The organism is Anaeromassilibacillus sp. SJQ-5, from assembly GCF_054108045.1.
In genome coordinates this window covers 2478922-2535792 of sequence record NZ_JBPJWQ010000001.1, presented here as the reverse complement: position 1 = coordinate 2535792, position 56871 = coordinate 2478922, and the positions used below count along the sequence as shown (strand labels likewise).

Sequence of the window (56871 nt, the reverse complement as noted above, 5' to 3'; positions counted from 1 at the left end):
TGTCCTCAATGTCAAAGGGAAAATCCTGTGTCTGGCCCATAAACCGACCCCCTTTCCAAATGAATTTTCAGAAAGGAAGTCAGCTCGCTTTTGCTTGCGTGTCAGACAGCAGCAATTTGGCGCCGGCACGCAGGATATTATCTCTCCCGGAATAACCGTTCACGTAGAATTTCAGGCTTGCCGGGCGGCGTTCCTCCACCTGCGCCAGCGTCCAGCCGCTGCAGGCCCCTTCCTTAACTATGTAGCTTCTGGCTTCTTCCAAAGTCATGAGCGACAGGATGGTATCAACCGGCGTATCTGATGTGTAGGCAGGAGCAGCAGGGACAGCAGGAGCCACAGGGGTATCCTGTGCCGTCTCCTCCCAGAGGATTTCTTCAAAGTCATCTACTTGGGGAGGCGCTTCCTGTACCGGAGGTTCGGCTGCGGTTTCCTTTACCATAGACAAGGGCGAAACGGGAGCAGCTTCCTGTTTCGGTAGTTCTTCAGGAACAGCCGTGGCCGGTGTTTCTGCCGGCGCGGCAGGTTTCTCTACCGCTATTGCAGAATCCGCCCGTTTCTCTTCCTGAGAAGGAGCGGCGGCCTTTGGAGATATGCCGGCCTTAACAGAAGAGGGTTTTGATACAGGTTCGGGCGGTTGTGCCGCTTTTATATTTTCGCCCGGCTGATTGGGCTGCCGCACAGGTACAAACTGTATATCGAATCCCGCATTGGACAACGCCTGCTCAATGGCTGCGTCCTGTGCGGCTTCGATATACCGGCCTCGCGGGACGTCGTCCTTTTTCTTTTCAACAATATAGCTTGTCGCTGGTTCGGGATCTCCCCGGTCAAAAAACACGCTGGCCTCAATGATGGCAAGCTGGTCGGTAATTCTCAGAGGCGAGAGCTTGATCCGGCCATTCAGGTGCTTTTTATGAAACCACAGTTTTTTATACGGCAGAGCAAGCTTTGGTCCGTCCGGCGTTGAAACAAGCAGTTTCAGCGGGTCAAAGTTCGGGACAAGATTGCCTTCTGCCACGACGGGCTGAAAATTACGCATGATTCCATTATCATTTGCACTCATAGATAGAAGCTCCTTTCAAAAATAAATACGGGACATCGGCTCTTTTTTCTGTACGGGCATCCTCAAATCAACTGGCATTTTTTAGTTCCTGCTGTTTGGCGAAGGACTTTGCATATTTACAGATTCGCTCTCCAAGCATCGTGTTGCGCTTGTCGGCGGTTTTGTGAATGGCTTGGAACAGCACCCATTTTTGGCCGACCAGCACGACTTTTTCCCGCGCACGGGTAACAGCCGTATAGACAAGGTTACGTTGCAGCATCCGCATATGATTCCGGATAACCGGCAGGATTACGATGTCGTACTCGCTGCCCATCGCCTTATGGATGGTGGTGGCATAGGCCAGTTCCATATGTTCCATTTCTTCCATGCCGTATTCGACAATGCGGGATTCTGAAAAGGCAATCGTTACCTTCAGTTCGTTGTTTTCGTTACGGTCGATTTTACGGATAAATCCGATGTCGCCGTTTGACGCCTTTCCGTTGTTCTTGTTCTGCATCACCTTGTCGTTCAGCCGGAAGTAGTTCCCGCCGACCTTCAAATCGGGAAGGTCACCCTGTATGGGATTGACGATTTCCCGGATCGTCCGGTTCAGCTGATCGGAAGAGGCCAGCCCCTCCGAACGGAAAGGGGACAGGATTTGCACATGCTCAATGCCGTAGCGGTTTACCAGTTCGCAGAAGATACGGCTGATGTCGTCGGCCGCTTCCTCATGAGTTTTGGCTTTTACAAACACAAATTCGCCGTTTTCAATGTCGTACTGAAAATCCAGGCCGGTGTTGTCCTCGTTGATGCGTTTGGCGTTTCTCGCAATCATACTCCCTTCCTTTTGCCGGAAGATTTCATCGAGTATGGTGACCGGGATAATCCCGCAGTCAATCATCTCCCGAAACACATCGCCGGCGCCGACGCTTTGCAGCTGATCGACGTCGCCTACCAGGACAACTTTTGTCCCTGGCTCAACGCGTCCAAAAAATTGGCGGGCAAGCCACATATCTACCATCGAAGTCTCGTCAATGATGATAAGGCCTGCGTCCAGTGGTTCTTTACGGCTTTTTTTGCCGAATTCCATATCTTCTCCGACAAGCCCCAAAAGGCTGTGAAGCGTTTTGGCTTCGACGCCTGTGCTCTCCACCATACGGCGGCTGGCGCGTCCGGTGGGCGCTGCCAGCATGATTTTGCTTTCCGGGAACAGATGCTTGAACACTTCGATAATTGCCCGCAGGATGGTGGTTTTACCGGTTCCGGGAGGGCCGGTCACGATGGACAGGTTATGCCGGAACGCCATATACACAGCTTCGCTCTGTCTCTGCGACAGAGGTATTCCCATGCTGCTGCGGATATGTTCCAGTGCCGAAACTACATCGAAATGCTGCGGCGGTTCGGAAATGAGCCGTGCAATCTGTCTTGCCGTTTCATCCTCCCGAGTGAAGCAGGGAAGCTGATAGATATTTCCGCTGCTGCTGACGACTTCTCCCTGAAGAATCATGTTTTCCAGGACATTTTCAATTTCTCCGGGGGTTACGCGCATCTGAGGGAGAGGCAGTTTATCGTTGAGTAGTTGCAGGGATGTTTTCCTCAGCGCATCCGTTTCAAGATACAGATGGCCGTTCTCACTCCGCTGGGCGTCCAGTGCGGCATAAATTGCTCCGTGGATCCGCATGGGGGAATTCATCGGCGTATCGCCTTTCCGGACGATGGCATCGACGCGCTTAAATCCAAAGCCGGATACCTGGCACAGCTTGTAGGGGCTGCTGCGCAAAATATCTACGCTCTTGGCGCCGAAATGTTCATAAATCTTCATAGCGGTAACCGGAGTTATTTGGAATGGCGATAAGAGGATCATCAAATCACGGATGCACCGGCTTCCCACATAGGAGGCTTTAATGTCCTCCAGTTTATCAGGCGTGATGCCGCGGATTTCCAGCAATCGCTCCGGCTCGGTTTCCAGCACCTTCAATGCGTCCGCTCCAAAACGGCCGACAATCAGCTCGGCTGTTTTTTCTCCTACGCCTACTAAACAGGAAGAAAGATATCCTTGGACACCAGCTTTGGTCTGCGGCACAATTTCTTCGCACTGCTGAACCTGAAGCTGATAACCGTGTTTTCCGTTCTGCCACTCGCCATCGAGACGCATACTGACCTTATCGGTACGGGGCAGTTCGTATCCCACCGCCACAAAACGGATCAGGTGGTCGCGGTGCTTATATGCACTTCTGGCCTGCTGGGGGATACTTTGGTCGGAGGTTTTCACACTGATGATACAGTATTTGCTGGCAGGATTATAGAAGATCGTCCTGTCGTACACACCGAGATAGCTCATGCACTCCACCCCCTGATTTTTTGAAAATGGTATCTGTCATCCTTCATTGACAATGGCTCCTTTCTCAAAAATAGGCAAAAAATTAAGCCGCATTTTCTTCCTGCGACTTTTTCACATAGAACCGGCGGCTTTCCGAAACGGTTACATAATCCTTATAGATATCTGGGTGCTGCGCCTGCAGCCGGATTAAATTATCCTTGCTGACGCCCGTTCGCTTGACCGGATTGTAGGTTACGGTATAGGCTTCGCCTCCGGCAGAACAAACCGCCGTGCAGCTTTTTCCCATCTCCGAAACAATCCGTCCCTGCAACCGCTTCATTTCGCTTTCGATTTTTTTGGATTGTGCGTCCGCCAGCTTTTTCTGTGCCTGTAGTTCCAAAAACCTGGTTACACAGCTTGCCAGCGGCAAGCTTAATTCTACGGCCGGGGCGTTCGGGTCTGCCATACCGGTGTGACGGCTTACGCTTTGAATTACCAGGTCGCCGTCTTCCGTATAGGGAGGCGGCACTTGTTTGAGGACGTGCTCGTTCCAGAAGATGCCCTCCAGAGCGATCAGTTCCTCCTCATATGCTGCGTCGCGTTCAATATGGCGGATAATGACATCGTCTTCGTTGTTGCCGTACAGGCAGCAGTAAAACACATGGTTTAGGTTCATCACCGCCATGTAGTGCCGCCCCTGGGCTTGATAATTCACGGGGATAGTCTCCTCTCCGTCAATCCACCAGTTGTCTTTTGCGTTGTAGTTGGTTGTCTTGATTTCAAGGATGGCTGTTTCCCCGTTGGGAAGCGTGACAAAATAATCGACGTTGGCAAGCATGTAGGGGTAAAGCGGATGGTAGTACATCCTCTTATCCTGATAAATCGGATATCCCGTTTTCTTATGGAATATTTCCGCCACCAGGTCTTCCAGCAGGTGCCCGATTTGAAGTGCTACCCAGTTGTCGGCATCGTCCTTATACGACACGACATTCAATTTGTCATAGTACAAGTCCCTTGCGGTGGCAAAAGGGGATATGCCTAAAATGATGGAAGCATCGCTGCCGCCTACGCCTTTTCGCCGCCACTCCAACCACTCTGTTTCCGTCAGGTCCTTTGTATCTACAAGGACCTGCGGGCGATAGGTTGCAACAGCCATATTCATGCACCCCTGCTTCTGCTCCTGCGAATAAAGGCAGGATAGTGATATACCGTGTGCATGGGATACTTAGCCCGCTTTCGCGCCTCCCTTCTCAAAATCTGCTGCTTCAAAACAGCGGGGCGATTTGCCCTCCGTCGGCAATGTGCATGGGTTCGTCTTTTCATTCTGTTTCCGCCTTTCTAAATATTATTTCCAAACGCCTGCGGCGTTTTGGGCAATAAAAAAAGCGGGAACAACGTCGTCCGTAAATACGGGACTATTGCCTGCAAAAATACAGGCCGGCGTCATTCTCGCTGCGTGTGGGGATAAAGGGCCCCATAAAAACAAAATAGCCAGTAATATTCCTGCCGCAAGGCAGAGCAATACTACTGACCGAATACAAACTTAACAAAGTGTGCAATGCAGATAAAACCTGCTGTTCCCAGAACGGGAGAGGCACAAAAATCAATTACAAAGAAAATATAACACAATATATGCGATTTGTCAACTGACAAACGCTATATATTGTGTTTTTTGCTTGCCGCAGAATTTTGGGGACAACCTTCGTGTTTATGGGTGAGAAGGAAAAAGCAACTGTTCTCCTCTCGCTGTACCTTGACAACTGAATAGCCGCCGCCGGAAGTTATACAGGTTTTATGGATAGTGTGCGATGATATCTTTGTGGAGCGCGCCCGTAAATGAAATACCGCACAGCGGGGCCTGAAAATACGCGGTCGAAAAGGAGCGCAGGAAATGGTCCGGCGGTTAGGTGTTATTTTTTGAGAAATCTAACATTTTAGATAAAGGAGGAATTTTATGAAACAGATCCCGATTTGGGAAAAAAGCAATCTGACATTAGAGGAAGCGGCGGCATACTCGGGGATCGGAATCAATAAGCTGAGACAACTTACGGATGACGATAACTGTGAATTTGTACTTTGGATTGGAACGAAACGACTCATTAAGAGACGTAAATTCGATGAATATATTGAAAAGCTTTATTCTCTATAGTTTTTTCAAGTCTTGTATTTTCAGGAAAGGGTGACTTGCTATGATGGCGTATTTATGGTATAATGAACTGCTAAGAGCAACCCTTGTCTTTTAGAAAGGGTTGAGAACAATGGCAAATACTACAAAGAAAGGAAAAGCAAGCAGGCGTTTAGACAAAAACAGGCTGACACTTCGCAAAGGTGAAACGCAGCGTAAAGACGGTACTTATGATTTCCGTTGGACTTCAGCGGATGGCAAACGTCATTCTGTTTATGCAGCGACCCTTCAGGAATTGAGGGAAAAAGAAGAAGAAATCATCAGAGATAAGCAGGATGGCATCAAAACGGAAATACGCAGAACGACGGTGAACGATGTTTTTGAGCTATGGTGTGATTTGAAGCGGGGACTAAAACACAATACATTTACAAATTATAAGTATATGTATAATATGTTTGTTCGTCCAAGCTTTGGTAAGCTCCGGATTGCGTCAGTAAAAAAATCTGATGTTAAGCGGTTTTATAACACGCTTGCAGATGAAAAAATATTGACAATCGCTACGATTGATAACATCCATACGGTGTTGCATCAGGTTTTTGATTTGGCGGTTGACGACAACTATATTCGTATCAATCCGACAGACCATATGTTGAAGGAACTAAAGCAGTCCCATAATTTTGAGACTGAAAAGCGAAAAGCACTGACCGTAGCTGAACAGAAATTGTTTATTGATTTTCTGCAAAATCATCCGCAGTATCATCATTGGTATCCTGTCTTTACGGTAATGCTGGGGACGGGAATGCGCGTTGGCGAGATTGTAGGCCTCCGCTGGTGTGACATTGATTTGGAGCAAGATATTATCAGTGTAAATCACACTTTGGTCTACTATAATCACGGAGATGGGAAAGGATGCTCTTTCAGCATCAATACGCCAAAGACCAAAGCTGGCGAGCGAACCATACCCATGCTGGATTTTGTCAAGGAAGCATTCCTGATGGAAAAGAAGTACCAGGAAGAAACGGGACTGCATTGTAAGGCCACGGTGGACTGCTATACCGACTTTATTTTTATCAATCGTTTCGGTGATGTCCAGCATCAAGGTACTTTGAACAAGGCGATCCGCCGTATTATTCGGGATTGCAATGATGAGGTGCTTTTGCGCGGTGAGGCTGATCCTGTTCTGTTGCCGAAGTTTAGCTGTCACTCTCTTAGGCATACCTTTACGACCCGACTTTGTGAGTCGGGAGTAAACGTGAAGGTGATTCAAGATGTCCTGGGGCATGCTGATATTTCAACTACAATGGATATTTATGTGGATGTCACAAAAGACATGAAGCAAAAAGAATTCAATGTGTTGGGCGAATACTTCGGGAAGATAGCTGTCTAATCAGTCTACGCCAATTTACGCCAAATCTTACGCCGATTCTCCTATTTTCTGCGTAGAGATATGTAGAGCAGCGAAAATGAAAAGGCAGAGAAATGGCGTAAACAAAGGATTTACGAATGCTTATGAACGGTCATATAACAAGGGATTATCTAATCCCCACCATGAAGGACAGAAACTGAGGATAGTGTTAACAGAGAAAGGCCGGCTGCGATATGGCGCGTGACATGTATCTGGTGGGAGTCAGCGAGGACGAGCTGAAGCCCGATCCCAAGCCGGAAGGGCCGAAAACGCCCAAAGGCAAATGGGACAATTACTGGTATCATTATAAATGGCACACCCTGGGGGCCATCGCCGTGGTGGTGGTGCTGGCCGTGTTGATCGTCCAGATGGTCACCAAGAACGAGCCGGACTATACCCTGAACATTGTCACCGAGAAGCCGCTGGCCCAGCCGGTACTTAACTGGCTGAAGGCGGAGCTGGAGGTTTACGGGCAGGATTTGGACGGCGACGGCTATGTGGAGGTTCGCATCGACAACCTGTATATGTCGGATTCCACCCAGTCGGGAATGGCCATGGCCAATGCCCAGAAGCTGACCGTGCATATGGGCGCGGGAGACGCGCTGTTTTTCGCCTTCGAGCCGAAGTATTACGAACAATATGTCAAGAACAATGAGAAGGACGGCTTCCGGTTCTTCACCAAGCTGGACGTTGCGGACGACAATCTGCTGGAGGACGGCCGGGTTTGGAACTGGAAAAACGGGAAACGGACGGAGGTCGTCAAGCAGTTTGAGGGTTTGGGCTGGGACGACCTGGACAGCGTGATCCCCCCCGATTTGTATTTCGGCGTGCGGGACGCCATCGGGACGGCCTCCAAAAACGGCGATGTCCGCGACGATTCCCTCGCCCTGCTTAAAGCTTTTATCACCGATCGGCCTTTGGGAGACGGGAACGCCGCCACCCAGGCCGAGTGAGCCTTCGATCAGAAAGGAAGAATGCCCCATGCGCAGCGATCTTATGAAGGAGGGCGTGTCCCGCGCCCCGCACCGTTCCCTGCTCAAGGCCCTGGGAATCACCGACAGCGAGATGAAGCGGCCCTTCGTGGCCGTGGTCAGTTCGAAGAGCGACTACATACCCGGCCACACCCATCTGGACACCATCACCAAGGCGGTGGAGGCGGGGATCCGCAACGCCGGGGGCGTACCCTTTACCTTTAGCACCATCGGGGTGTGCGACGGCCTGGCCATGAACCACAAGGGGATGAAATATTCCCTGTGCTCCCGGGAGCTGATTGCCGATTCCATCGAGGTGATGCTCACCGCCCATCCCATGGACGCGGTGGTGTTCATCCCCAACTGCGACAAGATAGTGCCCGGCATGCTGATGGCGGCCTGCCGGATGAATCTGCCCTCTATTTTCGTCAGCGGCGGGCCCATGCTGCCCGGCCGGGACGGCAAGCAGAAGGTGGGGCTTAACGAGGTGTTCGAGGCGGTGGGCGCCGTGGCCGTGGGCCAGCGGGACGAAAGCACCCTGGCCGAGATGGAAAACACCGCCTGCCCGGGCTGCGGCTCCTGCTCCGGCATGTACACGGCCAATTCCATGAACTGCCTGACCGAGACCATCGGCCTGGCCCTGCCCGGCAACGGCACCATTCCGGCGGTGCACGCCGCCCGGATCCGCCTGGCCAAGGAGGCGGGCGAGCGGGTGATGGAGCTGCTCCGTCAGAACATCCGGGTGAAGGATATCCTCACCCCGGCCGCCTTTGAGAACGCGCTGCGGGCGGACATGGCTATCGGCTGCTCCTCCAATACGGTGCTGCATCTGCTGGCGGTTTCCTACGCGGCGGGCTGCCCGGTGGATTTGAAGAAAATCGACGCCATCGGCAAGACGACGCCGCAGATCTGCAAGCTCAATCCCGCCTCCCAGGTGTTTATCACCGATCTCAACGAGGTGGGCGGTATTCAGGCCATGCTCAAGGAGCTGGACAAGGGGGGCCTTATCCATCGGGATTTGGTCACGGTCAGCGGCACGGTGGCCGATCGGTTTGCCGACGCGCCCGATGCGGACGGCGAGGTTATCCGCCGGCTGGACGCACCGTTCCGCAAAGATGGGGGCTTGGCGATTCTCTTCGGCAACCTGGCCGAGGAGGGCGCGGTGGTCAAGCAGGGGGCCGTGGCCCCCGAGATGATGGTGCACGAAGGCCCGGCGCGGGTCTTCGACTGCGAGGAGGACGCCACCGAGGCGATCCTCGGCGGCAAAATCCAGGCGGGCGACGTGGTGGTCATCCGCTACGAAGGGCCCAAGGGCGGCCCGGGCATGCGGGAAATGCTGACCCCCACCTCCACCATCTGCGGCATGGGGCTGGGCGGGAGCGTGGCCCTCATCACCGACGGCCGGTTCTCCGGCGCCACCCGCGGGGCGTCCATCGGGCACATTTCGCCCGAGGCGGCGGTGGGCGGCACCATCGCGCTGGTGGAGGAGGGCGATCGCATCGCCATCGACATCCCTTCCCGCAGCATCGTTCTCCTGGTGGACGAGGAAACGCTAGCCAAGCGCCGCGCGGCCTGGAAGCCGCCGGTGAAAGCGCTGTCCGGCTACGCCCGGCGGTACGCCCAGCATGTGACCAGCGGCTCCAAAGGAGCCATCTTTGACGACATGCTGGAGGAAGCGCTGTCTTAATCACATCAATAAAGAGAAACACAACGGGGACAAAGCCGACTGGCTTTGTCCCCGTTGTGTTCTATTTCAGGAACAGTTCGACGACCGGGATGAGCACCGGCGGTTTGAGCGGGGGGAGGGTGATCACCAGCAAATCGTCCCTGGTGGTTTTCCCTTCGCTGAAATGGTCGGCCTGCTTCTCCCGGAAAAGCAGCTCGCTGCCGTCGTGGAGGAACTGGGCGTAGGCCACCTGGCCCGCCAGGCCGGGCAGCTCCAGGAACCCGAAGGGATATTCCACCAGATGGACGTACAGGCGGGAACCGTCCTCGCTTTGGGTGAACAGGCAGCCGTTCGGGGCGATGAATGCCGGTTCGGCCATGGTGCAGCCGTAGATGGAGCGGCTGTTCAGCCGCATCCAGTCGGCATAGATCTCCAGGGCCGCCTCGGCGCGCTGGTCGAAGTAGCCCCGGGCGGTGGGGCCGACGTTCATCAGCAAATTGCCGCCGAGGGACACGGTGCGGATGAGCAGCAGCAGCAGGGTCTCGGGGGATTTCCAGGAGGTTTCGTCCCGATGATAGCCCCAGGAGCCGGAGAAGGTCTGGCAGGCCTCCCATACGACCCGCTCGCCGGTTTCGGGGTGCCGGATCCATTCCTGCGGCTGGTATTGCTCGGGCGTCCAGAGATCCTGCTCGAGGCCGGTGCGGTTGTCGATGATGATGCCGGGCTGCAGCCGGCGGGCCAGGGCGATGAGCTGTTCCGCCTCCCAGTCGTCCTTCCCCTTGCCCTTCATCCAGTCTTTGCCCTCCAGACGGGTGTCCGGATAGGAGAAGTCGAACCACAGAATATCGATCTTTCCGTAGTTCGTCAGGAGCTCCTCCACCTGATTTCTCATGTACTGCGCGTAGCGGCGCATGTCGCGGCCCTGGTTTTGCTGTTCGGCGTCGGGATCGTCCCGGCGGGGATGGAGGGGATCGATGGGGAAATCGGGATGGTGCCAGTCGATGAGGGAGTAGTAAAAGCCGATATGCAGCCCCTCCGCCCGGAAGGCGTCGACAAATTCCCGTACAAGATCCCGCCCGGCCTTGGTGTTGGTGCTTTTGTAATCGGTGTAGGCCGAGTCGAACAGGCAAAAGCCTTCATGGTGCTTGGTGGTCAGGACGGCGTATTTCATCCCCGCCGCCTTGGCCTGCCGCGCCCACTCCCTGGGATCGAATAAATCCGGGTCGAAGCGGTCGAAATACCGCTGGTAGGTTTCCTCCGGAATCCGCTCGTTGGTTTTGACCCATTCGTGGCGGGCCGGCAGGGCGTACAGGCCCCAATGGATGAACATGCCGAACCGGTCGTGGGTGAACCAGGCGGTGTCCCCCGGGGTCTTGCGTGTGATATAGCTGGACATGGCGTCGTCTCCTCTCGATCCCTCTTGCGCCCGCCGGCGGGGCGTGCTACAATCGGGATGGATATTTACCCTCATGGTAGCACAGTTGTGCGGGTTTCACCATGGATATTGCCACCGAGAAAATGGAGATTTCATCATGTACCTGGAAGAGAACAAGGAGCTGGCCGACGGGATGAACCATCTGGAGATCCGCCTTGGGGATCACGGGTATGTACAGGTGGACCGCACCTGGCACAGCGAGCAGGTCTGCTCCCCCTTTTCCCGTCTGTACCTCGTCCGGCGGGGGGAGGGGCTGCTGCGCGTAGGCGGGAACAGCCTGACGATGCAGCCGGGCTTCGCGTATTGGATCCCCGCCGGCCTGTGCTTCGATTACCTGTGTGAGAACACGATGGAGAAGCTGTTTTTCCATGTCCAGGCGCTGAAGCCCGACGGCTACGATTTGCTGATGGGGATGGGCCGGGTGGAAACGCGGCCGCTGCCCGCCGGAGAGCTGGATCGCCTGCTGGCCCTTTACCGCCGGCGGGATTATGGGGCGGCCCTCCTGCTCAAGGCCGCGATTACGGCGCTCACGGCGGACATGGCGCAGAGCGGCACGCTGGAGGAGCAGGTCATCCGGGACTATTCCCCCGCCGTGGCGGACACCATCCGGTATATCCGCCGTCACCTGTCGCTGCAGCTGTCTGTCCGGGAGCTGGCCGGGCGGCTGTATCTGACGCCCAACGCCCTGGGGCGGCAGTTCCGCCAGGAGACGGGGCTGACCATCGGGCGGTACATCGACGATCTGCTGTTTTTCTCCGCCCAGGCCCAGCTAATCCGTTCCGATAAGACCATCCGGGAAATCAGCGATGCCCTTGGCTTCTGCGATCCGTTCTACTTTTCCCGCCGCTTCAAGCAGCGGTACGGCCAAACGCCGGGGGCGTACCGCCGCCTGCAGGAGGCGAACGGCCGGCTTTACCGGCAGAGCAGCGACAGCAGCGCCCCCGCCAGCGCCCCCACGCAGCCGGCCGCCAAGCCGTAGAGGGCGGCCTTCAGATACCGCCGCCGTCGCTGCCGCTTCAGGCCGGCATAGCCGCCAGCCTTGCGCAGCATTCGCTGGGCCTCCTCCCGCAGACGGGTCGGTTCCGTGTCGGTATAGCCGGGGCGCACCACCAGCAGCGCCCGCTCAAAATACTGATTGCCTGTGTCCATGACCTCGATGATCTGCCGGTTGACGCCTTTTATCATAATCCCTGTCTCCCTTTATTCGGATTCTGCCTTGTTAGTTTTGGTCGGGCGCCGCGTTTCTATGCGAAGGCGGCGGGAAAAGGGCCGGTTTTTACTGGACGGAGGGTAAAACCCCGCCTATGAAGGGAAAAGGTCATTATACCTTTTGTAAAGAGATTGTTAACGGGCGGCTGTGGAAAACTCTGTGGAAAGTGTGAATAAGTCGCTTATTTTCTCCTTTTTTTGAAAAAGCGCCGCTGTGAAAAACGGTGAATTCCAGGAATTGGTTGACCGGGGACGGATACGGAGGGTTGAATGCCCTTTACTTCGCGGGGTGGGCCAGGGCAATTTATTTTGCGGCAGCGCCCTTTTTCGGTTGAAAAACCGGAAATATTTCGGTATAATGAAAAACTGAATGACCATACGGGCAGAACCGCCGGAAAGCGGCGGCATGTCCGGGAAAAAAGGACAAGCCTGCGGGAAGAAGAGATCTTCCGCACAGGCCAAAGGAGAATGGACGTTGGAATTTTTAGAGCATTTCCGATTTCTGTATGACGGCGTGGCCTACTTCTTCAAGAGCAATCCGGTATTGACAGAGGACGGCGTGCAGATGGTTCCCGGGTGGAAATACCTGGTGATGTTTGTCATCGGCGGCCTGCTGATTTATCTGGCGCTGGTCAAGGATTTCGAGCCCGCGCTGCTGATGCCCATGGGCTTCGGCGCCATCCTGGTCAACATTCCCTTCTCCGGCGCCGTCGGGGCGGCGGAGGACGGGTCGCAAGGCATCATCGACTGGCTGTTCAACGTCGGTATCACCGCGTCGGAAGCGCTGCCGCTGCTGCTGTTCATCGGCATCGGCGCCATGATTGATTTCGGGCCGCTGTTATCCAATCCAAAGATGTTTCTGTTCGGCGCGGCGGCCCAGTTCGGCATCTTCTTCACCGTGCTGGTGGCGTCCTTCTTCTTTCCCTTCAAGGATGCGGCGGCCATCGGCATCATCGGCGCCGCCGACGGCCCTACCTCCATCTTGGTTTCCCGCATTTTTAATTCGCAGTATATCGGGGCCATCGCGGTGGCCGCCTATTCCTATATGGCCCTGGTGCCCATCATCCAGCCCGCGGCCATCAAGCTGGTCACCACCAAGAAGGAACGGCAGATCCGCATGCCTTATAATCCCCAGTCGGTGTCCCGCAAGACTCGGATTCTGTTCCCCATTATCGTGACCATCATTGCGGGGCTGGTGGCCCCCAAGTCGGTGTCGCTGGTGGGGATGCTGATGTTCGGCAACCTGCTGCGGGAGTGTCTGAAGCTGGAAAGCCTGTCCCAAACGGCGCAGACCACTTTGGCCAACCTCATCACCATCGTGCTGGGGCTGACCATCGCCTCCAGCATGAAGGCGTATAAATTCGTGGATCCCGCCACCCTGCTGATTATGGCGCTGGGGCTGGTGGCGTTCGTGTTTGACACCATCGGCGGCGTGCTGTTCGCCAAGCTGATGAACCTGTTCCTGCCCCAGGGCAAGAAGATCAACCCCATGGTGGGCGGCGCGGGTATTTCAGCCTTTCCCATGTCCGCGCGGGTTATCCAGAAAATGGCCCTCAAGGAGGACAATCAGAACCATCTGCTGATGCACGCGGTGGGCGCCAACGTGGCCGGTCAAATCGGCTCGGTGGTGGCCGGCGGCATCATTCTGACCGTGGTGCCCCGCTTGATCGGCGCGTAAGGAGGAGACGACGCTTATGTTTGAACAGTTCCCCAATCTGGCCAACGCCCTGCTGCTGATGCTGCTGGGCATGGTGGGTATTTTCGTGGTGATGATCGTCATCATGGTGGCGGTCAAGCTGCTCAATCGGTTTGCCAGGGACAAAAAGGAAGACGACGGCGAATAACATCCGGAAAGGATCGAATGTAGAGTATGGCGGACAACAAGAAAATGGTGGAGGCCATCACCTCCATGGACGAGGATTTTGCCCAGTGGTATACCGACATTGTCAAAAAGGCCGAGCTGGTGGAGTACACCAGCGTCAAGGGCTGCATGGTCATCCGGCCCTATGGCTACGCCATTTGGGAGAATATGCAGCGGATTCTGGACGGCATGTTCAAGGCGTTGGGGCATGAAAACGTCTGTATGCCGATGTTCATCCCCGAAAGCCTGCTGCAAAAGGAAAAGGATCACGTGGAGGGCTTCGCCCCCGAGGTGGCCTGGGTGACCCACGGCGGCAGCGAGGAGCTGGAGGAGAGGCTGTGCGTCCGCCCCACCAGCGAGACGCTCTTCTGCGAGCATTACGCGAATATCGTCCACTCCTGGCGGGATTTGCCCAAGCTGTACAACCAGTGGGTCAGTGTCGTGCGCTGGGAAAAGACCACCCGGCCCTTCCTGCGGTCGCGGGAATTCCTGTGGCAGGAGGGGCACACCATCCACGCCACGGCGGAGGAAGCCATCGAGGAAACCGAGCGGATGCTAGGCGTTTACGCCGACTTCTGCGAGAACGCGCTGGCTATGCCGGTTATCAAGGGCAAAAAGACCGAGAGCGATAAGTTTGCCGGGGCGGTGTCTACCTACGCCATCGAGGCGCTGATGCACGACGGCAAAGCGCTGCAGGCGGGGACTTCCCACTATTTTGGGGACGGCTTCGCCAAGGCCTTCGGCATCCAGTTCACCGGCAAGGACAACACCCTGCAGACCCCTCACCAGACCTCTTGGGGGGTGACCACCCGGCTTATCGGCGCCATTATCATGACTCATGGCGACGACAACGGCCTGGTGCTGCCCCCGGCGGTGGCGCCGGTGCAGGTGGTCATCCTGCCCATCGCCCAGCACAAGCCGGGCGTGCTGGAAAAGGCCGCCGCGCTCAAAGAGCGGCTGTCGAAAGTGGCCCGGGTGAAGGTGGACGATTCCGACAATTCGGCAGGTTGGAAATTTGCCGAGTATGAGATGAAGGGGGTGCCCCTGCGTCTGGAGATCGGCCCGAAGGACATCGAAAAGGGCCAGTGCGTGCTGGTCACCCGGCACAATCGGGAGAAGCACGTCGTGTCCCTGGACGAGCTGGAGACCGCGGTGCCCGCCCTGCTGAAAGAGGTGCACGACGGGCTGTACGAGCGGGCGCTGGAAAACCGCCGGAAACGCACCTATGCCTGCCGGAGCCTGGAGGACATCGTCCGGGTGCTGGAGGAAAAGGGCGACGGGTTTATCGAAGCCATGTGGTGCGGCGACGAGGCCTGCGAGGACGCGGTCAAGGAAAAAACCGGCGTTGGCTCCCGCTGCATCCCCTTGGAGCAGCAGCATCTGTCCGACACGTGTGTCTGTTGCGGCAAGCCCGCGAAACACATGGTACTATGGGGAAAAGCCTACTAAGGGCTTGCCGCTGGCAAGCCCGCAAGACACATGGTACTATGAGGGAAGGCTTACTAAGGGCTTGCCGCTGGCAAGCTCGCGAAACACATGGTACTATGGGGAAAAGCCTACTTAGTGATAGCTTGTAAATAGAAAGGACTGCGAACATGAATCAGCTCGATCGGCCCCAAAAGGGTGAGACCATTGCGGTGATGCACACCTCCTTGGGCGATATTTCCATTCGCCTGTTTCCCGATAAAGCTCCGAAAACGGTGGAGAATTTCGTTACCCATGCGAAAAATGGGTATTACGACGGTCTGAAATTCCATCGGGTCATCAACGATTTCATGATCCAGGGCGGCGACCCCCGCGGCAACGGCACCGGCGGCGAGAGCATCTGGGGCGACAGCTTCGAGGATGAGTTCGACGTGGAGCTGCACAACCTGCGGGGCGCCCTCTCCATGGCCAACGCCGGGCCGAACACCAACGGCAGCCAGTTCTTCATCGTGCAGGCCAAGAGTGTGGATCCCCGCCTCATCAGCCAGATGAAGAACATGTCCGACAGCTTCCCGGCCGAGACGGTGGCGGGTTATGAAAGCGTGGGAGGAACCCCCCATCTGGATTTCCGTCATACGGTGTTTGGCCAGGTGTACGACGGCATGGTGGTGGTGGACGCCATCGCGGCGGTGAAAACCGGCCGGAACGACATGCCCGTCGAGGATGTGCTGATTTCCTCCATCGACGTGTCTGTCTGCGAATGAGCAGTCCGGTGGAACAGGCCCGGTACCTGTTGGAGAACCGGACGCCCCTTGCCGTCGACTGCGGGCAGGTTTGCGGCCATGCCTGCTGCCGGTGCCAGGGGGACGAGCCCTGCGGGATGCGGCTGTTCCCGGGGGAGGAGGCCCTGCTGCGGGAGACGGAGGGCATGACCCTGCTGCCGGCGGAAGGAGGGACGCTCCTCGTCTGCGGCGGCCGGTGCCGGCGGTCGGAGAGGCCGCTGGCCTGTCGGCTGTTCCCGCTGTTTCCGTATCTGGACGCGGCGACAGGCCGGATCCGGGCGGTATACGATCCCCGGGCCTACCGGGTCTGCCCCCTGGTGCGGGAGCACCGGCGGGTGCCCCTGGAGCGGGATTTTGTGCGGACGGTCCGCACGGTGGGCCGTCTGCTGGCCGAAGAGGAGGAGGGCCGCCGGTTCCTTTTGGAGGAAGCGGCTGAGATAGACGCCGTCGACCGCTTTTTGCGGTTGAAGGACGAGCGGGGCCCTCTTTGCCGGAAGTCCCCGCGGATATGATTAGGATTTTGAACAGGAAAGGATGCATCATCTTATGAAACTTCATCGGCTCCTCGCCGCCGCGGCCGCCGCGCTGCTGCTGACGGCCTCCATGGCCGGCTGCTCCTCCAACGACGCCGGCGCAACCGCTTACCCCGACAAGAAGCTGGGCTTTCAGCTGGACAAGCCGGAAAAGGGCGAGAAAGTGGCCATTATGCACACCTCCATGGGAGATATCTCCATTCGCTTTTTCCCGGATGCCGCGCCCAAGGCGGTTGAGAACTTCCAGAAGCTGGCGGAAAAGGGCTATTATAATGATTTGACCTTCCATCGGGTGATTGAGGATTTCATGATTCAGGGCGGCGACCCTGACGGAGACGGCACCGGCGGAGAGAGCATTTATAAAAGCGACAGCAATAAAAAGGGAGCTTTTGAGGACGAGTTCGACGCCAAGCTGCTGAACCTGCGAGGTTCCCTGGCCATGGCCAATTCGGGCCCCAACACCAACGGCAGCCAGTTCTTCATCAACCAGTCCAAGGCCGACGCTTTCAAGACGATGGTGGACAGCATCAAGACCAACTATGAGCGGTACAAGAAGACCGACTCCTATAAGGATATCAAGAGCTGGCAGGCGCTGCTGGCCAACCGGATGTCCGATACCACCAGCGGGACTTTTCAAATTCTGCCCGAACGGTTGACCGACGAGGTCATCGACCTGTACTGCCAGACCGGCGGCAACATGAACCTGGACGGCTCGCTGCGCAACCGGGGAGGCCATACGGTCTTCGGTCAGGTGTACGAGGGCATGGACGTGGTGGACGCCATCGCGGCGGTCGAAACCGATTCCAAGGACAAGCCGAAGGAAGCCGTTACCATCAAAACCATTGATATCACCACCTATCAGGGGTAATACAAAGCCAACAGGCCGGGAATCCGCATCATCCGCGGGTTCCCGGCCTGCTTTTGTATGGCGGCCGTTATCCGGCCCGCCCGCGGCCTCTGTCCTCCTGGGGCGAGAGGCCGAATCGCTTTTTATACGCCCGGAAAAAGGCGGAATAATCCCGGAAGCCGCTGCTCTGACAAACCTCGCCCGCCGGCTCCCCGTCCCGGATCCGCTGCCGGGCGTTCAGCAGCCGCTTGATGAGCACATACTCCCAAATGGAAGACCCCGTCGCCTGCTTGAACAGGCGGCCCAGCTGAGATTTGCTGAGATAAAACCGGTCCGACAGGGCGTCGAGCGAGAGATCCCCTGCCAGATTGCTGTTGATATAGGCCACCAGGGCCTGCCCGGCGTTCTGCCGGGGAACGGCGCCGTTTTCTTCCCGCCGGCGGGCCAGAAACACCTCCCGTAGCTCGGTCATCAGGGGGCAGAGATAGGTTAGAATGGCCAGACGGCGAATATAAGCGTCTCCGTTCTCGGGCATCATGCCGCGGATATATTCGTAAAAACGCCCCGTCGGCAGACAGCCGCGCTCATAATGGTTGCCGCAGCCCAGCGGCCTGTCCGTAAAGGGCTCGAACAGCAGGCCGGCGGGATCTACCCCGGCCAGCAGCCGGGGCTGCATATGCAGGGCGATCCGCTCATAGGGCTTGTCCGGCCGGATTTGCAGCTTGTGGGCCTCGCCCGCCCGCATGAGCAGGATGGCCCCCGGCTCCAGCGGATATTCGTGCCCCTCCACCATGTACGTGCCGATGCCGCCCATGAAAACATACAGCTCGTGCATCTCGTGGGCGTGCATGGTATAGTCCTCCGGCCGGGGGTGCCGATCCAACCCGTGGGTAAAGTTGATACCGTTTTCCTCGTAGCTCCAAATGGTGGCCATACCGCCGTCCCCCTTTTTTGCCTTTACTATAGCATGCTGTGCGTAGATTTACAAGGTTTTCCGCCTTTATATGCAATGGATTTGTATATAAAATTCTGCTATGATGCCCATAGAAACCGTCCGCCGCTTGGCCGGACAGGGAAAGGGCAGGGGATGACGATGAACAAACCGGCGGTGCTCTGCGCGTTTGCCGACGAGGCGAGCGGGCAGGTGACGGAGCAGATGCGGGCGCTGAAGGAAAACAGCATGGTCTATCTGGAGGCGCGGAACGTAGACGGAAAAAACATTGCCGACCTGACGCCCGGGGAGGCCCGGACGCTCAAAGAACGGCTGGCCGCGCAGGGGCTGCGGGTGTGGTCCCTGGGCAGTCCCTTGGGCAAAATCGGCATCGAAGAGGATTTTGCCCCCCACCTGGACGTTTTCCGCCGGTGCCTGGAAACGGCGGCGATTACCGGGGCCGCTTGTATCCGGCTGTTCAGCTTTTTCCTGCCGGCGGGAAGCGATCCGGCCCTTTACAGGGACGAGGTGATGGATCGGCTGTCCCGATTCCTGGAGGAGGCGGAGGGATGTCCGGTCGTTCTCTGCCATGAAAACGAAAAGGGGATTTACGGCGATACAGCCGCCCGCTGCCTGGATATCCACCGGCAGCTGCCCGCCCTGCGGGCCGTCTTCGATCCGGCCAATTTTATCCAGTGCGGGCAGGAAACCCTGGAAGCCTGGGAGCTGTTGGCGCCCTATGTGGAATATCTCCACATTAAGGACGCGCTGGCCGGCGGCCAGGTGGTGCCGGCCGGGAAGGGGGATGGGCATGTTCCGGAAATCCTGCGCCGCTACCGGGCGCAGGGCGGCCGGGTGCTGACCGTGGAGCCCCATCTGGCGGTGTTCAGCGGGCTGGATAAGCTGGAGAGCGGGGAGAAGAGCGTGGTGGACGCCTATGCCTATCCGTCCCAGCGGGCCGCCTTTGACGCGGCGGTGGCGGCCCTGAAGGCCTGCCTGGACGAGGAGGAAGCGTAATGGAAATCGGCGCGCAGCTGTACACGGTGCGGGAGCACACCAAAACCCTGGAGGATTTCAGCCGGACGCTGGAAAAAATCGCGGCCATCGGGTATCGGAACGTGCAGGTGTCGGGCACCTGCGCCTACGAGCCCGCCTGGCTGAAAGCGGAGCTGGACAGAACAGGCCTGCGCTGCGTCCTCACCCACACCGATCCCGGCCGTATTGCCGCCGAGACCGACGCGGTGGCGGCGGAGCATCAAGCGTTCGGCTGCACTCATATCGGCATCGGCAGCCTGCCGGGCGGGTTTGACAAGGGGCTGGCCGGTTACCAGACGTTTGCGGAAACCTACCGGCCGGTGGGGCGGCGGCTGGCGGCCCTGGGCTGCCGGCTGATGTATCACAATCACCACATGGAATTCGCCCGCACCGGCGAGGGGCGGGAGATTTATCTGGAGCGTTTTCTCCGCGATTTCGCGCCCGAAGAGCTGGGCTTCACTCTGGATACCTACTGGGTGCAGGCGGGCGGCGGGGATCCCGTCCAGTGGCTGAACCGGCTGGCTGGCCGCGTCCCCTGCGTTCATCTCAAGGATATGGCCTTCGCGGACGGCCAGCCCCGCATGGCCCCGGTTTATGAGGGGAACATGAACTTCGACGGCATTTTGAAAGCCTGCGAGCAGGCGGGGGCCCGGTATCTGCTGGTGGAGCAGGACGACTGCTATGGCGCGGATCCCTTCGAATGCCTGGCGATGAGCTATCGGAATCTGGCGGCCAAGGTAAGCGATGATTAAATCCAGCGGATGGATTTAATCATCGCTTACCAACGGGCTGCACTGAGGAAAGGGGATACTTATGGACACCATTCAACTGGGAATTATCGGCGTGGGCAACATGGGCACCGGGCACATCGGCAACATCCGTAACGGCTTGTGCCCGGAGGTGACGGTCACGGCGGTGGCGGACATCGATCCCGCCCGTCTGCAGTGGGCGCAGGAGAATATGGATCCGTCGGTGGCTCGGTTCGATTCCGCCGCGGCCCTGATGGACAGCGGGCTGGTGAACGCCGTCCTCATCGCGGTGCCGCACTACGATCATCCCATCCTGGCCATGGAGGCCTTCCAGCACGGGCTGCACGTCATGGTGGAGAAGCCTGCGGGTGTGTACACCAAGAAGGTGCGGGAGATGAACGAGGCCGCCAAGCGGGCGGGCGTGGTGTTCGGTATGATGTTCAACCAGCGTACCAACCATGTATACCGGAAAATGAAAGAGCTGGTGGACAGCGGGGAGCTGGGCGCCATCCGCCGCACCAATTGGATTATCACCGATTGGTACCGGCCCCAGGCGTATTACAACTCGGGCTCCTGGCGGGCTACCTGGGCGGGGGAGGGCGGCGGTGTGCTGCTTAACCAATGCCCCCATAACCTGGATTTGTGGCAGTGGATCTGCGGCATGCCCGTCAAGGTGCAGGCCCATATGCAGTTCGGCAAATGGCACGACATCGAGGTGGAGGACGACGTGACCGCCTATGTGGAATACGCAAGCGGCGCCACCGGTACCTTTATCACCACCACCGGCGACGTACCCGGCACCAACCGGTTTGAAATCACGCTGGAGAAGGGCAAGCTGGTCAGCGAGGGCGGCAAGCTGCTCAAATGGGAGCTGGAGATGAGCGAGCCGGAATGGTCCCGCATCAACCAGGCGCCCTTCGGCACACCCAGGAATACCTTTACCGAGGTGGAGACCGATGGGAAGTCGGAGCAGCACGCCGGCGTGCTCAACGCCTTCGCGGGGGCTATCCTGCACGGCACGCCCCTGGTGGCGGGCGGCGAGGAAGGCATCAACGGCCTGACCATTTCCAACGCCATGCACCTGTCGGCCTGGCTGGGCCGCGAGGTGGAGCTCCCCCTGGATGAAGAGCTGTATTACCAGGAGCTGATGAAGCGGGTGGCCGTTTCCCGCCGGAAGACGAACGCTGTCTCCGTTCTGGCGGATACCGCCGGCACCTATAATGCCTGACGCGGCGCGCCGGATGGAGGGATAAGGATGGATACCTGCCGTATAGGCGTTATTGGTATCGGCAATATGGGCAGCGCCCACGCCCGCAGCCTGTGGGAGGGCCGGGTGCCGGGTATGCGGCTGACCGCCGTGTGCGACGTCAAGGAACCGCGGCGGCGATGGGCGGCGGAGACCCTGCCCGGCGTGAAGGTTTACGACGACTTTACCGCGCTGCTGGACGGCGGAGAGGTGGACGGGGTGATTATCGCCACCCCCCATGGCCTGCACCCGGTCATTGCCTGCCAGGCGTTTGCCCGGGGGCTGCATGTGCTGACGGAAAAGCCCGCCGGGGTTTCGGTGGGGCAGGTGGAAGAGATGAACGCCGCCGCCAGGGCTTCGGGCCGAGTGTTCGGCATCATGTTCAACCAGCGTACCAACCCCCTGTTTCAGCGGGCGCGGGAGCTGGTGCGCGGCGGCCGCCTGGGGGTTCCCAAGCGCCTGGTGTGGATCATTACCAACTGGTACCGCACCCAGGCTTACTACGATTCCGGTGACTGGCGGGCCACCTGGTCGGGGGAGGGCGGCGGCGTGCTGCTCAACCAGGCGCCCCACAACCTGGATATCTGGCAGTGGATTTTCGGCATGCCTGCCCGTGTGCGCGCCTTCTGTACCACCGGCAAGTACCACCATATCGAGGTGGAGGACGACGCCACGATTTATGCGGAATACGATAGCGGCGCGACGGCGGCCTTTATCACCAGCACCGGGGAATGCCCCGGCACCAACCGGTTGGAAATCAGCGGGGATCGGGGCAAGCTGCTGATCGAAGACGGCCGGCTGCGTTTTTGGGAGCTGGCGGAGCCCGAGCGGGCCTTCTGCTTCTCCAGCCGGGAGGGCTTTGTCATGCCCGAGGCCAAGGAGTGGACGATGCAGCCTGACGCGCCGGAAACCGCCCATACCGGCATCCTGCGCAATTTTGCGGATGCCGTGCTCCATGGCGCTCCCCTGCTGGCCCCTGGCGAAGAGGGGATCCACCAGGTCGCCCTGACCAACGCGGCCTACTTGTCCTCTTGGACGGACGATTGGGTCTCCCTGCCTCTGGATGCGGCGGCCTACGAGAAGCAGCTGCGGGCGCGCATCGCCGGATCCGCTAAGAAAGCCTCCGACACCGCCGGGGAGGCCCCCTCCGGGCAGTACAACCCCCGCTGGAATATCCGCTGGTAAAGATGAACACGCCCGTTTCCAATTTCGTTGGAAACGGGCGTGTTGCCGTTGTAAGGGTCCGCGCCACGAGGAAACCGGTTTTCCCGAAGGAATGCCCCCTGCGCGTCTTGCAGAGCCGCGAAAACTGTGATAAAATAAACCGATTGGAAACCATATGGGCGTATTTGCGGATACGCCCCATGGATAAAAAGCAAGGAGTTGACCACCCATGGCCGTGTATACCCCGGAAATCGAGTGCGCCTCCCGCGATTATCTCCACGCCGTCCAGTCGGCGCGGCTGCTGAAAATGGTGCGGACCGCCTATGAAAAGGTGCCGTTTTATAAGCGGAAGTTCGACGAGATCGGCTTGCAGCCGGGCGACATCCATTCCATCGACGACATTACCAAGCTGCCCTTCACGGTCAAAACCGATCTGCGGGACAACTATCCCTTTGGTCTGTTCGCTGTTCCGCAGGGGGAGCTGGTGCGTATTCACGCCTCCTCCGGCACCACCGGTAAGCAGACGGTGGTGGGGTATACCGCCCACGATATCGACATATGGGCAGAGGGGGCGGCCCGGGCTTTAACGGCTGCGGGCGGCACCCGCAACGACATCGTCCATGTGTCCTATGGCTACGGCCTGTTCACCGGCGGTCTGGGCCTGCATTACGGGGCGGAGCATATGGGGGCTACCGCCCTGCCGGTGTCTTCCGGCAACACCAAACGGCAGGTGCAGCTGCTGCAGGATTTCGGATCGGATATCCTGTGCTGCACCCCGTCCTACGCCATGTTTATCGGCGAGACCGTCCGGGACATGGGGATCGACCCCAAAACGCTCAAACTGCGGGCTGGTCTCTTTGGGGCCGAGCCGTGGACGGACAACATGCGCCGGGAAATTGAGCGGCTGCTGGATATCAAGGCCTACGACATCTACGGCCTGTCGGAAATCGCGGGGCCGGGCGTGGCCTACGACTGCGAGATGCAGGACGGCTTACATATCAATGAGGATTATTTCTATCCGGAGGTCATCGATCCGGACACCCTCCAGCCGCTGCCCGACGGGGAATACGGCGAGCTGGTGTTCACCTGCATCGGCAAAGAGGCCCTGCCTCTTGTACGCTACCGCACCCGGGACATTTGCGCCCTGCACCGCGCTCCCTGCGCCTGCGGGCGGACGACGGTGCGGATGTCCAAGCCCCGGGGCCGCAGCGACGATATGCTCATCATCCGGGGCGTCAACGTGTTCCCCTCCCAGGTGGAGCATGTGCTGCTGGAGCTGGGGATGGATCCCAACTATCTCATTCTGGTGGATCGGAAGAACAATCTGGACACTATGGAAGTTCAGGTGGAGATGAACGCGGCCCTCTTCTCGGACACGGTGCGGGATCTGGAATCGGTGGAGCACCGCATCGAAGGCGCGCTGCAAAGCACGCTGAACGTACACGCCAAGGTTCGTCTGGTGGAGCCGGGCGCACTGCCCCGTTCCGAAGGCAAGGCCAAGCGGGTGATCGACAACCGGGCGCTGTAAGCGGCTTGCAAATTCCGGCGTTTGAGGATATACTATACCCATAGGGGATTCCCGAAACCAGGCGATAAACAGCGTGAGAAAGGTTGTGGCTTATGTTTATCAAACAGCTTTCGGTTTTTGTTGAGAATAAGTCAGGACGGCTGGCGGAAATCACGGCGGTTCTTGCCGGCGCGGGCATCGATATCCGCGCCCTGTCCATCGCGGACACCACCAATTTCGGCATTCTGCGGATTATTGTGGATAAGCCCTTCGAGGCGGAAACAGCGCTCAAGGAGGCGGGGCTGACGGTTTCGCTGACCAGCGTGCTGGCCATCGGGATCCCGGACGAGCCGGGCGGGTTCGCTGCCGCGATGAAGGCCTTGGCCGCCGCCGGGGTGGGGGTCGAATACATGTACGCGTTCATCTCCCGCGACGAAGGGCGGGCCTGTGTCATCCTCCGCTTCACGCAGGAAGATACGGACAAGGCGGTGGCGGCTCTGCAAGCCGCAAACATCGAGATTCTCGACGCCGGCCGAATTTATTCCATGTAAACGGAAAAGCTCCCTGCATCCAGCAGGGAGCTTTTTGCCGCTTGAGATCGACCGTATTCGACGGTGGGGCTTGATCCACACGGGCCGCCGTGCTATACTGAATAAACGCGCCGAACAGCCGCCGGAAAAATCCGGCGGCTGTTCGTAACCCTGCGGGCTTTGTCCCGTCAGGTCTGGGTAAAGCGGTATTCCGTCACGGAATGGAAGGCCTCTCTCGCTTTCAGCCGGGTGGAGGGAAATTCCGGATGATTGGGGCTGTCGGGGAAAAACTGGGTTTCCATGCAGAAGCCTTGGTGTCGGTAGAGGTTGATCCCTCCCTTGCCCGCGTCCTCCCCGAGGAAGTTGGCGGTATACACCTGCACGCCGGGCAGATCGGTCCAGCAGTCCACGGCCAGGCCGCTGCGGGGGCTGACCGCGTGCACGGCGTGGCGCAGGCGCCGGTTGTCGCCCAGCACGAAGTTGTGATCCACGCCCCCGCCGATTTTCAGCTGGGGATGGGAGGCGGCCAGGGCCGCGCCGATGGTCTGCCCCTTCCGGAAATCGAAGGGTGTTCCCTCCACCGGAAGCAGCTCGCCGGTAGGGATCAGCCGATCGTCCACCGGCGTGATGGCGTCGGCGTGGATGGTCAGAACGGTATCCAGCACGTCGCCGCCGTCGTAGCCGTTTAGGTTGAAGTAGGCGTGGTTGGTCAGGTTGATCACCGTGTCCTTGTCGCTTGCCGCCTCGTAGGACAGGCGCAGGGTGTTGTCGGCGGTGACGGTCAGGGTGACGGAAACGGTCAGGCGGCCGGGATACCCTTCCTCCCCGTCCTCCGACACGGCGGACAGGCGCAGGCGGGGCTCGTCTCCCTCGTCGAGGACGGCCGCTTCCCAGACTTTTTTGTCAAAGCCATGGACACCCCCGTGCAGGTGGCCGCGGCCCGCCTCGTTGCAGCCCACGTCGTAGGTGCGGCCGTCCAGCGCGAAGGTGCCGCCGGCGATGCGGTTGGCGTACCGGCCGACGGTGGCCCCCTGGTAGGAGCCTTTGGCGTTTATGTAATCCTCCAGCCGGTCGTAGCCCAGAATGACGTCTTTGCCGGCGAACTTCACCGCCTGCAGGGTGGCGCCGTAGGTGAGAACGGACACTTTGAGGCCGCCGGACGCCGTCAGGCGGTATTGCTCCACCGCCGTTCCGTCCGGCAGGATGCCGAACGCTCTTTTTTCTATGGACAACACGATTTCCCCCTTTCGCCGGCTCAGGCCGGCATATCGCTTTCATTATACCACAATTTTACTGCGCGGAGCGCAGGAGCGGCGCAGCCGCGGGGACGCCAGCCCCAAATTGTGGGAACAATGTTCTCTCAGGCGTCCAAAGCCTTGCACTGCAAGGCTTTGGAGAACGCCGTGAGGTTATTATACCACAAAGCGGTGCGCAAGGCGCAGCGCCTTCCTTAGCCCGAAACGGCTTTGCCCGTTTCGGAGTGGAACAATGTTCTCTCAGGCGTCCAAAGCCTTGCACTGCAAGGCTTTGGAGAACGCCGTGAGGTTATTATTACATAATTTTCCGCCAAATTCAATATGATTAACAAAGAGAGCCGAATCTCTGGGAGGTATGCGTTTTGAGTATCATCACCCTGCTGCTGATGGCCGTGGGGCTGTCCATGGACGCCTTCGCCGTATCCATCAGCAGCGGTATCCTGCTGTGCAAGGCCCGGTGGGGGCAGACGTTCAAGATCGCCGGGGCGTTCGGCCTGTTTCAGGGGATTATGCCCTTCATCGGCTACACCATCGCGCGGCTGTTCGCCCGGCAGATCCAGGCCTTCGATCACTGGATCGCGTTCGGGCTTCTGGTCTTCATCGGGGGCAAAATGCTGTGGGAGGTGCTGCGCGGCGGGGAGGACGACGCGCCCCGGGGGGATCCCTGCGGGTGGATGAACCTGCTGGTCATGGCGGTGGCCACCAGCATCGACGCCATGGCGGTGGGGGTGTCCCTGGCGGTGATGCCCCACACTGGGATGCTGGCCGGGGACTACGGTTATCTGCTGTGCTGCGCCGTTATCGCGGCGGTGACCTTCGTCATCTGCGCCGTGGGTGTGAAAATCGGGTGCAAAACGGGAGACATGTTCGGCCGCAAGGCGGAAATCGCCGGGGGCATAGTGCTCATCGGCATCGGGGTGAAAATCCTGATCGAGCATCTGATGGGCGGATAAAAACGGCGGCTGGTGATTGCCGCCGGGATAGATTTGTGCTATACTGGGGACAGGCTCTGGAATCCATATTTTAGTAGGAGGAATGTCTGTATGGCCAATCGAATTGTCCTGAATGAAACCTCTTATTTTGGTAAGGGCGCCATCCAGGAAATCGCCAAGGAAGTCAAAGCACGGGGCTGCCGGAAAGTGGTGGTCTGCACCGATCCGGATCTGCTGAAGTTTCAAGTGGCCACCCTGGTCACCGCTGTGCTGGACAAGGCGGCCATCCCCTATGCCGTCTACAGCGGCATCAAGGCCAACCCCACCATCCAGAACGTCCAGGAGGGCGTGGCCTTCTGCCAAAAGGAAGGGGCGGATCTGATCGTCGCCGTGGGCGGCGGCAGCGCCATCGACACCAGCAAGGCCATCGCCGTCATCCTGACCAATCCGGAATTCGCGGACGTGCGCTCTCTGGAGGGCGCTTCCCCCACCAAGAATAAGGCGCTGCCCATCATCGCCGTTTCCACCACCTCCGGCACGGCGGCGGAGGTCACCATCAACTATGTCATCACCGACGTGGAGAAAAACCGGAAGTTTGTCTGCGCCGATCCCCACGATATCCCAGTAGTGGCCATTGTGGATCCCGACATGTCCATGGGAATGCCCAAGGGGCTGTGCGCCTCCACCGGCATGGACGCCCTGACCCATGCCATCGAGGGGTATATCACCAAGGCGGCCTGGGAACTGACCGACATGATGCATCTCAAGGCCATCGAGATCATTGCCAAGAACCTGCGCCAGTCGGTGGCCGGGGATCCCAAGGCCCGGGAGGAAATGTCGGTGGGCCAGTACATCGCCGGTATGGGCTTCTCCAACGTGGGGCTGGGTATCGTCCACAGCATGGCTCACCCGCTCAGCGCCATGTACGACGCGCCCCACGGCGTGGCCTGCGCCACCATCCTGCCCTATGTGCTGGAATACAACGCCGACGCCACCGGCGACCGGTATAAGCAAATCGCCGCCGCCATGGGCGTGCCCGGCGTGGAAGCCATGAGTCCGGCGGAATACCGCCGGGCGGCCGTGGACGCGGTGCGCCAGCTGGGCCGGGACGTGGGCATTCCCCAGAAGGTCAGCGACCTGGGCGTGAAGGAGGCCGACATCGACTTCCTGGCCGATTCCGCCATGGCGGACGCCTGTACCCCCGGCAACCCCAAGGATCCCACCAAAGAAGACGTGGTGGCCCTGTACCACTCCATGCTGTAAGTCTTCGAAAATGGTACGCAACGGGAGAAATCCGTCTTGACAATCCGGCCCAACGGTGTTACCATGAAGACAACGCAAAGAAGGGGAGGCCGCCCGCCGTCGTCCTTGCAGAGAGCGCCGTCACGGTGAAAGCGGCGCAGGAAACGCGGGCACCGGCTACCACCCCGGAGCGGCGCGCCGAAACAAGGCGCGACGGCTGGCACCGATATCGGCCGAATCGGTCATGCGCCGATGAGGATGCGGGGTTTCCCGCGTCGAACTAGGGTGGAACCACGAGGCTTTTCGGCCCCGTCCCTTGACGGCAGCGCGCAGCGCTGCCCGGGGACGGGGCCTTTTTGTCTGTCAACGCTCCCGTTCCCAGACAGCTATACCAAATGACGGAAAGGAAGGAACACACATGCTGAACATTACCTGCAAGGGCGGAGACATCCGACAGGTCGCGGAGGGCACGACCATCGACGCGCTCTGCCGCGACATCTCCATGGGGCTCTACCGGGCGGCCTGCGCCGCCAAGCTGAACGGGAAGACGGTGGATCTGCGCACCCCGCTGACCGAGGACGGCGCGGTGGATATCCTGACCTTTGACGACGAGGACGGGAAAAAGGCCTATTGGCATACCACCTCCCACATCATGGCCCAGGCCGTTAAGCGGCTGTGGCCGCAGACCAAGCTGACCATCGGCCCCTCCATCGACAGCGGCTTTTACTATGACTTCGACAGCGAGCACAACTTCTCCGCCGAGGATTTGATTGCCATCGAGGCCGAGATGAAGAAAATCATCAAGGAAGCGCTGCCCATCGAGCGCTTCACCCTGCCCCGGGACGAGGCGCTGGCCCTCATGAAGGACGAGCCGTACAAGTGCGAGCTGATTACTGAGCTGCCAGAGGGGGAGGAGATTTCCTTCTACCGGCAGGGGGATTTTGTGGATCTTTGCGCCGGGCCCCATCTGCCCGACACGGGGCGGGTCAAGGCGGTCAAGCTGCTCAGCGCCACCGGCGCTTACTGGCGGGGCGATTCCAAGAACAAGATGCTGCAGCGCATCTACGGCATCGCCTTCCCCAAAACCGCGGATCTTCAGGCCCATCTGGAGAAGCTGGAGGAGGCCAAAAAGCGGGATCACAACAAGCTCGGCCGGGAACTGGAGCTGTTCACGACGGTGGACGTCATCGGCCAGGGGCTGCCCATCCTGCTGCCCAAGGGCGCGCGGATCGTCCAGCTGCTGCAGCGGTTTGTGGAGGACGAGGAGCAGAAGCGGGGCTATCTCCTGACCAAGACCCCGCTGATGGCCAAGAGCGATTTGTATAAGATTTCGGGGCACTGGGATCACTATAAGGAAGGGATGTTCGTCCTGGGGGACGAGGAAAAGGACAAGGAGGTCTTCGCCCTGCGGCCCATGACCTGCCCCTTCCAGTATCAGGTGTTCCTCAACCGGATGCGTTCCTACCGGGATCTGCCCATGCGCCTGGGAGAAACCTCCACCCTGTTCCGCAACGAGGACAGCGGCGAGATGCACGGCCTTATCCGGGTGCGGCAGTTCACCATTTCCGAGGGGCATCTGATTCTCCGGCCCGAGCAGCTGGAGGAGGAGTTCAAGGGCTGCCTGGAGCTGGCCCGGTATATGCTGGATACCCTGGGGCTGGGCGAGGACGTGACCTACCGGTTCTCCCAATGGGATCCGAACGATCGGGAGAAGTTCATCGGCACCCCCGAGCAATGGGCCGAGGCGCAGGACGCCATGGAGAAAATTCTGAAGCATCTGAACGTGCCCTATACCATCGGCATCGGGGAGGCCGCCTTCTACGGCCCCAAGCTGGACATTCAAATCAAGAATGTCTACGGCAAGGAGGACACCCTCATCACCCTCCAGGTGGATCAGATGCTGGCCGAACTGTTCGGCATGGAATATGTGGACGTGGACGGCCAGAAGCGCCGGCCCTATATCATCCACCGCACCTCCTTGGGCTGCTACGAGCGGACGCTGGCGCTGCTCATTGAGAAGTACGCCGGGGCGTTCCCCCTGTGGCTGGCCCCCGAGCAGGTGCGGGTGCTCCCCATTTCCGAGCGGCTGCATGACGCGGCGCAGGCGGTGACCGACCGGCTGAAGGCCGCGGGGCTGCGGGTGGAAATCGACCGGCGCAACGAGAAGATTGGGTATAAAATCCGGGAGGCGCAGGTGCAGAAGGTGCCCTATATGCTGGTCGTCGGTGACCGGGAGGCCGAGGAGGGAACGGTATCGGTGCGCGCCAGGGGAGAAGGAGACATCGGCTCCATGCCGGTGGAGGATTTCCTGGCCCGTGCCCTGCGCGAGGTAGCGGAAAAGAAAAGATAGGGGCTTTGCCCGCGCTGTCAATCAGCGGGCGGGCATTGTGCACAAGTTTCAGGGAACGGGTAATCTGATAATATTTTAACATTTCCCTATCTTTTTCGCCCGAAATACGGTATACTAAACTGGTAAACAGGCCGGTCCGCCGGTCATAAACGCCATGAAAAAACAGGAGGTTCGTATTATGCCCCTCGTAAACACCACCGAGATGTTCAAAAAGGCCTACGAAGGCGGTTACGCCATCGGCGCGTTCAACGTCAACAACATGGAGATCGTGCAGGGAATCGTCGACGCCTGCAAGGAACTGAACTCCCCTGTGATTCTGCAGGTTTCCGGCTCGGCCCGGAAATACGCCCGGCACGCCTACCTGTACAACATGGTGCAGGCGGCTGTGGAGGAGACCGGCCTGCCCATCGCCCTGCATCTCGACCACGGCTCCAGCTTCGAGCTGTGCAAGGACTGCATCGACGGCGGCTTCACCTCCGTGATGATCGACGGCTCCCACCTGCCGTATGAGGAAAACGTGGCCGTGACCAAGAAGGTCGTGGAATATGCCCATGCCCGCGGCGTCACCGTGGAGGGCGAGCTGGGCCAGCTGGCCGGCGTGGAAGACGAGGTCAGCGTGGAGGCCGACAAGGCCAACTACACCGATCCGGATCAGGTGCAGGATTTCGTCACCCGCACCGGCGTGGATTCCCTGGCCATCGCCATCGGCACCAGCCACGGCGCGTTTAAGTTCAAGCCCGGCCAGAAGCCCCAGCTGCGCTTCGACATCCTGCAGGAAGTCATGGATCGGCTGCCCGGCTTCCCCATCGTGCTGCACGGCGCGTCCTCCGTCATGCCCGAGTATGTGGCGGACGTCAATAAGTTCGGCGGCCAGATGGCCGACGCCATCGGCATCCCGGAAGACATGCTGCGCAAGGCGGCGAGCATGGCGGTGTGCAAAATCAACGTGGACTCCGACCTGCGTCTCGCCATGACGGCGGGCATCCGCAAGCACTTCGCGGAGAATCCCACCCATTTCGATCCCCGCCAGTATCTGGGCGAAGGCCGCGACAACATCACCAAGGTGGTCAAGCACAAAATCGAAGACGTGCTCGGCAGCGCCAACCGCGCCTGAGCAAAGCGCAAAAAGGGAACAAGGCCGCGCCTTGTTCCCTCTTTTTTTTCCGGGTTTGCGAAATTCCGTCATTCTGACAAATACCGGGGCGATTCTTGCCGGGTTTTGATAGAATATAAAGAATTGCTTTTTGGGCGGGAATACGGTAAAATATTTTTATTCGATATTCACGGTTTGTTTACATTCCGATAACAGAACGAACAAGCGGTATGCGAGCATACCGCTTGTCTCCGTTGAATGGCAGAATACCAAGGAGGCAGAAAATTTCATGCAGCTTTTGGAAGAGCGGATCCGCCGGGACGGCAAGGTGCGGGCCGGCAACGTCCTCAAGGTGGACAGCTTTCTCAACCACCAGATGGATATCGAGCTGTTCAACGAAATCGGGCGGGAATTCTACCGGCTGTTCGGGGACAGCGGCGTGACGAAAATCCTGACCATCGAGGCCTCGGGCATCGGCATCGCCTGCGTGACCGCCCAGTATTTCCATGTGCCGGTGGTGTTCGCCAAGAAAAACCAGACCAAAAACATCGACGGCGGCGTCTATACCACCCAGGTGGAATCCTTCACGCACGGGCGGGTGTACGACATCCGGGTCGCCAAGGAATTCCTGCGGCCCGGCGATCGGGTGCTGCTTATCGACGATTTTCTCGCCAACGGCAAGGCACTCATGGGCCTCAGCCAGCTGGTGAAGGACGCGGGCGCCGCCCTGGTGGGCGCGGGCGTCGTCATTGAAAAAGGGTTCCAAAAGGGCGGCGATCGCTTGCGGGAACAGGGAATCCGGGTGGAATCCCTGGCGATTGTGGACGCCATGGACGAAGAGGGAACCATCACGTTCCGCTGATCAAGGTTTATCGGGCGGCGGGACGTTCCGCCCCGCGCCCTGTAAATAGGAAGAAGAAAACAGGAGGAAGAAAAGATGAAGAAAATTCTCGCATTCCTGCTGGCCGCCGTTATGCTGTTCGCCGTCGCCGGCTGCAGCCAGGACGGCAGTGACAGCAAAACCCCCGCCGGCAGCCAGGCCAGCGGCGGCGCCATGCCCGCCGTTGCCAAGGACGACCTGAAGGTGGGCGTCATCCATATCGGTGAACCGGCGGACGGCGCCGGCTATTCCTACGCGCATGATCAGGGTATTGTGGCCATGCAGAAGGAACTGGGCCTTAAGGACAGCCAGATCATCCGCAAGAACAACATTCCCGACACCGATACCGCCAAAACGCAGACTGCCATCGAAGAGCTGGTCGAGGAAGGCTGCCAGGTGATTTTCGGCACCAGCTTCAACTATATGAACGTGATGGAGCAGATGGCTGAAACGTATCCGAAGGTCATTTTTTCCCACTGCTCCGGCTATAAAAACAACGGCAAGAACATGAATAACTACTTCGGCCGGATTTATCAGGCCCGGTATCTGGCGGGCATCGCCGCCGGCATGAAGACGCAGTCCAACAAAATCGGCTATGTGGCCGCCATGGACGTCACCAACTCCGAAGTGACCGGCGGCATCAACGCCTTTGCCATGGGCGTCAAGTCGGTCAACGCCGATGCCCGCGTGTATGTGAAGGTCACCAACACCTGGTTCGATGTCACCAAGGAGAAGCAGGCCGCCGAGGCCCTGCTGGCCGATGGCTGCGACGTCATCGCCCAGCACTGCGACACCACCGCGCCCCAGCTGGCCGCCCAGGAAAAGGGTGTGTGGGGCTGCGGCTACAACTCCGATATGACCGAATCCGCGCCCAAGGCTCACCTGACCGCCCCCATCTGGCATTGGGGCGCCTACTACACCTCGGCCGTTAAGGAAGTCATCGAGGGCACCTGGAAGCCGGTGAACTACTTTGGCGGTATGGCCGAGGGCTTCATCGACATCTCCCCCCTGACCGCCAACTGCGCCGAGGGCACGCAGGCCAAGATCGACGAGGTGTCCGCCAAAATTAAGGACGGCTCCTTCAAGGTATTCGAAGGCGAAATTAAGGACAACCAGGGTAACATCGTCAACAAAGCGGGCGACGTTATCCCCGATGGGGACATCACCGGCAAAATGAACTGGTATTTCGAGACCGTCGTGGTAAAATAAGCCGCCCGGCGGCAGACCGTATCCCCCCATCTTCCGGAAAGGACATGGAGCTTATGGAACCAGCGAACACGGCAATTGAACTCAGTGGCATTACCAAGCGGTTCGGGTCGGTCGTCGCCAACGATCACATCGACCTTTCCGTCAAGCAGGGCGAGATTCTCGCCCTGCTTGGCGAAAACGGATCGGGAAAAACCACGCTGATGAACATGCTGTCGGGGATTTACCGCCCCGACAGCGGTTCTATTTTTATCGGCGGGCAGGCGGCGGTTATCCGGTCGCCCGAGGACGCGGCCCGGTATAAAATCGGCATGATCCACCAGCACTTTAAGCTGGTGGGGGTGCACACGGCCGCCGACAATATCCTGCTCGGCTCAAAAAAGGAGAGCTGGCTTCTTAGGAAAAACCGGGGAGCGCGCATCCGAGAGCTTTGCGACGCCTACGGGCTGGAAATCGACCCGGACAAGCGGGTCTACGACATGTCGGTCAGCGAAAAGCAGACCGTCGAAATTCTTAAGGTGCTTTACCGGGGCGCGGACATTCTCATCCTGGACGAGCCCACCGCCGTGCTGACCCCCCAGGAGACGGACAAGCTGTTCGACATCCTGCGGCGCATGAAGGAGCGGGGCTGCGCGGTCATTATCATCACCCACAAGCTGAACGAGGTGCTGGCCATCAGCGACCGGGTCACCATCCTGCGCAAGGGGCAGAGCGTGGCCACCGTGAAGACCGCGGACACCGACGCGAGACAGCTCACCGAGCTGATGGTGGGCCGGCCCATCACCCTGTCCATTGAGCGGCCAGAGCCGGAAAGACATGAGAAGCTGCTGGAAATCCACCGGCTGACGGTGCTCAACGGCGAGGGTGTGGAGGCCCTGCGGGACGTGAGCTTTTCACTCGGCGAGGGCGAAATCCTGGGCGTCGCCGGGGTGGCGGGCAGCGGGCAGAAGGAGCTGTGCGAGACCATTGCGGGCCTGCAGAAGGTCAAGGAAGGCGCTATCCTCTATAAAAAGGAAAACATCGTGGGCAAAACGCCCCGCGAAATCATAAAAAAAGGCATCAGCATGAGCTTTATCCCCGAGGATCGGCTGGGCATGGGCCTGGCCGCCTCCATGGGCATGGTGGACAACATGCTGCTCAAAAGCTATCTCAACGGCCGGGGGCCCTTTGTCCGGCGCCGGGAGGCCCGGGAGCTGGCCCGGCGGCTGGTAGGGCAGCTGGACATCGTGACGCCCGGGGTGGACACGCCGGTGCGCCGCCTGTCGGGCGGCAACGTGCAGAAGGTGCTGCTCGGGCGGGAAATTGAGTCCAACCCCCATGTGCTGATCACCGCCTACGCGGTGCGGGGGCTGGATATTCACTCCTCCTACATGATTTACGACGCACTCAACGCACAGAAGAAGAAGGGCGTGGGCATCCTGTTCATCGGCGAGGATCTGGACGTGATGCTGGAGCTCTGCGACCGGATACTGGTGCTCTGTCACGGGCAGGTGACCGGCGTGGTGGACGCCAAGGGGACGACCAAGGAACAGCTCGGTCTGATGATGACCGGCGCCGGGCAGGAAGGAGGATGAACATGGCAGACTCCACAAATACGAAAAAGAACACCGCCCCGCTGCTGCGCATCGTCAAGCGCGCGGAGATGTCCGCCGGGAAGGTGGCGCTGCTCTCCGCCGTCGGATTGCTGGCTGGCATCGTGGTGGGCGGCCTGTTTATCCTGATGCTGGGGCAGAACCCCTTCGCGGTCTACGCCGCCATTGCCAAGGGGGCGTTCCGCAGCAGCCTGGCCACCAAGGGCGTGGTGAAAATCGCCGTCCCGCTGCTCATCTCCTCGCTGGGCATCGTCCTGGCCTTCAAGATGAAGTTCTGGAACATCGGCGCCGAGGGGCAGATTATCATGGGCGCCATCTTCGCCACCTATTTCGGCGTGTTTCACGGGGACTGGCCCAAGGCGGTGCTGCTGCCTGTCATGTTCCTGGCCGGCATCGTGGGCGGCGGGTTATGGGGGGCGATTCCCGCCTTCTTCAAGACCAGGTTCGGCACCAACGAGACCTTGCTGACCTTGATGCTCAACTACATCGCCTTGTACCTCATCATGTTCCTGCGGGAGGGCCCCTGGCGCGACCCGTCCAACATGGCCTTTCCCCAAATCGCCACCATCGGTGAAAACGCCCGGCTGGGCGAGGTCTTCGGGGTGCACGCCGGCTGGATCGTCGCTCTGGTGCTGGTGGTTCTCGTCTTCGTGTATATGAAATACACCAAGCACGGGTATGAAATCAGCGTGGTGGGCGAAAGCCAGAACACCGCCCGGTACGCCGGGATGAACGTAAGCAAAATCGTGCTGCGCACCATGTTCATCAGCGGCGCCATCTGCGGCCTTGCCGGGATGGTACAGGTGTCCGGCAACACCTATAACCTGAGCGACGGCATCGCGGGCGGCGTGGGCTTCACGGCCATCATCGTGGCCTGGCTGGCCCGGCTGAATCCCTTCGTCATCGTGATCATCACCGCGCTGTTCAGCATCCTGGAAAAGGGCAGCAGCGTGATGCAGAGCGCCTTCGGGCTCTCCTCCGCGGTGTCCGATATCCTGCAAGGCATCATCCTGTTCGTAGTGCTGGCGGTGGATTTCTTCACCCGGTACGCGCTGGTGATCCGCGGCGGAAAGGAGGAACAGGCATGACGGCGATTATCAACTTCCTGTTTGCCGCCATCAAGGCCGGCACCCCGCTCCTCTTCGGCACCACCGGCGAGATCGTCACCCAAAAGGCGGGGAACCTGAACCTCGGCGTGGAAGGCATGATGTACATGGGGGCCTTCACCGGCTTCTATGTGGGCCTGACCACCGGCAGCCTGCCTCTGGCCCTGCTGGCCGCTTTCGGGGCGGGCATGCTGGGGGCGCTGATTTATGCCTTCCTCACCGTCACCCTCAAGGCCGACCAGAACGTCACCGGCCTGACCCTGACCATTTTCGGCACCGGCTTTGCCAACTTCTTCGGCGAGGTGATGATCAGCCAGACGGCCGGCGGCCAGCCCAAGCTGCCCGAAAACCTGCTGGGCATCCTGGCCGAGCATCCCATTCCCCTGCTCAGCAGCATCCCCTTCTTCGGCAAGCTGCTCTTCTCCCACAACCTGTTGGTCTATCTGGCGGTGGTGGTGGCCGTGCTGTGCGGCTTCTACATCTCCCGCACCCGGGCGGGGCTGAGCATGCGCTCGGTGGGCGAGAACCCGGCGGCGGCCGACGCGGCAGGGATCAACGTCACGCTGGTCAAGTACACCAACATCCTGCTGGGCGGCGGCATCTGCGGCCTGGGCGGGGTGTATATCTCTCTCATCAACGGCGGCGGTGTGTGGAACAACGGCTGCGTGGGCGGCCAGGGCTGGATTGCCGTGGCCCTGGTGATCTTCGCCAGCTGGAGCCCTGTCAAGGCGATCCTGGGCTCCCTGGTGTTCGGCGCGTTCAGCGTGCTGCAGCTGTATATTCCTCGGAACATCCTGCCGCTGCCCAACGCCTTTTACGTCATGCTGCCCTTCCTGATCACGGCCATCGTCCTGATCATCACCTCCATGCGCAAATCCAAAAAACACGCGCAGCCCGCCGGCTGCGGCGTCAACTATTTCCGCGAGGAACGGTAAAAACAGGCGGAGGAACCACAACTGGTTCCTCCGCCTGTTTTTGTTAGGCTTTATCCTTGAAATGGTCGCCGCTGTAATAGAAGCGCCCGGCCTGCAGGCCGCCGCCCTTTACTCGGATGAGCTCGGGCACCGTAACCATAGTGTAGCCCTGGGCGGTAAGGCGATCCATCATCTCCACCGCCGCGTCCACGGAGGTTTCGTATACGTCGTGCATCAGCACAATGGCTCCGTCCTGGACGCCGTATTTCCCCTGCCGGAAGGCCGTGGCCAGGATGGTGTCCTTGTTCCGGTGCTCCCAGTCCCGGGTGTCCACCGTCCAGTTGACGACAGAAACGCCCTTCTCCTTGGCGTAGCCGAGCAGCCGGTTGTCGTAGTTGCCGCCCGGCGGCCGAAGCAGCACGGGAGCGTAGCCCACCGCCCCGCGGATAATGGCCGCGCACTTGTTCACCTGATCCTGCATCGCGGCGGCCGCGCCCTTGGTCAGGTTCTGGTGGGCGTAGGAGTGGTTGCCGATGACGTGGCCCTCCGCGTCCATCCGCTTGAGAATTTCGGGATGTTTGGCGGCGTTGGTGCCCACGACAAAAAAAGTGGCCTTTATGTTCCGCTTTTTCAGCTCGTCCAGCAGCCGGGGGGTGGTCTTTCCCCCCGGGCCGTCGTCGAAGGTCAGGGCGATGAGCTTGGTGCCGGCCGGATAGACGGCGCCGGTCACCTTGCTGGCCAGCTGCTGCTTGGCGGCGGCTAAATCCTTCCGGGCGGCCTCCAAATCCTTTTTCGCCTGCTCCAACTCTTTTTGCAGCTCCTGCGCCCTGGCGGCGTCCCCCGCCGCATCGGCCAGCTGCTGCTCCGTTTCCTTCAGCTTCCGCTCCGCTTCCTCCGCCCGCTGCTGCAGCTCCTCCGCCGTTTTCTGGTTGGCGTTCTGCAGCTCCTCCAGCTGCTCCCGGTACCACAGCACGCCGGAAAATGCCACGCCGCCCGCCACGGCCAAGGCGACGATCAGCAGCAGACACGCGATAAGCCCCGCCATCAGCCGCCGGTTCAGCGGTGCGGCTTCTTTTCCTTTCATCCCGCCGCCTCCTTTCCCCCCGTACCTGTATAGTTTACCATACCCGGCATCGAATACAAAGCGTTTATGGGCATTTTCTAAAATTTCCTAAAAAATCTTCCGCTGTTTCTTTAGATGTTTCAGCCGGGAAAAAAGTTGATGTTCAAATAAAACGCAAAATGCGGGCCACGTTTCGTGGCCCGCAGGGGATTTTTCAGGGGATCAAAAACATAAAATCCTTTCCCTTTTGGTGCAGTCAGTCTTCAACCTCGACCGTGCCGTCGGCGTGCACCGTCAGCGTCATGCCGTCCCGGACATAGGCGAGGAATTCCTCGCCCAGATTGTCCACGGTGGGCATGCTGTGCGGCGTCCATACGTCGGCCAAAATGGCCCCCGCCGCGGCCAGCGAGTCGATGGGCAGGGAAAACAGCATGGCGGCCGGCGCCGCCCCCATCGAGCAGGCGGTGTGCAGCACCATGCCGCCGGTGGTGGAACCGATGGTCTGCGGCAGGCAGAGAGCGGTGCCGGTCATCACCTTGCCGTATAGATCGGCGTTGTTCTGATCGGAGCAGACCGCCTGGGTCTTTTTCGCCAGCAGGCTCTTCTGGAAGGAGGCCAGCGTGTTGAAGCCCTCGTGGCTGACCAGCGCCTTAGCCTTCGCCTCGCCGGGCACTACGGGGCGGCCCTTGAAAATTTTGCTCATGCCCCTTCGCCTCCCTTCACGAGAATGGCCGTCACTTCGTCGTCGGTATAATACCGGGCGGCGGTATAGGTGCGCAGCTTATTGGAATTGGTGATAACCGGCAGGGCTTTGCACAGGGGGTTGTTCATGTACATCAGCGGGCAGATGTAGGACAGGCGGGCGCCGGTGGCCCGCAGCCTCTCGAAATACGGCGTTTTCCGGAAGGCCTCCAGCACGTCGGGGGCGGCGGTCAGCACCGTCTTGATTTTCAGCCGCCCGCCCTGCAACGCGCCCTCCAGCTTCTCCGTCCAGCCGATGAGCTGGCTCAGGGACAGATGGGGGCAGCCGATAAAGCACAGCTTCGGCTTGGCGTCCGGGTTCTTCCAAATGACCGGATAGCCGGCCTTGACCCGCTCCAGCTCCGCGTCGTCGATGACATAGGTTTTGGCACCGGGGCGTATCAACGCGTCCCCCAGATCCACCGCCTCGGGGGTCAGGCCCTCCACATGGTACAGCCCCACCGCTCCATTGGACGCGGAGGCCGCGCCCATGTCCTTGAGATACGCCTTTGCGCTGTCGTCCAGCTGGCCGCCCAGGAAGGGGGCCAGCCCCTTGATATAGGGCACGTCCTCCATGACCTTCAGGCCGATGGCGCTGCCCAGCACTTGGGCCTCCGGTCTTTTGGAGGTTTTCACCTCCACCACCCAGGAGGCCCGGCGCCCCTCGTCGGTCAGCAGCCCGAAATAGGGCACCCTGCCCAGGATGGCGCCGAAAATGTCCATATACGCGGAGTTCCGGTTGCAGCGCGCGCCCAGCACCGAGTTGGCGTACACCACGGCGGAGGATTCCGACCAGCTGAGCACCTGGCCCAGGGCGGGCACATTGCCCACCTCGTCCATATAGCAGGTGCAGGTGAACGCCTTGTCGTTCTTCAGTCCCAGCCGGCGCAGCTGCCCCTCGTAGTCCTCCTGCTTGCCGTACATAACGCCGAACACGATCCGCTGCAAAAAATTGCAGGGGACGTTTTCGAAATCCAACGGCCGGGGGTCCATGGTAAAGGGCTGCTCGGCGTGAAGACCTGCCGCAATCAGCTCGTCCATCACGTCGAACAGGGCGGTGGTCACCGAAAGGCCGAAGGAGGTCACCAGATGGGCCTGGCCGGTGGCGGGCACCATCTTTTCGGCCCCGAAGGTGTCGCCGTACATTACCAGGGACTTCATCACCTTGGCCAGAGTTTCCCCCCGCTGGCCGTCCAGGATCGCTTGTTCTTCCGCAGTCAGCCGCATACAATCATCCTTCCTTGTCTGGGGCACGACGCCCCCGGTTTATAACGCCAGCGCCAGCGCGTAGGCCGCCCGCACGGCTTCGAATACCCTGCCCACCTGGTAGCTGTCGCCGAGCTGGCGCACCAGGGGGGCCACCCGGCGGCGCTGCGCCTCCAGGAAGAGGGCATCGTCCGCCCGTCCGCCCGCAGCCAGCACAATGAGATCCGCGTTCAGGGAGATGGCCTGTTCCTCCACCTTGATGCGGGGCGCCAGAGGATTCTCGATGTTTTCCGGCAGGATGGGGTGCCAGGTGTCATAGGGATCCGGCACGGTCGGGGACACATTGCGCACCGCCAGCAGGCCGTCGGGGGTGAAGCCGGTGACCCTGGTGCAGTTGAGCAGCTCCACCCCGTTTTTGTGTAGGGTATGAATGAGGTGCCCGCGATTGGCGGTGCAGGTGTGGTTCATGATCACGGGGGTCATCTCCAGCACCTTGACCTCCTTATGCAGCTCCTGCCGCAGCCAGAAGGCGGTTTCGCAGCCCACCACGCCGCCGCCGATGACCGCCACGTACCGGGCGCCCTCCGCCAGCTCGGGGTGCATCAGCAGATCGGTGGCCTGGACGATGTTGGCGTTCTCCGCCCCGGGCAGATCCAGCCGGACGTCAGCCGAGCCGGTGGCCACCACCACCGCATCGAAGCGCTGATCGGCCAGCCAGTCGGCTGTGGCCTCGGTGCCGGTCAGGAAAGTCAGCCCGTGCGCCGCCTCGGCCTTTTTCACCTGCCGCTCCAGATATAGGCGGTAGTTGTCCACATCGAACTTGATTTTCGGCACACTGCCGGGGATCAAGCGCCCGCCGATTTTCCCGCTTTTTTCGATGAGGGTGACCCGATGCCCCCGGGCGGCGGCGGTGACCGCGGCGACCACCCCGGCGGGCCCGGCCCCCACGACGGCGATCCGCTTGGACGCCTCGGCCTTGGGCGGCGCGGCGGGATAGACATGCTCGAAGGCGGTACGGGGGTTGACCGCGCATTGGGGATGGCCCCCCTCCACGAATTCGTTGAGGCACCCCTCCTGGCAGCCGATGCAGGGGCGGATGTCCTCCACCTGGCCGGCATAGGCCTTGTTGGGCCACTCGGGATCGGCCAGCAGCGGGCGGCCGAGCATCACCATGTCGCACAGGCGGCCCCGCAGCGCCGCCTCCGCCAGATCGGGATAGCCCAGCTTGCCCACGCCCACCACCGGCACCTCCGCCCCGGCGTTGGAGCGGATCTGGTTGGCGGAAAAGAACTCCTTGACGGTGCGGGCCACCTCCAGGAAACAGCCGGGAGGCATGGAACCCGGCGGATGGGGCAGCCACCAGTTGTCGTAACAGCCGAGATCCACGTCGAAGATGTCCACGCCGGCGGCCACCAGGTTCTTCATGTATTCCAGGGTCATGTCCACCGTGCGGCCGTTGACGAACTTCTTCATGGAGGTGCCGTGGATGGCCTCGCCGTAGGTCTCGTTGAGGGCCAGGGACAGGTCGATGCGGTACATGATGGGGTAGGCGTCCCCCACCCGGCGGCGGATTTCCCGCACCATGTCCAGGCCGAAGGCCTGCCAGTTGGAGAAATGGCCCAGGGCACGGCGGTTGAAGGCCGGGTTGGTCATCTGCTCGAGCAGATAGCCCTCGTGGCCGTGGAGATACACGCCGTCCAGGTTGGCCGCCTTGGCGTCGGCCGCGGCCTGCCCGGCGTTTTTGATGATGTGGTTCAGCTTGCGGCCCGATAGGGGCAGGCAGGGCACCTGCGACATGTAAAAGTTGGGGTTCAGGGAGGAGGATACCGGGAATTTCAGGGAATTGACCAGGCATTGGGGATTGCCCACCCGGCCGAGCCCGGGGGTCAGCTGTATGAAGAATTTGGCCCCATAGGCGTGCACCCCCGCCGCGATGTCCCGCCAGGCGGCGAACACGGTGCGGGAGCGGTCGATGCGGGGGAAGTAGCTCAGCTTGCCCAGCTCGATGATGGAATGGTCGATGCCGAAGCTGACCGGCACCAGCCCGGAGGTGATGAGCCCCACGCCCCCTTTGGCCCGCTCGATGAAATACTGGATCATCTTCTCATTCGGGCGGCCCGTTTCCTCGCACATACTGATGTTCCCCATGGGGGCCATAACCAAGCGGTTTTTGACCGTCATGCGGTTGATGCGGATGGGGGAAAACATAGCGTCATAGGGATACAGATCTTTGGTCATCCGGCCGCTTTGCACCCGGGAGGGGTCGTCGAACCAGTGGCCGTAATCGTCCACCAGCCGCTGCACCTGCGCGTCGGTTTTCAGCATATGTATCGCCTTCCTTTCAAACGAATTCTTGTGTGTCGGATTGGTTTCATTATACAACGGGCCGCTCGCCGGCAAAACCCTTTTGGAAAAGAATTCAAGAGATGTTCAGCCGTTGCACACAAACAGCCGATGCGTGGCATCGGCTGTCTCAGCTTGTCGACAACGTCGACAAGCTGCTGGACGGGGACGCCGGATCACGGCGGCTCACTGACGTTCGCCTTGTTCCATCTGTCCCCGCTGGCGGAGCGTTCGCTCCGCCCGACCACGCCCTGCTCTTGAAAACCGGCGGAAACACGTGTGTTTCCACCAGTTTCCGCCTATAAGGTGTGTTTGCGAGGCACATGTCCTCGCAAACACAAATTGGTAACCCGCCTCCACCTTTTTTCGTTTTCCGAATGGCAGATTCCCCTTTTTTTGACAGCCTGAACACTTACCCCACGCCCGTCCGTCCCCAGCCGCAGGGCAGCCGGCCGTCCAGGGCGGCGATGACCGTCTCCGCCCTCTTGTCGGGTAGCTCCAGCCAGGGGCCGGGATCGGGGATTTGGTGGAGATAATGGGCGTCGGAATCGCACAGCAGGATTTTCCCCCGCGCCTCCCGGTACTGCGCGCATAGGACCTCCACGTCCCCCCGGGCGGTGATTTCCACCGCCGCGAAGCCCAGGGGCGGCAGATCGCCCAGGGCCGCCGTCACGCTGTAGGACGGGCGGTCGATATGGGCGGGGAAGGCGGTGCCGCCGTGTTTACGGGCCAGTCCCAGCACCTCGTCCACCGAAATACCCGACGCAGTGGTCAGCAGGAGGGTTTCCCGCCCCACGATGTCGTCCTGCGCGTCCAGCAGCAGCTGCTCCCCGAAAATGTCGGGCCGGTTCTCCACCGGGGGCAGGGTGGGCCGCACCGCCGCCTCAAAGGCCAGCGCCCCCTCCAGGGCGGGGAACAGGCAGACCACATGGGCTTCCTCGGCGGTGCACAGCTCCATACCGGGCAGCACCAGCAGGCCCGTCCCCCGCGCCGCCTCCATCACGGCGGCGCAGTTGCCGCAGCTGTTGTGATCGGTCACCGCGATGGCGTCCAGCCTCGCCAGCGCCGCCATGCCCGCCAGGTTGGCCGGGGTCATATCGTTGTCGCCGCAGGGGGACAGGGCGGTATGTATATGAAAATCATAAGTCAGCCGCAAGGCGCCGCCCCCTTTGCTTTATCAACGGAACGCCCCGAAAACGGCCAGGAGGATAAGGCCGATCAAAGCCGCCAGAAGGAGGGCGGCCAGCCATTTGAGGCTTTCCAGCGCCCGCAGCTGCTTGAGCGCTACGAGCAGCTGCTGCTCCTCCGGGGCCAGCTGCTCCGGATCCAAGCGGACAAATTCGCCGCTCTTCTCTATCTGATAGATATCGTCCGGCAGCGGCTCGCCCCGCTCCATCCGCTCCTTCAGGGCCTTGTTCTCCTCGGGTGAGCAGGCACCGACCCGCAGAATGCCTTGCTGCCACAACAGGGAATACAGCTCCTCCCGCGCCTTCACGGCGTCCCCTCCTTCTCCAGCAGCCGGCCGATGTCCAGGGCCAGCTCATAGGCGGGGCGGGGGCTGCGCAGCACTGCTACGTCCTGTGCCCGTGCCTTCTCGCCGGCCGCCTCGTCCAGGGGGGACGCCTCGGTCAGCAGGATGCAGGCCACGTCGGCCAGCACCGCCACGGCGATGGCGTTGACGTTGCCCATGACGGTCAGCCATACGCATCCGGCCGGCGCGCGCCCCATCACCCAGCTGAGCAGATCCCCGCAGTAGCCGCCGGTTACCTCCCGGCCGCCGTCTCCCGGGACGACGGTTTCAAGGGACAGCGCACGGCTCAGCTCTTCGACAGTCATTGTCCTTCCTCCTCAGTCCTCGGAGGGGGGCACGTAGCCCTCCAGCCGGCTTAATTGGACGGCGATGTCCTGTATCTGCCTGCGCATGAGGAAGATGCAGTCGGTCTCCTTGGCCAGCCCCTGCACGGCGTCCTCCGCCAGGGCCCGGCAGGTCGGCGCGCCGCAGGAGCCGCAGTCCAGCTGGGGCAGCCGCTCGCTGATGGCGTCGATGCGTTCCATCAGGCGCATGGCGTCCTCCACGTTCTCGGCCAGCTTCATGACCGGCGCGAACTCCAGCCGGTCGGTCCATTCCAGCCGCTCCGCGCACCCCGCGTCCTCGGTGCGGTTGCAGGAAACCGGCAGGTATTTGCGCAGCCGCTGGATCCGCGCGCGGGCCACATAGCCGTTCTCGGCGGCGAATATGCCCCCCACGCAGCCCCCCGCGCAGGCGTTGAGCTCGATGAAATCCAGCTCCTGCAGCTTTTCGTCCTCCAGCTCCTCGAGCACCTGGATGACGTTCTCGATGCCGTCCGCGGCCAGATGGTTCTCGTTGAGCAGGCCGGCGGCTTCTCCGCCGATGGAGGACCAGCTCACCCCGATGATGCCCGACCGGGCCAGAGGCTCCACCTTGTCCAGATGGTTCATGGCGGAGACCAGCCGAGGATACAGATCGCTGATGGACAGCACGCCGTCCACGTTGGAGTGGGGGATGCCGATGGGCACCCGCACGTCCGTCACCTTGGCGGCGCAGGGGGAGAGGAAGAAAATCCCGATCTGCTCGCTTGGCAGGCCGGTTTTCTTCATGGCCTCCTCCCGGGCCAGCAGGGCGGCGATTTCCATGGGCGCCTTCAGGGGCAGCACATGGTCGCACAAATCCGGGAAACGCACCCGGATCAGCCGCACCACCGCCGGGCAGGCCGAGCTGATGGCCGGCTTTTTCAGCTTTCCGTCCCCCAGCAGCTGGCGGGTCAGATCCGAATGGATTTCCGCCCCCCGCGACACCTCGAACACATCGTCGAACCCGATGGCCTTCAGCCCCGTGAGCACGATGTCGATGTCGTCCAGGTGGTTGAACTGCCCGTACAGGGTGGGGGCGGGCAGGGCCACCGTATAGGTAAAATCCTTCAGCATCTCGAAGGGGTCGTGCCCCGCCTTTTTGGCGTGATGGGGGCAGACCCGGATGCACTCGCCGCAGTCGATGCACCTCTCGGAGATGATCTGCGCCTTGCCCCCCCGCACCCGGATCGCCTGGGTGGGGCAGCGCTTGATGCAGTTGGTGCAGCCGACGCACTTCTCCTTGTCCAGCGTGACAGAGTGGAAAAACCGATCCATCACCAAGCCTCCCTGCTTCCGTCAGACCTGGACCGTCAGGGTCATGGTGGTGCCCGCGCCGATGACCGTCTCGATCGCCATCTGATCGGTGTATTTCTTCATGTTGGGCAGCCCCATCCCCGCGCCGAAGCCCAGCGAACGGATGTTGTCCGGGGCGGTGGACCACCCCTCCTGCATGGCCTTTTCCACGTCGGGGATGCCCGGGCCGTGATCGGTAAGCACCACCGTGACCCTGTCGGGCAGAATATCGACGTCCGCCACCCCGCCGCCGGCGTGGATGACCATGTTGATTTCCCCCTCATACATGGCGATGGCCACCCGGCGGATGGCGTCGGGGGGGAAGCCCAGCTGCTTGAGGGTGCGCTTGACCGCGGCGGAGGCTTCCCCGGCACGGGTGAAATCGTCGCCCGGCACCTCAAAATGCAGATGCTTGTTCATATGTGCACCCCCGCTCCGCCGTACTTGGGCGGCTGATATTCATCCCTCTTATGGTCTGTCATCATGCTGTCCTCCTATAGTTTGAAAAGCGCCGCTTTTCAAACCTCCCCGCCTTTCAGGCCGTTTTCATACAGCAGCCCGCAGGCGGTGAACATCCGCATGGGGGACTTGAGCAGGACGATGCCGCGGTCGCCCGCCAGCTCGATCATATCGGGGGTGGGGTCCTTTCCCCGGACAAACACGATGCAAACCATATCCATCATGTCGGCGGTGCGCACCACCTGGGGATTCACCAGCCCGGTCAGCAGCACCGACTGATCCTTGACAAAGGCCAGCACGTCGCTCATCATGTCGCTGCCGCAGGCGTTGTGCACCTCGGTTTCCAGATGATCCGCGCCGCAGACCAGATCGGCTTGCAGGATGCGTACAATATCGGCAATGGTCATACACTAGGCTCCTTTCTCTTGAGGGAAACGCCGCGGAGCGGCTCCGCAGCATGTTGCCTATATTATATCGTGCCCCGTCTGCAAAAGCAAGCGAAACTCCGAACCACCGGCCGCCGGACTTAAAAATTTTCCGCGGTTTCCCGCTTTTTGGATTGACACGGATTTAACGGAATAGTACAATAAAACGTATTGATTCTATTACGCGTATGGAGGTAGATGCAACATGGCAAGAGTGTATAATTTTTCCGCCGGCCCCTCGATGCTTCCCGAAAGCGTTCTGAAGACCGCGGCCGAGGAAATGCTGGATTATCACGGCTCGGGACAGTCGGTGATGGAGATGTCCCATCGCTCCAAGACCTATGACGCCATCATCAAGGAGTGCGAGGCCCTGCTGCGCGAGGTCATGGGGATTCCGGATACCTACAAGGTGCTGTTTCTCCAGGGCGGTGCCTCCTCCCAGTTCGCCATGCTCCCTCTCAACCTGATGAACGGCAGCGGCAAGGCCGACTTCGTCATCACCGGCCAGTGGGCCAACAAGGCGTACCAGGAGGCTTCCCGCTACGGCGAGACCCATGTGGTGGCCAGCTCCAAGGATAAGACCTTCTCCTACATACCGAAGCTGGATCCCGCCACCTTCACTCCCGACGCCGACTATTTCCACATCTGCATGAACAACACCATCTACGGCACCAAGTATCACGAGCTGCCCGACACCGGCCGCGTGCCGCTTATCGCGGACATTTCCTCCTGCATCCTGTCCGAGCCCATCGACGTGTCCAAGTTCGGCGTGCTGTACGCGGGCGCGCAGAAGAATATGGCTCCCGCCGGCCTGACCGTGGTCATCATCCGGGAGGATCTCATCGGCCACGCCCGTGACATCACCCCCACCATGTTCAACTACCAGACCCATGCCGACAACGATTCCATGTACAATACCCCGCCCTGCTACACCATTTATATCGCCGGGCTGGTGCTGAAATGGATCAAGGAGGAAATGGGCGGCCTGGCGGCCATGAAGGCTTACAACGAGAAAAAGGCCGGGATCCTTTACGATTTCCTGGACAGCTCCAAGCTGTTCCGCGGCACCGTCGTCAAGGAGGATCGCTCGCTGATGAATATCCCCTTCGTCACCGGCACCGAGGAGCTGGACGCCAAATTTGTCAAGGAAGCCGCCGCGGCCGGGTTCGTCAACCTGAAGGGCCACCGCACCGTGGGCGGTATGCGGGCTTCCATCTACAACGCCATGCCCATCGAGGGCGTGGAAAAGCTGGTCGCGTTCATGCGGGAATTCGAGAAGGCCAACGGCTGACCCCTTTCCCCGGGAAAGCACCGCCACCAATTTGAACAAGACCCTGTGTCCGTCGGACACAGGGCCAGGAAAGGATACGGAGCTAAGATGAATATCTGCACGCTGAATAAGATCGCGGCCTGCGGCACCGCCCGCTTCGACGCCGCCAAATATACCGTTACCGAGGATCTGTCCACCGCTACCGGCGTGATGGTGCGGTCCGCCGCTATGCACGATATGGAGCTGCCGGACAGTCTGCTGGCCATCGCCCGCGCGGGCGCGGGCGTCAACAACATCCCTGTGGACAAATGCAGCGAAACCGGCGTCGTGGTGTTCAACACCCCGGGCGCCAACGCCAACGCCGTCAAAGAGCTGGTCATCGCCGGCCTGCTGATTTCCTCCCGCAAGGTGATTTCCGGCATCGAATGGGCCAAGACCCTGCAGGGCCAGGAGGGCGTGGCCAAGCTGGTGGAAAAGGGCAAATCCGCGTTTGTCGGCCCGGAGATCAAGGGCAAACGGCTGGGCGTTATCGGCCTGGGCGCCATCGGCATCCTGGTGGCCAACGCGGCCCACAGCCTGGGCATGGAGGTCTATGGCTACGACCCCTATCTGTCGGTGGACGCCGCCTGGGGCCTGTCCCGCTCCATCATCCACGCCACCAGCCTGGATCAGATTTATGCCAACTGCGATTACATCACCGTGCACGTGCCGCTGACCCCCGACACCAAGGGGATGTTCAATGCCGCCGCCTTCGCCGCCATGCCGGATGGGGTGCGGATTCTCAACTTCTCCCGCGCCGACCTGGTCAACATCCCGGATATGAAGGAGGCCCTGGCCTCCGGCAAGGTGGCCGCGTATGTGGTGGACTTCCCCACCGAGGATATCCTGGGCGTGGAAAACGTCATCGCCATTCCCCACCTGGGCGCCTCCACCCCCGAGAGCGAGGACAACTGCGCCGTCATGGCCGCTGATGAGCTCATCGCCTTCCTGGAGGACGGCAACATCGTCAATTCGGTGAATTTCCCCACCGTGGAGGTTCCCCGCACCACCGAGCGGCGCATCTGCGTGCTGCATAAGAATGTGCCCAATATGCTCAGCCAAATCAGCGGGGTGGTGTCCGCCACCGGCATCAACATCGAGACCATGGTGAACAAGTCCAAGAAGGACAACGCCTATACGGTGCTGGATGTCGAGGGCGATCCCGACGAGGCCGCGCTGGAGAAAATCCTCGCCATCGACGGCGTCATCCGCGTCCGGAAAATCTAAAAGCAATCCTATTCGCCAAACAGCGCCCGCCGATATCGGCGGGCGCTGTTGCATATCGTTAAAAGACAATGAGGCCGGCGGGGACAAAACAAAAAGGAATGCCGAGGCTTTAAGCCTCGGCATTCCTTTTTGTATGGTTCAACAGGGCTGCTTGTCCCCTCACGCGCCGTCGTTGTCGTAGGCGGCGTACATGATGTTGGTTGCGTGGTCGGAGACCCGCTCCAGGTCGGTGAGAATGTCCACATACAGCATGCCCACTGCCGGCGTGCATTCCATCTTGCCCAGCCGCTCCACGTGATGGTTGCGCAGCTCCACCACCAGATCGTCGATCTCCTCCTCCTGCGCGAGGATGGCGCCGGACAGCTCCTTGTCCGGGTGCCGGTGCAGGAAGTAGTCGATGGACTCGTCGATGATTTTCAGCACCCGGTCTCCCATGTCTCGAAGCTCGGTCAGCGCGGAGTCCGAGAAGGGGGGCGCGTCCCCGCCGAATTCGCCGTATTCCAGGATGTTTTCCGCGTGGTCGCCCACCCGCTCCAGGTCGTTGACCACGTGGAACAGGTTGCCCACCACCCGGCTGTCCTCCTCGGTCAGGTCCATGGCGTGGATTTTGACCAGGTAGCTGGTGATGTTGTGGTTGAGGTAGTTCATGACCTGCTCATTCTGCTTGATGAGCTGCTGCGACTCCTTGTTGGGGGCGAAGAAGGTCAGCATCGCCAGCTGGAAATTGTTGCGGGCGATGTGGGCCATCCGCTCCACCTCCTTGATCACCTGGGCCACCGCGATGGACGGGGTGCCCAGAATGCGCTCGTCCAGAAAATGGAGCCGCATCTCCTCATATTCCGAATCCTTTCCGGGGATCAGCTTCTGGGACAGCTTGACCAGCAGCTGGGCGAAGGGGAACATGATGACGGTGGTGACGATGTTGAAGCCGATGTGGGCGTAGGAAATCTGCATCTCCGGATTATCGGTCAGCCGCATGATGAATTCCGGATAATGAAGCAGCAGACAGATGGGGATGAACAGGATGGTGCCGATGACGTTGAACATCAGGTGCATCATGGCCGCCCGCTTGCCCGCCCGGTTGGTGCCGATGGAGGCGAGCATGGCCGTGGCGCAGGTGCCGATGTTCTGGCCGAAGAGGATGAAGATGACGCCCGGCAGGGTGACCGCGCCGCTGGCGGCCAGGGCCTGGATGATGCCCACCGAGGCGGAGGAGGACTGGATGACCGCCGTGAGCACCGCGCCCGCCAGGATTCCCAGCACCGGGTTGGAGAACTTGACCATCAGCTCGCGGAACGCCGGCATCTCCCGCAGGGGCACCATGGCGCTGGACATGCCCTCCATGCCGGTGAACAGGATGCCGAAGCCCACGATGACCATGCCCAGATGCTGCAAGAATTTCTTCTTGATGAACACCACGAAGATCACGCCGATAAAAATCAGCACCGGCGCGATGGCGTTGATTTTCAGCCCGATGAGGAAGCTGGTCACCGTGGTGCCGATGTTGGCCCCCATGATGATATACACCGACTGCTCGAGCTTAAGCAGCCCGGCGTTGAGGAAGCCGACCACCATGACGGTGGTGGCCGAGGAGGACTGGATGGCCCCGGTGACCACCACGCCCACCAGAATGCCCAGCAATGGGTTGGAGGTGATTTTCTCCAGCAGCCCCTTGAGGCGGGATCCCGCCACCAGCTCCAGGCCGTCGCCCATCAGCTTCATGCCGAACAGGAACATCCCCAGCCCGCCGAGCAGGGTCAACACATGCGTATAGTTCAAGCAAACACCCCGTTATGCCTCCCCGCCGCCAGAAACCGAGCGATTTAGGAAGCAAAAATTCTTTAAAACTATAACAAGGCTTTGTTAAGGGCGTGTTAAATATCAAAAAAATCGATCTTTTTATCAAATATTCGCGGAGGCGGGTATACATTATGCATCTTAAAATGTATAATTATTCATTTTTAAATGCATAATGTATAGCGTGGTGGTGAAGAAATATGGGAAAATACCGCCTGTTTATTGCAAACTTGGTCAGGGTGACAAAAATAGGCGGGATAGCATAAATATGCGTTTTTCCCTCTTGCAAAACCGCACAACGGCGCTTATAATATGAAAAAAGGCAACGAAATCGCACAAAAGCGAACGAAAGCGAACAGAAAGGAAGCTGCTGGCATGGAGTCGATCAAAAAAGTGGTCCTGGCGTATTCCGGAGGACTGGATACCTCTATTATTATCCCGTGGCTGAAGGAAAACTACAACAACTGCGAGGTGATCGCGGTCGCGGCCGACGTGGGCCAGGGCAAAGAGCTGACCGGTCTGGAAGAAAAAGCCAAAGCCACCGGCGCCTCCAAGCTGTACATAGAGGATCTTAAGAAGGTATTCGTGGAAGAGTATATTTATCCGACCCTGAAAGCCGGCGCCGTATACGAAAACCAATACCTCCTAGGCACCTCCTTCGCCCGCCCCATTATCGCCAAACGGATTGTGGAAATCGCCTTGGCCGAGGGGGCGGACGCCATCTGCCACGGGTGCACCGGCAAGGGGAATGACCAGGTGCGGTTTGAGCTGGCCATCAAGGCCTTTGCCCCGAACATGAAAATCATCGCCCCCTGGCGGATTTGGGATCTCAAATCCCGGGAGGAGGAGATCGCTTACGCCGAGGCGCATCATGTGCCCCTGAACATCACCCGGGAGACCAATTACTCCAAGGATAAGAACCTGTGGCATCTGTCCCACGAGGGACTGGATCTGGAGGATCCGGCCAACGAGCCGAAATATGACGAGATTCTTGAAATGGGCGTGTCCCCCGAGAAGGCGCCCGACAAGGCGACCTACATCACCCTGTCCTTTGAAAAGGGCGTGCCGGTGGCCCTGGACGGGGAAAAGCTGGACGGCGTGGGCATGGTCGAAAAGCTCAACAAGCTGGGCGGCGAGAACGGCATCGGCCTGGTGGACATGGTGGAGAACCGGCTGGTGGGCATGAAGAGCCGCGGCGTGTACGAGACCCCCGGCGGCACCATCCTGTACAAGGCGCACGAGGTGCTGGAGACCCTCTGCCTCGACCGGGACACCCAGCATTACAAGCAGCAGATGGTGGCGGGCAAGTTCTCGGAGCTGGTGTATTACGGCCAGTGGTTCACCCCTCTGCGGGAGGCCCTGTCCGCTTTCGTGGACAGCACCCAGGAGCATGTGACCGGCGACGTAAAGCTCAAGCTGTACAAGGGCAACATGATTCTGGCCTCCGTTACCTCCCCCTATTCGCTGTATGACGAGGAAATCGCCACCTTCGACGAGGACGAGGTGTATGACCAGATGGACAGCCAGGGCTTCATCAACCTGTTCGGCCTGCCGATCAAGGTGCAGGCCCTCAAGCAGGGGCGGAAATAAGCCGATGCTCAAGCGGCTGCGGGAAGATCGGGCGGTGACCCGGCGGATTTCCTTCCCCTATGTGCTGGCGCTTCCCCAGGATTACGACGCCCTGCCGGACAAACGGTGGCCCCTGGTGGTGATGCTCCACGGGGCGGGGGAGCGGGGCGACGACTACGACGTGCTGTGCCGTCACGGCTTTCTGCGCCGGGCGGCGGCTGGGGAGGAATTCCCCTTCCTTTTGGCGGCGCCTCAATGCCCGGCGGACAAATACTGGGGCGGGTACATCGAGTCCTTAAACGATTTTCTGGACGGGCTGTTCGACCGCCTGCGGGTGGACGCCGACCGGGTGTATCTGACCGGCTTGAGCATGGGCGGCACCGGCACATGGCTGTGGGCCATGGCCAATCCGGAACGGTTCGCCGCCATCGCCCCTGTCTGCGGGACGGGAATCTGCTGGTACGGCGAGGCGCTGCGGCAGGTGCCGGTCTGGTGCTTCCACGGAGACAAGGACGACACGGTGCCCCTCGACGAGAGCGTCCGCATGGTGGAACGGGTCAACGAGCGGGGCGGCAGCGCCCGGCTGACCGTCTTCGAGGGAGTCGGGCACGACAGCTGGGAGCGGGCGTATGCCGGCTCGGCGCTGGCCGACTGGCTGCTGTCCCACCGGAAGGGATAACGATACGCATAGGGCACGGCGCGCCGTGCCCTATGCGCATTTACAAAATAAGAACCAGTTTCAAAGGAGCGCGACCATGAAATTATGGGCCGGACGGTTTCAGAAGGAAATCGATCAGAAAACCAACGACTTCAATTCCTCCATTGCCTTTGACAGCCGGATGGCGCAGGAGGATATCGCGGGCAGCATGGCCCACGCCGCCATGCTGGCGCAGCAGGGGATCCTCTCCGCCGCCGACGGGGAGGCCATCCGGGATGGATTGGCGGGCATCGCCGCCGACCTGCGCGCGGGGACACTCATCATCGACCCGCAGGCGGAGGACATCCACACCTTCATCGAGGGCGAGCTGACCGCCCGCATCGGGGACGCGGGCAAGCGCCTGCACACCGGGCGCAGCCGCAACGACCAGGTGGCGCTGGACATCCGCTTGTACCTGCGGGGGGCGGTGGCGCCCCTGCGGGGTCAGCTGTGCGATCTGATCCGGGTCTTGAGCGACAAGGCCTTGACGCATGCCGGCACCATCATGCCGGGCTACACCCATTTGCAGCGGGCCCAGCCCATCACCTTCGGCCACCATCTGCTGGCTTATGCGGAGATGTTCCTGCGGGACATCGGCCGTCTGGACGACGCGGCGGCACGCATGAACGTCTCCCCGCTGGGCAGCAGTGCCCTGGCCTCCACCACCTATCCCCTGGACAGGGAGGCGGTAGCGGCGGCCCTGGGCATGGACGGGGTGACCGCCAATTCCCTGGACGGCGTGTCCGACCGGGATTTCGCGGTGGAGCTGGCGGCGGCCCTCTCCCTCGTGATGGTGCACCTGTCCCGCTTCTCGGAGGAGATTATCCTGTGGTGCTCCTGGGAGTTCAAATTCATCGAGCTGGACGACGCGTTTTCCACCGGCTCCTCCATCATGCCCCAGAAGAAAAACCCCGACATCGCCGAGCTGGTGCGGGGGAAGGCCGGACGGGTGTTCGGCGATTTGATGACCCTGCTGACCGTTCTCAAGGGGCTGCCGCTGGCCTACAACAAGGACATGCAGGAGGACAAGGAAGCGATTTTCGACGCGCTGGACACGGTGTGCATGTGCCTGACCGCGTTTATCCCCATGGTGGACACCATGAAGGTGCTGCCGGACAACATGCGGCGGGCGGCGGCGGGTGGTTTCATCAACGCCACCGATTGCGCCGACTATCTGGTGGGCAAGGGGCTGCCCTTCCGGGACGCCTACAAGGCCACCGGCACCCTGGTGGCCCGGTGCATCGAGCGGGGCCTGACGCTGGAGACCTTGCCGCTGGAGGACTACCGGGCGGTGTGCGAGCTGTTTGACGAAGGGGTGTTCGAGACCATTTCGCTGGAACGCTGCGCCGCGCTGCGGCGGGTGTACGGCGGCCCGGCCCCTGAAAACGTCCGCGCCCAGGCCGAGCGGGTGCGGGCGCTGGCGGAAGAATTGGCGGCAAGAACGGATAAAGGAAGGAACGACCTATGATACAAGCGGGGATACTGGGGGCCACCGGCTACGCCGGCGTGGAACTGACGCGGCTGCTGCTTCGGCATCCGGGGGCGCAGGTGGCGGCCGTCGGTTCGGTCTCCTTTGAGGGGCAGGCGCTGTGGGAGGTGTATCCCTCCCTGCGGGAGATCTGCCCCCTGGTGTGCGAATCGGCCGACGAGGTTCTGGCCAAAAGCGACGTGGTGTTCGCCGCCCTGCCCCACGGGCTGTCGCAGGACACCGCGGCCGCCTGCGTGAAGGCGGGCAAGAAATTCATCGATTTGGGAGCGGATTTCCGGCTGGAGGATCCGCAGGCCTATACCACGTGGTACGGCTGCGAGTATCGCCATCCCGCGCTGCACGAGGCGGCGCCCTACGGACTGCCCGAGCTGTTCCGGAAGGCCATCGCCGGGGCGCAGGTGGTGGGCAACCCCGGCTGCTACCCCACCAGCATCGCGCTGGGACTGGCCCCCGCGCTGCGGGACGGCCTCGTCGAGGCGGAGGGCATTGTCTGCGACTCCAAATCGGGCACCACCGGCGCGGGGCGGAAAACCACCCAGGGCACCCATTTCCCCGAGTGCAACGAGGCGTTTTCCGCCTATAAGGTGGCGGCCCACCGCCATACCCCCGAGATCGAACAGACGTTGTCTAAAGTAGCGGGCCGGGCGGCCACGGTGACCTTTGTGCCCCACCTGCTGCCGGTTAACCGGGGGATCCTGTCCACCATATACGCCCGGATGAAGCCCGGCGTCACACTGGAGGGGGTGCGCGCCGCCTATGAGCAGGCGTACCGGGACGAGCGGTTCGTCCGGGTGCTGCCCGCCGGCGTGGGGGTGGATATCCGCCACGTCAAATGCTCCAACTACTGCGACATCCAGCTGTATGCCGACGAACACACCGGCCTGCTCATCGTCACCTCGGTCATCGACAACATGGTCAAGGGGGCGGCGGGTCAGGCGATACAGAACATGAACATCCTGTTCGGTCTGCCGGAGGAAACCGGCATCGACATGATCCCTCCGGCGTTCTGACAGCCGATCGAAAGAGAGGGCTCGAGATGAAAAAGACCTTTTCGCGGGAGTATTGGTTTCTGGTGAGCTGCTGGGCGGTTTTTACACTCCTTGGTCTGGCGGCGGGGGCGCTGGGCGGGCTGTCGCCGGACAGCGGCGCCCTTTGGCGCTTTAAGGATCCGGTCATGGCTTATACCGGCGTGCAGACGGCGGCAGCCGTTCTCCTCAGCGCCGCCAACGCCCTGAGCGGAGCGGCCGCGGGGATGATCGCCATCCGCTACTGGGTGAAGCCGTATCTTCTGCTGTGGCTGCTGATGCTGGTGTGGAACGCGGGGACGGTGTGGCCGGCGCTTATCCGAAGCGGAGGCATAGGCTATGCCGGGCTGGCGCTGCTGTCCCTGCTGCTGAGCGGGGCCGTGACGTTCTGCCTAGCCAAGGGGCTGTACCGGCTGCTGAAGGGGCGGGAATGGGCTGTGGCGCTCACCCTGGTGCTGCTGGGAGCGGCGTTGCAGCTGACAAGCCTGCTGACGGCCATAGGACGGACACCGGCCTATGTCGATGTGCCCATAGCGCCCCGGGTTGGCGCTCTGATCAAGGACACCCTTTTGAGCGCGGCGGCCTATGCGCTGCTGTTCCTCTGCATCCAACAATGGTGGGAGCGGGGAGCGCGGGCCGCGACCGGGGAGCTGGAAGAGAAAAAAGAGGAAGCCGAAGAGGAACTTTTCGAGGAAGAGCAGAAAGAGGAGCGGGAGAACCCGTGAGCCGATTTCGCCTGATACAGGAGCTGATACGTCATGACAACTTTCATCGAGGGCGGCGTCACCGCCGCCAAGGGCTTTCAGGCCGCCGGGGTGCACTGCGGCATCCGGAAAAACCGGGCCAAAAAGGATCTGGGCCTGATCGTATCCGATCGGCCGGCATCCGCCGCCGCGGTATACACCCGCAACCTGGTTAAGGGCGCGCCGCTGACCGTGACGCAGGCGCATATCGCCGACGGCAGGGCCCGCGCCATCGTCTGCAACAGCGGCATTGCCAACACCT

Annotated in this window: 53 protein-coding genes (2 of these 53 cut by a window edge); 34 read left to right on the top strand and 19 right to left on the bottom strand. The window is 60.4% G+C overall.

Annotation, left to right across the window (positions count from 1 at the left end):
- The 4 genes from ACSAMM_RS10845 to ACSAMM_RS10830 all read right to left on the bottom strand — a co-directional run.
- A protein-coding gene (locus tag ACSAMM_RS10845) for a YodL domain-containing protein (protein ID WP_457791371.1) crosses the window boundary here: on the bottom strand, positions 1-40 show its beginning. Its footprint begins 1658 nt before the window's first position; only the first 40 of its 1698 coding nucleotides appear in the window; it begins with the start codon at positions 38-40; the stop codon falls past the left edge of the window.
- 39 nt (positions 41-79) lie between these two features.
- The gene (locus ACSAMM_RS10840) at positions 80-1060 is read right to left on the bottom strand and encodes a hypothetical protein (protein ID WP_457791370.1); all 981 of its coding nucleotides are present in this window, start codon (positions 1058-1060) and stop codon (positions 80-82) included.
- Positions 1061-1127: 67 nt separating this feature from the next.
- Complete coding sequence (gene recD2, locus ACSAMM_RS10835) at positions 1128-3380, bottom strand: SF1B family DNA helicase RecD2 (RefSeq protein WP_457791368.1); 2253 nt, start codon at positions 3378-3380, stop codon at positions 1128-1130.
- Positions 3381-3462: 82 nt separating this feature from the next.
- Positions 3463-4515, bottom strand: a complete 1053-nt coding sequence (locus tag ACSAMM_RS10830; protein WP_457791366.1) for a YqaJ viral recombinase family nuclease — start codon at positions 4513-4515, stop codon at positions 3463-3465.
- Positions 4516-5313: 798 nt separating this feature from the next.
- Here ACSAMM_RS10830 and ACSAMM_RS10825 point away from each other — a divergent pair.
- The 4 genes from ACSAMM_RS10825 to ilvD all read left to right on the top strand — a co-directional run bounded on the left by ACSAMM_RS10825 (position 5314) and on the right by ilvD (position 9547).
- Positions 5314-5508 carry an excisionase gene (locus tag ACSAMM_RS10825; protein ID WP_177515388.1) on the top strand — a complete coding sequence of 65 codons (195 nt, stop codon included), beginning with the start codon at positions 5314-5316 and terminating at the stop codon, positions 5506-5508.
- 109 nt (positions 5509-5617) lie between these two features.
- Positions 5618-6871: a tyrosine-type recombinase/integrase gene (locus ACSAMM_RS10820; protein WP_457791365.1), complete on the top strand. Its 1254-nt coding sequence runs from the start codon at positions 5618-5620 to the stop codon at positions 6869-6871.
- 212 nt (positions 6872-7083) lie between these two features.
- Positions 7084-7842 (top strand): hypothetical protein, encoded by a 759-nt coding sequence (locus ACSAMM_RS10815; protein ID WP_457791364.1) that lies wholly within the window; start codon positions 7084-7086, stop codon positions 7840-7842.
- Positions 7843-7870: 28 nt separating this feature from the next.
- Positions 7871-9547 (top strand): dihydroxy-acid dehydratase, encoded by a 1677-nt coding sequence (gene ilvD, locus ACSAMM_RS10810; RefSeq protein WP_457791362.1) that lies wholly within the window; start codon positions 7871-7873, stop codon positions 9545-9547.
- Between the two features lie 61 nt (positions 9548-9608).
- Here ilvD and ACSAMM_RS10805 read toward each other — a convergent pair whose 3' ends face one another.
- Positions 9609-10922, bottom strand: coding sequence for an alpha-L-fucosidase (locus tag ACSAMM_RS10805; protein WP_457791360.1), 1314 nt, complete (start codon positions 10920-10922; stop codon positions 9609-9611).
- Positions 10923-10995: 73 nt separating this feature from the next.
- Between ACSAMM_RS10805 and ACSAMM_RS10800 the strand changes: the two genes are divergently transcribed.
- Positions 10996-11940: a helix-turn-helix domain-containing protein gene (locus ACSAMM_RS10800; protein WP_457791358.1), complete on the top strand. Its 945-nt coding sequence runs from the start codon at positions 10996-10998 to the stop codon at positions 11938-11940.
- On the opposite strand, the gene ACSAMM_RS10795 is transcribed toward ACSAMM_RS10800, so the two are convergent.
- On the bottom strand, positions 11874-12146 hold the full coding sequence (locus ACSAMM_RS10795; RefSeq protein WP_178721178.1) for a hypothetical protein: 273 nt from the start codon (positions 12144-12146) through the stop codon (positions 11874-11876). The genes ACSAMM_RS10800 and ACSAMM_RS10795 overlap by 67 nt on opposite strands.
- A 589-nt stretch (positions 12147-12735) precedes the next feature.
- On the opposite strand from ACSAMM_RS10795, the gene ACSAMM_RS10790 reads away from it, so the two are divergent.
- The 6 genes from ACSAMM_RS10790 (at position 12736) to ACSAMM_RS10765 (ending at position 17639) form a co-directional block, all read left to right on the top strand.
- Positions 12736-13848 (top strand): sodium ion-translocating decarboxylase subunit beta, encoded by a 1113-nt coding sequence (locus ACSAMM_RS10790; RefSeq protein WP_178721355.1) that lies wholly within the window; start codon positions 12736-12738, stop codon positions 13846-13848.
- Between the two features lie 16 nt (positions 13849-13864).
- Positions 13865-14014, top strand: coding sequence for an OadG-related small transporter subunit (locus ACSAMM_RS10785; RefSeq protein WP_178721176.1), 150 nt, complete (start codon positions 13865-13867; stop codon positions 14012-14014).
- Positions 14015-14040: 26 nt separating this feature from the next.
- On the top strand, positions 14041-15480 hold the full coding sequence (gene proS, locus ACSAMM_RS10780; protein ID WP_178721174.1) for a proline--tRNA ligase: 1440 nt from the start codon (positions 14041-14043) through the stop codon (positions 15478-15480).
- A 146-nt stretch (positions 15481-15626) separates the two neighbouring features.
- Complete coding sequence (locus ACSAMM_RS10775; protein WP_178721172.1) at positions 15627-16220, top strand: peptidylprolyl isomerase; 594 nt, start codon at positions 15627-15629, stop codon at positions 16218-16220.
- Positions 16217-16750: a hypothetical protein gene (locus ACSAMM_RS10770; RefSeq protein ID WP_178721170.1), complete on the top strand. Its 534-nt coding sequence runs from the start codon at positions 16217-16219 to the stop codon at positions 16748-16750. Before ACSAMM_RS10775 ends, ACSAMM_RS10770 begins: the two co-directional genes overlap by 4 nt.
- 34 nt (positions 16751-16784) lie before the next feature.
- Complete coding sequence (locus ACSAMM_RS10765; protein ID WP_457791356.1) at positions 16785-17639, top strand: peptidylprolyl isomerase; 855 nt, start codon at positions 16785-16787, stop codon at positions 17637-17639.
- Between the two features lie 67 nt (positions 17640-17706).
- Here ACSAMM_RS10765 and ACSAMM_RS10760 read toward each other — a convergent pair whose 3' ends face one another.
- Positions 17707-18552 (bottom strand): helix-turn-helix domain-containing protein, encoded by an 846-nt coding sequence (locus tag ACSAMM_RS10760; RefSeq protein ID WP_457791355.1) that lies wholly within the window; start codon positions 18550-18552, stop codon positions 17707-17709.
- A 153-nt stretch (positions 18553-18705) separates the two neighbouring features.
- Here ACSAMM_RS10760 and ACSAMM_RS10755 point away from each other — a divergent pair, with 153 nt between their 5' ends.
- The 6 genes from ACSAMM_RS10755 (at position 18706) to ACSAMM_RS10730 (ending at position 24801) form a co-directional block, all read left to right on the top strand.
- On the top strand, positions 18706-19566 hold the full coding sequence (locus ACSAMM_RS10755) for a sugar phosphate isomerase/epimerase family protein (RefSeq protein WP_457791353.1): 861 nt from the start codon (positions 18706-18708) through the stop codon (positions 19564-19566).
- On the top strand, positions 19566-20336 hold the full coding sequence (locus ACSAMM_RS10750) for a sugar phosphate isomerase/epimerase family protein (protein ID WP_457791351.1): 771 nt from the start codon (positions 19566-19568) through the stop codon (positions 20334-20336). Before ACSAMM_RS10755 ends, ACSAMM_RS10750 begins: the two co-directional genes overlap by 1 nt.
- 61 nt (positions 20337-20397) lie before the next feature.
- Positions 20398-21561, top strand: coding sequence for a Gfo/Idh/MocA family protein (locus ACSAMM_RS10745; protein ID WP_457791349.1), 1164 nt, complete (start codon positions 20398-20400; stop codon positions 21559-21561).
- Positions 21562-21588: 27 nt separating this feature from the next.
- A complete protein-coding gene (locus ACSAMM_RS10740) occupies positions 21589-22764 on the top strand; it encodes a Gfo/Idh/MocA family protein (protein ID WP_457791347.1) in 1176 nt (391 codons plus the stop codon).
- Between the two features lie 208 nt (positions 22765-22972).
- Entirely contained in the window at positions 22973-24271 is a 1299-nt protein-coding gene (locus tag ACSAMM_RS10735; RefSeq protein WP_178721158.1) for an AMP-binding protein, read from the top strand.
- A 92-nt stretch (positions 24272-24363) separates the two neighbouring features.
- Positions 24364-24801, top strand: coding sequence for an ACT domain-containing protein (locus ACSAMM_RS10730; RefSeq protein ID WP_457791346.1), 438 nt, complete (start codon positions 24364-24366; stop codon positions 24799-24801).
- Between the two features lie 167 nt (positions 24802-24968).
- Here ACSAMM_RS10730 and ACSAMM_RS10725 read toward each other — a convergent pair whose 3' ends face one another.
- Positions 24969-26015 (bottom strand): aldose epimerase family protein, encoded by a 1047-nt coding sequence (locus tag ACSAMM_RS10725; protein ID WP_457791345.1) that lies wholly within the window; start codon positions 26013-26015, stop codon positions 24969-24971.
- Positions 26016-26398: 383 nt separating this feature from the next.
- Here ACSAMM_RS10725 and ACSAMM_RS10720 point away from each other — a divergent pair, with 383 nt between their 5' ends.
- The 9 genes from ACSAMM_RS10720 to ACSAMM_RS10680 all read left to right on the top strand — a co-directional run bounded on the left by ACSAMM_RS10720 (position 26399) and on the right by ACSAMM_RS10680 (position 37372).
- Positions 26399-26989, top strand: coding sequence for a manganese efflux pump MntP (locus ACSAMM_RS10720; protein WP_457791344.1), 591 nt, complete (start codon positions 26399-26401; stop codon positions 26987-26989).
- A 90-nt stretch (positions 26990-27079) separates the two neighbouring features.
- Positions 27080-28231: a lactaldehyde reductase gene (gene fucO, locus ACSAMM_RS10715; RefSeq protein WP_457791342.1), complete on the top strand. Its 1152-nt coding sequence runs from the start codon at positions 27080-27082 to the stop codon at positions 28229-28231.
- Between the two features lie 397 nt (positions 28232-28628).
- The gene (thrS, locus tag ACSAMM_RS10710; protein ID WP_457791341.1) at positions 28629-30560 is read left to right on the top strand and encodes a threonine--tRNA ligase; all 1932 of its coding nucleotides are present in this window, start codon (positions 28629-28631) and stop codon (positions 30558-30560) included.
- Between the two features lie 178 nt (positions 30561-30738).
- Positions 30739-31674: a class II fructose-1,6-bisphosphate aldolase gene (gene fba / locus ACSAMM_RS10705; RefSeq protein WP_178726033.1), complete on the top strand. Its 936-nt coding sequence runs from the start codon at positions 30739-30741 to the stop codon at positions 31672-31674.
- A 268-nt stretch (positions 31675-31942) separates the two neighbouring features.
- Positions 31943-32515 (top strand): xanthine phosphoribosyltransferase, encoded by a 573-nt coding sequence (locus tag ACSAMM_RS10700; protein WP_178726035.1) that lies wholly within the window; start codon positions 31943-31945, stop codon positions 32513-32515.
- Positions 32516-32590: 75 nt separating this feature from the next.
- Positions 32591-33742, top strand: coding sequence for a BMP family ABC transporter substrate-binding protein (locus tag ACSAMM_RS10695; RefSeq protein WP_457791340.1), 1152 nt, complete (start codon positions 32591-32593; stop codon positions 33740-33742).
- A gap of 53 nt (positions 33743-33795) precedes the next feature.
- Positions 33796-35313 carry an ABC transporter ATP-binding protein gene (locus ACSAMM_RS10690; RefSeq protein WP_457791339.1) on the top strand — a complete coding sequence of 506 codons (1518 nt, stop codon included), beginning with the start codon at positions 33796-33798 and terminating at the stop codon, positions 35311-35313.
- Between the two features lie 2 nt (positions 35314-35315).
- A complete protein-coding gene (locus ACSAMM_RS10685) occupies positions 35316-36419 on the top strand; it encodes an ABC transporter permease (RefSeq protein WP_457791337.1) in 1104 nt (367 codons plus the stop codon).
- Positions 36416-37372 (top strand): ABC transporter permease, encoded by a 957-nt coding sequence (locus ACSAMM_RS10680; RefSeq protein WP_178726043.1) that lies wholly within the window; start codon positions 36416-36418, stop codon positions 37370-37372. Before ACSAMM_RS10685 ends, ACSAMM_RS10680 begins: the two co-directional genes overlap by 4 nt.
- A gap of 43 nt (positions 37373-37415) precedes the next feature.
- Here ACSAMM_RS10680 and ACSAMM_RS10675 read toward each other — a convergent pair whose 3' ends face one another.
- The 10 genes from ACSAMM_RS10675 to ACSAMM_RS10630 form a co-directional block, all read right to left on the bottom strand.
- On the bottom strand, positions 37416-38435 hold the full coding sequence (locus tag ACSAMM_RS10675; RefSeq protein WP_457791336.1) for a polysaccharide deacetylase family protein: 1020 nt from the start codon (positions 38433-38435) through the stop codon (positions 37416-37418).
- A gap of 235 nt (positions 38436-38670) precedes the next feature.
- Entirely contained in the window at positions 38671-39117 is a 447-nt protein-coding gene (locus ACSAMM_RS10670; protein ID WP_457791334.1) for an aconitase X swivel domain-containing protein, read from the bottom strand.
- Entirely contained in the window at positions 39114-40382 is a 1269-nt protein-coding gene (locus ACSAMM_RS10665) for an aconitase X (protein ID WP_457791332.1), read from the bottom strand. Before ACSAMM_RS10665 ends, ACSAMM_RS10670 begins: the two co-directional genes overlap by 4 nt.
- A gap of 39 nt (positions 40383-40421) precedes the next feature.
- Positions 40422-42686 carry an oxidoreductase gene (locus ACSAMM_RS10660; protein WP_457791330.1) on the bottom strand — a complete coding sequence of 755 codons (2265 nt, stop codon included), beginning with the start codon at positions 42684-42686 and terminating at the stop codon, positions 40422-40424.
- A 430-nt stretch (positions 42687-43116) separates the two neighbouring features.
- Entirely contained in the window at positions 43117-43860 is a 744-nt protein-coding gene (locus tag ACSAMM_RS10655) for a PHP domain-containing protein (protein WP_457791329.1), read from the bottom strand.
- A 21-nt stretch (positions 43861-43881) separates the two neighbouring features.
- Positions 43882-44199, bottom strand: coding sequence for a hypothetical protein (locus ACSAMM_RS10650; protein WP_457791328.1), 318 nt, complete (start codon positions 44197-44199; stop codon positions 43882-43884).
- Positions 44196-44540, bottom strand: coding sequence for a hypothetical protein (locus ACSAMM_RS10645; protein ID WP_457791326.1), 345 nt, complete (start codon positions 44538-44540; stop codon positions 44196-44198). Before ACSAMM_RS10645 ends, ACSAMM_RS10650 begins: the two co-directional genes overlap by 4 nt.
- A 12-nt stretch (positions 44541-44552) precedes the next feature.
- Positions 44553-45851: a [Fe-Fe] hydrogenase large subunit C-terminal domain-containing protein gene (locus tag ACSAMM_RS10640; protein WP_178725029.1), complete on the bottom strand. Its 1299-nt coding sequence runs from the start codon at positions 45849-45851 to the stop codon at positions 44553-44555.
- Between the two features lie 21 nt (positions 45852-45872).
- Positions 45873-46289 carry an ATP-binding protein gene (locus ACSAMM_RS10635; RefSeq protein WP_457791324.1) on the bottom strand — a complete coding sequence of 139 codons (417 nt, stop codon included), beginning with the start codon at positions 46287-46289 and terminating at the stop codon, positions 45873-45875.
- Positions 46290-46387: 98 nt separating this feature from the next.
- Positions 46388-46735, bottom strand: coding sequence for a hypothetical protein (locus ACSAMM_RS10630; protein ID WP_178725033.1), 348 nt, complete (start codon positions 46733-46735; stop codon positions 46388-46390).
- A gap of 223 nt (positions 46736-46958) precedes the next feature.
- Between ACSAMM_RS10630 and serC the strand changes: the two genes are divergently transcribed.
- Both serC and ACSAMM_RS10620 read left to right on the top strand, forming a co-directional pair.
- Positions 46959-48044: a 3-phosphoserine/phosphohydroxythreonine transaminase gene (gene serC, locus ACSAMM_RS10625; protein WP_457791321.1), complete on the top strand. Its 1086-nt coding sequence runs from the start codon at positions 46959-46961 to the stop codon at positions 48042-48044.
- 87 nt (positions 48045-48131) lie between these two features.
- Positions 48132-49289: a phosphoglycerate dehydrogenase gene (locus tag ACSAMM_RS10620; RefSeq protein ID WP_457791319.1), complete on the top strand. Its 1158-nt coding sequence runs from the start codon at positions 48132-48134 to the stop codon at positions 49287-49289.
- Positions 49290-49448: 159 nt separating this feature from the next.
- Here ACSAMM_RS10620 and ACSAMM_RS10615 read toward each other — a convergent pair whose 3' ends face one another.
- Positions 49449-51068 (bottom strand): Na/Pi cotransporter family protein, encoded by a 1620-nt coding sequence (locus tag ACSAMM_RS10615; protein ID WP_457791317.1) that lies wholly within the window; start codon positions 51066-51068, stop codon positions 49449-49451.
- A 393-nt stretch (positions 51069-51461) separates the two neighbouring features.
- Here ACSAMM_RS10615 and ACSAMM_RS10610 point away from each other — a divergent pair, with 393 nt between their 5' ends.
- From ACSAMM_RS10610 to argJ, 6 genes are all read left to right on the top strand, one after another.
- On the top strand, positions 51462-52676 hold the full coding sequence (locus tag ACSAMM_RS10610; RefSeq protein ID WP_178725048.1) for an argininosuccinate synthase: 1215 nt from the start codon (positions 51462-51464) through the stop codon (positions 52674-52676).
- Positions 52677-52680: 4 nt separating this feature from the next.
- A complete protein-coding gene (locus ACSAMM_RS10605; RefSeq protein ID WP_457791315.1) occupies positions 52681-53334 on the top strand; it encodes a carboxylesterase family protein in 654 nt (217 codons plus the stop codon).
- A 76-nt stretch (positions 53335-53410) separates the two neighbouring features.
- Positions 53411-54820 (top strand): argininosuccinate lyase, encoded by a 1410-nt coding sequence (gene argH, locus ACSAMM_RS10600; RefSeq protein WP_178725051.1) that lies wholly within the window; start codon positions 53411-53413, stop codon positions 54818-54820.
- A complete protein-coding gene (argC, locus tag ACSAMM_RS10595; RefSeq protein ID WP_178725053.1) occupies positions 54817-55851 on the top strand; it encodes an N-acetyl-gamma-glutamyl-phosphate reductase in 1035 nt (344 codons plus the stop codon). Before argH ends, argC begins: the two co-directional genes overlap by 4 nt.
- 26 nt (positions 55852-55877) lie before the next feature.
- Positions 55878-56591, top strand: a complete 714-nt coding sequence (locus ACSAMM_RS10590) for a hypothetical protein (RefSeq protein ID WP_457791312.1) — start codon at positions 55878-55880, stop codon at positions 56589-56591.
- Positions 56592-56624: 33 nt separating this feature from the next.
- On the top strand, positions 56625-56871 hold the 5' portion of the coding sequence (gene argJ, locus ACSAMM_RS10585) for a bifunctional glutamate N-acetyltransferase/amino-acid acetyltransferase ArgJ (protein WP_457791310.1). Its footprint extends 971 nt past the window's final position; 247 of the gene's 1218 nt are visible here — the first part of the coding sequence; it begins with the start codon at positions 56625-56627; the stop codon falls past the right edge of the window.

Excerpts from the sequence above, each read along its gene's own strand:
- ACSAMM_RS10840 (WP_457791370.1), bottom strand. The coding sequence starts at position 1,060 with ATGAGTGCAAATGATAATGGAATCATGCGTAATTTTCAGCCCGTCGTG.
- recD2 (WP_457791368.1), bottom strand. The coding sequence starts at position 3,380 with ATGAGCTATCTCGGTGTGTACGACAGGACGATCTTCTATAATCCTGCC.
- ACSAMM_RS10830 (WP_457791366.1), bottom strand. The coding sequence starts at position 4,515 with ATGGCTGTTGCAACCTATCGCCCGCAGGTCCTTGTAGATACAAAGGAC.
- ACSAMM_RS10825 (WP_177515388.1), top strand. The coding sequence starts at position 5,314 with ATGAAACAGATCCCGATTTGGGAAAAAAGCAATCTGACATTAGAGGAA.
- ACSAMM_RS10820 (WP_457791365.1), top strand. The coding sequence starts at position 5,618 with ATGGCAAATACTACAAAGAAAGGAAAAGCAAGCAGGCGTTTAGACAAA.
- ACSAMM_RS10815 (WP_457791364.1), top strand. The coding sequence starts at position 7,084 with ATGGCGCGTGACATGTATCTGGTGGGAGTCAGCGAGGACGAGCTGAAG.
- ilvD (WP_457791362.1), top strand. The coding sequence starts at position 7,871 with ATGCGCAGCGATCTTATGAAGGAGGGCGTGTCCCGCGCCCCGCACCGT.
- ACSAMM_RS10805 (WP_457791360.1), bottom strand. The coding sequence starts at position 10,922 with ATGTCCAGCTATATCACACGCAAGACCCCGGGGGACACCGCCTGGTTC.
- ACSAMM_RS10800 (WP_457791358.1), top strand. The coding sequence starts at position 10,996 with ATGGTAGCACAGTTGTGCGGGTTTCACCATGGATATTGCCACCGAGAA.
- ACSAMM_RS10795 (WP_178721178.1), bottom strand. The coding sequence starts at position 12,146 with ATGATAAAAGGCGTCAACCGGCAGATCATCGAGGTCATGGACACAGGC.
- ACSAMM_RS10790 (WP_178721355.1), top strand. The coding sequence starts at position 12,736 with ATGGTTCCCGGGTGGAAATACCTGGTGATGTTTGTCATCGGCGGCCTG.
- ACSAMM_RS10785 (WP_178721176.1), top strand. The coding sequence starts at position 13,865 with ATGTTTGAACAGTTCCCCAATCTGGCCAACGCCCTGCTGCTGATGCTG.
- proS (WP_178721174.1), top strand. The coding sequence starts at position 14,041 with ATGGCGGACAACAAGAAAATGGTGGAGGCCATCACCTCCATGGACGAG.
- ACSAMM_RS10775 (WP_178721172.1), top strand. The coding sequence starts at position 15,627 with ATGAATCAGCTCGATCGGCCCCAAAAGGGTGAGACCATTGCGGTGATG.
- ACSAMM_RS10770 (WP_178721170.1), top strand. The coding sequence starts at position 16,217 with ATGAGCAGTCCGGTGGAACAGGCCCGGTACCTGTTGGAGAACCGGACG.
- ACSAMM_RS10765 (WP_457791356.1), top strand. The coding sequence starts at position 16,785 with ATGAAACTTCATCGGCTCCTCGCCGCCGCGGCCGCCGCGCTGCTGCTG.
- ACSAMM_RS10760 (WP_457791355.1), bottom strand. The coding sequence starts at position 18,552 with ATGGCCACCATTTGGAGCTACGAGGAAAACGGTATCAACTTTACCCAC.
- ACSAMM_RS10755 (WP_457791353.1), top strand. The coding sequence starts at position 18,706 with ATGACGATGAACAAACCGGCGGTGCTCTGCGCGTTTGCCGACGAGGCG.
- ACSAMM_RS10750 (WP_457791351.1), top strand. The coding sequence starts at position 19,566 with ATGGAAATCGGCGCGCAGCTGTACACGGTGCGGGAGCACACCAAAACC.
- ACSAMM_RS10745 (WP_457791349.1), top strand. The coding sequence starts at position 20,398 with ATGGACACCATTCAACTGGGAATTATCGGCGTGGGCAACATGGGCACC.
- ACSAMM_RS10740 (WP_457791347.1), top strand. The coding sequence starts at position 21,589 with ATGGATACCTGCCGTATAGGCGTTATTGGTATCGGCAATATGGGCAGC.
- ACSAMM_RS10735 (WP_178721158.1), top strand. The coding sequence starts at position 22,973 with ATGGCCGTGTATACCCCGGAAATCGAGTGCGCCTCCCGCGATTATCTC.
- ACSAMM_RS10730 (WP_457791346.1), top strand. The coding sequence starts at position 24,364 with ATGTTTATCAAACAGCTTTCGGTTTTTGTTGAGAATAAGTCAGGACGG.
- fucO (WP_457791342.1), top strand. The coding sequence starts at position 27,080 with ATGGCCAATCGAATTGTCCTGAATGAAACCTCTTATTTTGGTAAGGGC.
- thrS (WP_457791341.1), top strand. The coding sequence starts at position 28,629 with ATGCTGAACATTACCTGCAAGGGCGGAGACATCCGACAGGTCGCGGAG.
- fba (WP_178726033.1), top strand. The coding sequence starts at position 30,739 with ATGCCCCTCGTAAACACCACCGAGATGTTCAAAAAGGCCTACGAAGGC.
- ACSAMM_RS10700 (WP_178726035.1), top strand. The coding sequence starts at position 31,943 with ATGCAGCTTTTGGAAGAGCGGATCCGCCGGGACGGCAAGGTGCGGGCC.
- ACSAMM_RS10695 (WP_457791340.1), top strand. The coding sequence starts at position 32,591 with ATGAAGAAAATTCTCGCATTCCTGCTGGCCGCCGTTATGCTGTTCGCC.
- ACSAMM_RS10690 (WP_457791339.1), top strand. The coding sequence starts at position 33,796 with ATGGAACCAGCGAACACGGCAATTGAACTCAGTGGCATTACCAAGCGG.
- ACSAMM_RS10685 (WP_457791337.1), top strand. The coding sequence starts at position 35,316 with ATGGCAGACTCCACAAATACGAAAAAGAACACCGCCCCGCTGCTGCGC.
- ACSAMM_RS10680 (WP_178726043.1), top strand. The coding sequence starts at position 36,416 with ATGACGGCGATTATCAACTTCCTGTTTGCCGCCATCAAGGCCGGCACC.
- ACSAMM_RS10675 (WP_457791336.1), bottom strand. The coding sequence starts at position 38,435 with ATGAAAGGAAAAGAAGCCGCACCGCTGAACCGGCGGCTGATGGCGGGG.
- ACSAMM_RS10670 (WP_457791334.1), bottom strand. The coding sequence starts at position 39,117 with ATGAGCAAAATTTTCAAGGGCCGCCCCGTAGTGCCCGGCGAGGCGAAG.
- ACSAMM_RS10665 (WP_457791332.1), bottom strand. The coding sequence starts at position 40,382 with ATGCGGCTGACTGCGGAAGAACAAGCGATCCTGGACGGCCAGCGGGGG.
- ACSAMM_RS10660 (WP_457791330.1), bottom strand. The coding sequence starts at position 42,686 with ATGCTGAAAACCGACGCGCAGGTGCAGCGGCTGGTGGACGATTACGGC.
- ACSAMM_RS10645 (WP_457791326.1), bottom strand. The coding sequence starts at position 44,540 with ATGACTGTCGAAGAGCTGAGCCGTGCGCTGTCCCTTGAAACCGTCGTC.
- ACSAMM_RS10640 (WP_178725029.1), bottom strand. The coding sequence starts at position 45,851 with ATGGATCGGTTTTTCCACTCTGTCACGCTGGACAAGGAGAAGTGCGTC.
- ACSAMM_RS10635 (WP_457791324.1), bottom strand. The coding sequence starts at position 46,289 with ATGAACAAGCATCTGCATTTTGAGGTGCCGGGCGACGATTTCACCCGT.
- ACSAMM_RS10630 (WP_178725033.1), bottom strand. The coding sequence starts at position 46,735 with ATGACCATTGCCGATATTGTACGCATCCTGCAAGCCGATCTGGTCTGC.
- serC (WP_457791321.1), top strand. The coding sequence starts at position 46,959 with ATGGCAAGAGTGTATAATTTTTCCGCCGGCCCCTCGATGCTTCCCGAA.
- ACSAMM_RS10620 (WP_457791319.1), top strand. The coding sequence starts at position 48,132 with ATGAATATCTGCACGCTGAATAAGATCGCGGCCTGCGGCACCGCCCGC.
- ACSAMM_RS10610 (WP_178725048.1), top strand. The coding sequence starts at position 51,462 with ATGGAGTCGATCAAAAAAGTGGTCCTGGCGTATTCCGGAGGACTGGAT.
- ACSAMM_RS10605 (WP_457791315.1), top strand. The coding sequence starts at position 52,681 with ATGCTCAAGCGGCTGCGGGAAGATCGGGCGGTGACCCGGCGGATTTCC.
- argH (WP_178725051.1), top strand. The coding sequence starts at position 53,411 with ATGAAATTATGGGCCGGACGGTTTCAGAAGGAAATCGATCAGAAAACC.
- argC (WP_178725053.1), top strand. The coding sequence starts at position 54,817 with ATGATACAAGCGGGGATACTGGGGGCCACCGGCTACGCCGGCGTGGAA.
- ACSAMM_RS10590 (WP_457791312.1), top strand. The coding sequence starts at position 55,878 with ATGAAAAAGACCTTTTCGCGGGAGTATTGGTTTCTGGTGAGCTGCTGG.